Origin of the sequence: Aeromonas sp. 102P (assembly GCF_051920345.1) — a bacterium.
Taxonomy (GTDB): Bacteria; Pseudomonadota; Gammaproteobacteria; order Enterobacterales; family Aeromonadaceae; genus Aeromonas; species Aeromonas veronii.
This window is the reverse complement of sequence record NZ_JBQBCZ010000001.1, coordinates 617,263-673,753: the sequence shown is the minus strand read 5'-3', so window position 1 is coordinate 673,753 and position 56,491 is coordinate 617,263. Positions and strand designations below refer to the sequence as shown.

Sequence of the window (56,491 nt, the reverse complement as noted above, 5' to 3'; positions counted from 1 at the left end):
CTCGCAGGGGGTGACGATGATGCGCTCCCCCTTCACCAGATTGACGGTGCGATTGTGCGGGCTGCTCCCCTCGCCGCTCGCCTCCCCCGTGGTGGCTGGCTGCGACTTGCCCGCATGCTCGAGCTTTTGCAGCAGATTGATGAGGCGCGGCTCGTTGTAGGGCTTGAGGATGTAGTCGAACGCCTCCAGCTCGAACGCCTCCACCGCAAACTCCTTGTAGGCGGTAACGAAGACAATGTGGGGCGGATGGCTCGACTTGTGCAGGTTCTTGGCCAGCAGCAGGCCATCGATGGAGGGGATCTGGATATCCAGAAACACCACATCCACCTCGTGATCCTGCAGGTATTTGAACGCCTCCAGCCCATCCTCGAAGCTCGCCACTATCTCGATCTGGCTGTGCTGATTCACCAGATAGATCAACTCCTCGCGAGCCAGATACTCGTCTTCCACAATGATCGCTTTCAACATGACATTGCCCCCTGAAGGAGCACAGGAGAGGCAAGCTCCTCACGAATCAAACATTCGTCTTCCACAATGATCGCTTTCAGCATGACAACACCTCTCGCGGCACACACTTATCCTCAACCATGATGGCTCTCAGCATGGCATCGACTCCTGATCCGGCAGATAGAAACTCACTTCGGTACCCGGCTCCAACCGCTTGAGGTGCAGGCCATCGCCATAGAGCAACTTGACCCGCTGATGCACGTTCATCAGGCCGATGCTGCGGCTCTCCACCCGACCGGCGGCCACCCCGTCGATCACCGCCTGGCTGATGCCGTAACCGGTATCCCGCACCGATACCCGGATGCCGCCCGCCAGCTGTTTCACCTCGATGGTGACCCGACCCGGGGCGCTGCGGGGCTGGATGCCGTGCAGGATGGCGTTTTCCACCAGCGGCTGCAACAGCAGGCTCGGCACCTGAATGTGGACATCGTCCACCTCGAACACCACCTCCAGCTTGTCGCCGAAGCGGGCCTGCTCGATGGCCACGTAGTCGCGCACCTGCTGCAGCTCCTCCTGAATGTCGATGAGCTCATCCCCCTTGTTGAGGTTGTAGCGCAGATAATCCGCCAGATTGGCAATGAGCTGGCGCGCCTGCTGGGGCCGGATGCGGATCAGCGACGAGATGGCGTTGAGGGCATTGAACAGGAAGTGCGGGTTGATCTTGCTCTGCAGCGCGGTGAACTCCGCCTTGCGGGTCATCTCCTTGAGTTGCTCGATGCGCGACACCTCCATCTGGGTGGAGATGAGCTGGGAGAGGCCCACCGCCATCTCCCGCAGGGAGCTGGTGATGCTGTGGGTGCGGCGGTAATAGATCTTGAGGGTGCCGCTCACCGAGCCGTTTTCCCGCAGCGGAATAATGATGACCGAGTGAAAATCGGAGAGGTGATACTGGCGCAGATCGTTGTTGATGATGATCTGGTCGAGCAGCACCGCCTGCTGGGTCATGCCGCTGATGGCGTGGTGCTCGTCCAGCTCGTAATAGTCCTTGCCCACACCGACATAAGCCAGCACGTCATGGGTATCTGTGATGGCCACCGCATCGGCGCTGATGTCGCGCCGGATCACATCGCACACCTGACTGAGGGAGTGGCGATCGATGTTCTGGAAGAAGGGCAGCGTCTTGTTGGCGATATCGAGCGCCAGCTTGGCCTGCTTGGCAGCAATCAGCTCCTTCTCGTCATCCAGATCCTGCACCAGCTTGATGATAAGGCCGATGCAGAGCGCCCCGGCGATCATCGGATAGGCGATATGGTTAACGATCTCCACCCCGACTTCGTGGGGCTCGGTCAGCAGCCAGATCAGCAGCATGGTCAGCCCTTCGCACAGCATCCCCGCCAGAATGCCGTAGAGCCAGAGCCGCGACTTGCGGCAGCGCAGGTGCAGCCAGGTCGCCAGCAGACCGGCAATGATGCTGGCGATAAGACAAGGGATGGAGGTGTGACCATCCATGTCGATGAGATAGCGGTGCAGGCCGGAGATGACCCCGGCCGGAATGCCGACCCAGGGGCCGAACAGGATGCCGCCGGAGATGATGGCAATGATCCGCACGTTGATCAGCGCCCCCTCCACCGGAATGCCGGTGTAGGTACTGAACACCGCAAACAGGCCGAAGATGGAGGCCACCAGCACCAGCTCGGCCGGGGTGTGATCCCGCTTCTGAAACAACCGCTGGAACGGCCGGGTGCGGGTCAGGAAGAAGAGGGTCATCAGCATCAGCGCCGCCCGCTCGAACACCGCCAACAACATCATCTGATTCTCAAGCATCTGCGCCCCCTTGCGGCAACCCGACCGATCACCATAACCCCGACCAATAAATCGGGGCCGGATAAACCAGCCCCTGTGACATCAACAGTACTGACCGGCCACCCAGCCGGAAGACCAGGCCCACTGGAAGTTGTAGCCACCGAGCCAGCCGGTCACGTCCACCACCTCGCCGATGAAGTAGAGGCCGGGCACCTTGCGCGTCTCCATGGTCTTGGAGGAAAGCTCGTTGGTATCGACGCCGCCCAGGGTCACTTCGGCGGTGCGATACCCCTCCGTGCCGTTGGGCAGGATCTGCCAGTCACCCAGCAGATTGGCCACCGCTTCCAGTTCACGCTCGTTGTACTGGCGCATCGGCTTGCTGACCAGCAGGCCCAGTTCCACCAGTTTGTCGACGAAGCGCTTGGGCAGCTCGCGCCCCAGCACGGTTTTCAGCTCCTGCGCCGGGTGCGCCTGCGCCCACTCGCGCAGGGCAGCCGAAATATCCAGCTCCGGCAGCAGGTTGATGTGGATCTTCTCGCCGGCGTGCCAGTAGGAGGAGATCTGCAGGATGACGGGGCCGGAGAGGCCGCGATGGGTGAACAGCATCGCCTCCTTGAAGCGGGTGCCATCCTCGGCGGTCACCGCCACCGGCAGGCTGATGCCCGCCAGATCGGCAAACGCCTCTTTCTCCGCCTGATGGAGGGTAAAGGGCACCAGACCGGCACGGGTCGGCAGCACCTTGAGACCGAACTGCTCCGCCAGCTTGAAGCCGTAGGGGGTAGCACCCAGCTTGGGCATGGAGAGACCGCCGGTCGCCACCACCAGCGAGTGACAGCCGATCTCACCCTTGCTGGTGGTCAGCACGAAACCCTCATCCTGTTTGCTGACGGTGAGGATCTCGGTCTGGAACTGCAGGGTCACCCCGGCCCAGTCACACTCGGTGAGCAGCACATCGACGATATCCTTGGCACTCTCGAGACAGAACAGCTGCCCCAGAGTGCGCTCGTGATAGTTGACCCCGTGGCGGTCCACCAGATCGATAAAGTCCTGCTGGGTGTAGCGGGCCAGCGCCGACTTGCTGAAGTGGGGATTCTCCGACAGGTAGGCGTGAGCGCCCGCCTGATGGTTGGTGAAGTTGCAGCGGCCACCGCCACTGATGAGGATCTTGCGGCCCGGCTTCTTGGCGTTATCGAGCACCAGCACGGAGCGACCACGGTAGCCCGCCTGCGCCGCACACATCAATCCGGCCGCACCGGCCCCGATCACCACCACATCGACCTGCTTCATCATCACTCACTTATCAAAATAGAAACGGCACCTGGCCAGAACCGAGATTACCTCTGGCGGAACAGAACCATAGTGGCTGCCCACCAGAATAAACAACGGCCCTTAAAAGGGCCGTTATTGTACTGGCTGAACACTAAGTGTCCACGACTATCAGGCGTTGCTGTCCATGATGCTGGCCGGGGCGCCCTTGGCCAGCTCGGCCAGCTCCTTGTCGATGAAGTAGAGGCCTTTGCCATCTTCACCCACCAGACCCAGACGGTCGACGATGCTCTTGAACAGCTTCTCCTCTTCATGCTGCTCGGCCACATACCACTGCAGGAAGTTGAAGGTGGAGTAGTCCTGAGTGGTGAAAGCTACGTGGGCCAGACCATTGATGCACTTGGTGATGTGATACTCGTGCTCCAGGGTGGTACGGAACACGTCACCCAGCGACTTGAACTCGTGGGGAGGGGCATCGATGGCACCCAGCTTGGGCATGGCGCCGGTCTCGCTCACATAGGTGAACAAACGCTCCATGTGCTGGCGCTCCTCGACCGCGTGCTGGCGCAGGAAGGTCGCCGCCCCTTCAAAGCCCTTGTCTTCGCACCAGGCGCTCATCTGCAGATAGAGATTGGAGGAGTAGAACTCCAGGTTAATCTGCTCGTTCAACTTCTCGATCATGGCTTGGGCCAGCATCTTGTTTCTCCTCAGTGATTTGGTATCGATTGTCGCCACACTCCCGCCGCGAATCAACCCGCCAACGAGAGGGAGATCCCGTTTCTTTCAGCTCAGGGGGTCAGCTCCCCAAGGGAGGCGACATCCACCGGCGCAGCATAATCGACGCCCGGCAGCTCGAAGCCGTTGAGTTGCATGAAGTCCTGCCGCAGCCCTGCAAAGTCCCCCAGCGCGTGGAAATTGTCCGGCGTCACCTTGGGCCAGAGCGCCGAGACGGCGGCCTGAATGGCCGGGTCGAGCTCGTGGTCATCCATCCGGATCAGCCGGTTACCATCGGCCACCACCCCATTGGGCCCGTACATCTTTGCGGCAAACAGTCGCTGCATCTGCTCGATGCAGCCTTCGTGTACACCGCGCTCCTTCATCACCCCCATCAGCAGGCCCAGATAAACCGGCAGCACAGGAATATAGGCGCTCGCCTTGGTCACCAGCGCCTTGCAGACCGACACCCAGGCATGGCCACCAATCTCGGCCAGTTGCAGGTTGATGGTCTCGGCGGTGGCGTGCAGATGCTCCTTGGCATAACCGATGGTGCCATCCCGATAGAGGGGATAGGTGGACTCGGGGCCGATATAGGAGTAGGCCACGGTTTGGGCACCGGGGGCGAGACAACCGGCCTGCTGCAACGCCTGCATCCAGAGCTGCCAATCCTCGCCCCCCATCACGGTGACGGTATCGCGGATCTCCTCCGGCGTGGCAGGTGCCAGCGACTGCTGCACCAAGGTATCGAGCTCCAGATCCAGCCCCCAACCGCTGAATGGCTGGCCGGTGGTCTTGAGCACCGAGCGCACTTGCGTGCCATCGGGCAGCACCCGGATGCCGCTTGCGAGCGAATAGATCACCAGATCCACCTGCCCAAGCTGCTGGCGGATGGTGTCGATGGCCTGCTGGCGCATGCCGTCGGAGAAGGCATCGCCAATCAGGTTGATGGCGATACGCCCCTCCTGCTCCGCCTCCTTGCGAAACCAGATGTTGTTGTACCAACCGGCGCTGCCCAATCCTTTGTCGGAAGGGCCGCGCTCGAAGGAGATGCCGATGGTGTCGGCACCAGCCCCGAAGGCGAGTGCAATGCGCGACGCCAGTCCAAACCCGGAGGAAGCCCCCAGCACCAGCACCCGCTTGGGGCCGTTGAACGGGCCAGCGGCCTTGATCCGTTCGATCTGCTGCTGCACGGCGGCGCGACAGCCGATGGGGTGACAGTTGCGGGCAACACAACCTTGAATCTGGGGATGAATGATCATGGGAAGGCCTCCAAAGAAACTGGCTACAGCATAACCAAATCGAAGGAGATTAACTTGATGCCGGATCGCTATCAGTCAGAAAATCAGCGGGAATTGAGGCAGAAAAACAAAAGGGAGCACGTGGCTCCCCAAAGCGGTATTCAGATGCTTTTTGTTGTTTTGTGTTCATTGCGAAGCACGGGCCCATCCTATGCCTCTCCCCCCTGATCGGCAAGCCGAGGGGTGTGACCGGCGTCAAACTCTTGTTTAATTTATAGGCAAATAGTGGTTAATAACTGAGTGGCTGACCCTGTGTCACACGTCATTAAACTCATTTAAATCCCAAAACTGTGCCTGAGGCACCATTTTAGTTTCAGCAGAGATTGGTATAGTGGGCTGAAGGATCGGTAAGGAGAACCCCCATGAGTGGAACAACCTATTACAAGCATATTCTGGCCGCGATCGACCTCTCTGAAGACAACCGCAAGGTGATCGACAAGGCGGTGGACAGAGCCCGCTCCAACGGCGCCAAGCTGTCGGTTATCCATGTCGATGTGGACCTCAAGGATCTCTACACCGAGATGATCGATATCGACATCGACAACGTGCAGGATCAGGTGATCGCCGAAGCGAAAGAGAAGCTGGAGGCATTTCTGGCCTCGGTGGACTACCCCATCGAGAAGAAGCTGGTGATCTGCGGCGATCTGAGCGAGCGGGTCAATCAGGCGGTCAAGGAGTATGAGATCGACCTGCTGGTGTGCGGCCATCGCCAGAGTTTCTGGAGCCTGCTCACCTCCAGCGCCCGCCAGCTGATGAATACGGTGCCCTGCGATCTGCTGGTCGTCCCCTTGCAGAAGTAATGAAACCGGCGTAGTTTGATTTGCTATGAACATGACCGCATTCAATCACAACTACTGGTGGTGCTGCTCCTAAACAGGCGGTACCGCGTTTCTATTGTAAATTTCCCAAAGAAAACACCGTGACCGCCGAGAGGCGGTCAACTGTTTTTATCCCTTTGTCGCCTCCCGGCTCACCCAACTGGAGAGAGTGACATGCACAACCCCGTTATCCTGACTGGCGATCGTCCCACCGGCAAACTGCACATCGGCCACTATGTCGGTTCCCTGCGCCAGCGCGTCGAAGCCCAGCACCACTACCGTCAATTCGTGATGATCGCCGATCTGCAGGCGTTGACCGACAACGGCCACAATCCGGCCAAGGTGACCGACAACGTGCTGGAGGTGATGGCCGACTATCTGGCGGTCGGCCTCGACCCGGCCAAGACCACCTTCTGCCTGCAGAGCGCCCTGCCCGCCCTCGCCGAACTCACCTGCTACTACCTCAATCTGGTCAGCGTCGCCCGGCTGGAGCGCAACCCCACCGTCAAGGCAGAGATCCAGCAAAAAGGGTTCGAACGCACGCTGCCGGCCGGTTTTCTGGTCTATCCGGTGAGTCAGGCCGCCGACATCACCGCCTTTCGCGCCAGCCATGTGCCGGTCGGGGAAGATCAGCTGCCGATGCTGGAGCAGACCAACGAGATCGTCCGCCGCTTCAACTCTCTGGTAGGCAAAGAGGTGCTGACCGAATGCCAACCGATCCTGAGTGACACCGGCCGCCTGCCCGGCATCGACGGCAAGGCCAAGATGTCCAAGTCTCTCGGCAACACCATAGAGCTCGGCATGTCGGCGGAAGAGGTCAAACAGGCGGTGTTCGCCATGTATACCGACCCCAACCACCTCAAGGTGAGCGATCCCGGTCAGGTGGAGGGAAATACGGTGTTCGCCTATCTCGATGCCTTCCATCCCGACAAGGAGCTGGTCGCCGAGATGAAGGCGCACTACCGGCTCGGCGGACTGGGGGACATGCGCTGCAAGCAGGTGCTGAACGACTGCCTGCAAACCCTGCTCGCCCCGATGCGGGAGCGCCGTGCCGCGGCCATTGCCGACAAGAAGATGCTGCTGGAACTGCTCTATCAGGGCACCGAGCAGGCTCGCATCATCACCGATGAGGTATTGGCAGAGGTGAAAAGCGCCATGGGGCTCGACTACTTCGCCAGCATCCGCTGAGCGGGAGTCCCGAGCGCATCGTTGCCGTAGAGGTCGAACACCAGCTGGTGCAACAGGCTCTTGAACCAGCCGATCGCCTCGTCATGGGCGGTCAGCGGGTGGCCCGCCATCAGATAGACGATGGGGATCTCCGGATCCAGCTGATGCATCCGCAGCGGGTAGTAGCGGCAGAAGTGGCGCCCGATCATCTCGGGCACCACCACCAGATAGCGGCCGGTCGCCATCAGCGGCGGCACCGCCATAAAGCTCGGTAACCTGACCCCTAGCTCCCGCTCCACCCCGAAGCGGGCCAGCCAGAGCTCCACCATCGCCTGGCTGTGACCCCAGCTGGAGGTGTGGATGTGGGGACGGCTCACCAGCTCAACCGGGGTCAGCACATCGGGCAACTCGCTGCCGAGCGGCGACAGGCAGACCAGCGGGTTGTTGAACCACTCCTCCCGCCACAAGCGCGGTGAGAGGTGATTCGCCCCGGCAAAACCGATCACCAGATCCAGCTCACCCTTTTCCAACTCCCGCTCGTAGTCGCTGTCCGCCAGCTCGCACACCTCAAGACGACAGTGAGGGGCCTGCCGATGGAGCCTCTCCACCAGCACCGGCACCAGCCCGTGCTCCACCGAGCCCGGGGTGGCGATGCGGAAAATCCGCCGCGCAGTGGCGGGATCAAACCCCTTGGCCTGGCGCAATCCCTGCTCCAGCATCGCCAGCGCCTGGCGCACCGGACCGGCCAGCGCCTTGGCTCGCTCGGTCGGCATCATCTCGCGCCGACTCATCACGAACAGCGGGTCATCCAGCGCGATCCGCAACCGACCCAGCGCATGGCTGACGGTGGATTGGGAGAGATGCAGCCGTTCGGCGGCGCGGGTGACATTGCGCTCCTGCATCAGCATGTCGAATACGGCGAGCAGGTTGAGGTCAAGACGGGCGAGCGAGCTATCCATCGATATTAGCCATAGTTAAATGCCAACAATTCATTTTTACCATAGTAACAGATTGCCTAGAATGCGCTGGCTTAATACATCGGAGATTCAAATGCGTAGCTATCTGTTATTGCTGGCCATTGGCCTGCTGTGGGGTTCCCAGTTCATTTTCATGCACCAGGCCGTCGCCGAGTTGCCCCCCATTCTGGTGGCTGCCGGTCGTGCCCTGTGCGGCAGTCTTACCCTGGGTCTGCTCTGCCTGTTCATGCGGCTCAAGAGTGAGCACACCCCGTGGCGCACCTATATGCTGATCGCCCTGCTGGATGCCACCATCCCCTTCATCATGGTCGCTTGGGGCCAGCAGTATGTGGATAGTGCCATCGCCGCCGTGGTCATGGGTTGTATCCCGTTTGTGACCATTCTGGCTGCACCGCTGTTTATTTCTGGTGAAAGAATCACCAAAACCGGTCTGCTTTCCGTGATCATCGGTTTTGCCGGTGTACTCACCCTGTTCTGGCCGAAACTCTCCCAGGGCATGAACGCCGGCCTGCTCGGTGCCATGGCCATCCTGCTGGGTGCCAGCTGCTTCGCCATCGGCCTGCTGATGATCAAGCGCTTCGCCAAGGACCATCCGGTCGTGGTCGCCCGCAATATCCTGATCTCCTCGGCAATCCAGTTGCTGCTGGTCGCCCCCTTCATGGTTGATCTCGGCAGCCTGACCCTGCCGAGCACCCAGGCCCTGAGCGCGATTACCGTGCTGGGTACCCTCTGTACCGGTCTGGTCTACTTCCTCTACATGGCGCTGATCCAGAAGGCCGGCCCGACATTCGCCTCCTTCAGCAACTATCTGGTGCCGCTGTTCGGCGTGATGCTGGGTGCCCTGTTCCTCGGCGAGCAGATCCACCCCACTACCGGCGTGGCTCTGGCCCTGATCCTCGGCTCGGTCGCCATGAACCAGTGGGCGCAACAGCGTCGCATGCAGCGCGAGGTCTCCCTATGTCAGGCATCCTGACCACACTGTGCGGTGGTCTGGTACTGATTGCCGGCTGGCAGTATCGCCAGCGGCTGGCCGGGATCCTGGGCCTGCTGATGGTACTGCTGCCCTGGTTCTTCGATAGCAAGCTGCAAGCCATGCTGAGCTATGCCCTGAATGCCTGAAGTCCATCTCTGAATGTGTGACGAGAGTCTATCTCTCCTGTTTTTGGGACTGTTTTAAAAAACCTCCGATTTGTCCCCCGCTACCGGCGCTCTGCGCCGGTTTTTTTATGCCTGCCAGCCGGCGTCAGATCAGATAGCGATAGCTGAGTCGCTCGTTCTTGCGCGGCCCGGTGATCTGCCAGCTCAGCAGAAAACCGCCGTCGATCTCGATCAACTCGGCGCTGTAGTGATCCGCCCCGCACAGATGGGGCTCGGCGGTCAGCCAGCGGCCATCCCCCTGCGGCAGCAGCTCGAACAGCTCGACCGGCGCTTGATAACGCAGATGGGAGAGACGGATCCCCGCGCACTGCGCTGCCACCAGAAGCGGTTGTGCATGGCGAGTTCCCTGCCATGAGGCGTGATGTAACGGCCCTGCTCGTTAAACAGCCAGCCACCATGATGATCGGTCACCTGCACACGCCCCTCGCCCCGACCATTCCAGTCGGTCGCCGACCCCTCGCCATTGCTGGCGGTAAAGGAAAATGCTCCGACCTGTGGCAATCGCGTCCATAAACGCTGGATTGCCGCTTCCATCTCGGCCATCATAGCCCCCTTAAAATTGACAACTGACGATAAATCAAACACATGAACTACTTGATAGGGGTCACCCTGCTCTGGTCATTCTCCTTCAGCCTGATCGGGGTCTACCTCGCCGGTCAGGTGGATGCCTACTTCTCGGTGCTGACCCGCATCGCCCTCGCCAGTCTGGTGTTTCTCCCCTTCCTGCGCCGCCGCTGGCTGCGCCCCGATCTGGCGGCCAAGCTGATGGCCCTCGGCGCCATCCAGCTCGGCATCATGTATCTCTTCTACTACCACTCCTTCCTGCTGCTGACGGTGCCGGAAGTGCTGGTCTTTACCATCTTCACCCCCATCTACGTCACCCTGCTCCACGATCTGCTGGAGCGCCGCTTCAAGCCTACCTATCTGTGGGGCGCCCTGCTGGCGGTGCTCGGGGCAGCCGTCATCCGCTTCGACGGCCTGACCGAAAGCTATGTGCTGGGATTTCTGGTAGTGCAGGGGGCCAACCTCTGTTTCGCCCTGGGTCAAGTGGGCTACAAGGTAATGCTGGCACGGGAGGCGGAGCAACCGCCGCAACTGGCGGTGTTCGGCTGCTTCTATCTGGGAGCGCTGGTGATCGCACTGCCCGCCTGGTGGCTACTGGGCAAGCCGCAATACCCAACGTCAGGGTTGCAGTGGGGCATTCTGCTCTGGCTGGGGGTGGGTGCCTCCGGCCTCGGCTACTTCCTCTGGAACAAGGGGGCGACGCAGGTCACCAGCGGGGTGCTGGCCATCATGAACAATGCGCTCATTCCGGCCGGCTTGCTGGTCAATCTGCTGCTCTGGGGCAAGGATACCGACCTGACCCGACTGACCATCGGCGGCCTGCTGATGCTGGCCTCGCTCTGGGTCTGCCAGCGTGACAAGCGCGGCCAACCCTGACCGCACTCAGCCGACGACGGTGTTGTGCTCCCGTCTGGCCTGACTGTGACAGCTGGCCAGCCGGGCCAGCAGATGATCGAGCTGCTCGCCAGCCTGACTCTGCACCAGCCCGATGCTGACGGTGACCGGCCGCTGTGACAGCAGGCTGGCATCGGCAATCTCGAGGCGCAGCCGCTCGGCGATCTCCAGCGCACTCATCCGCTCGGTCTGGGAGAGCATCAGGATAAAACCGTCCTCATCCCAGCGGGCGAAGGGATCTTCCCGCCGCAGTTCGTGACGCACGATACGCGCCAGCTTGGCCAGCATGGCGTCGCAAGCAGCTTCGCCAAACAATTGCTGGATTTTGGCCATATGATCGACCGAAAACTGCAGCAGACTGAAAGTGCCACTCTCGGTCGCCAGCCGATCCTCCAGCAGTTGCTCGAAGCGGCCACGGCTCTCCAAACCGGTCAGCGGATCGGTGCCATGTCGCTCCTCCACCAGCACGGCTGCGGGATCGAGGTGACGGACAACCCCCAGCAGATAGCCCCGCTCATCGCGACGCATCCGCTCTTCCAGCCGGATGTAGTGACCGTGATGATGCAGAATGCGGTATTCGAGGCGCAGACCGCTGCTGCGGCCGCTCTGGCAGGCGAGCAGGGCATCTTCCAGCCGGGCAACATCGTCGGGATGAACCCGATCCAGCCAGCCGAGATCATCCGGCCAACACTCTCCCAATCCCAACAGGCGCAGGCAGGAGGGATCACGCTGCAGTCCATGTTGGGCTGACCAGCTCCAGATCCCCGCCTCCAGCAGCGCCATGGCATCAGACAGCAGACCCGGATCAAGCCGGACAGTCACATCGACCAAAGGTGTCTTGAGCATTTCCATGGGGCGCCTCGAAACAGGATCTGAATACCTGCTCAATAAGTAACATTGGCGTTCACGCCGAGCAACAGGGTCAGAGTGCTTTTCCCTGATACCCGTTCATCAAGGTCTGCCAGTTCTCCGGTACGAAGTGGAAACTGGTATGCAGTTGAGACTCTTTATTGAATGAACGGAGCAAGCGTTCCAGATTGGCCTTCTGCCACTCGCCGGGGGAGCGGATCGCCCCCTTGTCAAAATCGATCACCCACACCTTGCCCTCTTTATCGAGCAGCAGGTTGTGGCTGTTGAGATCGGCGTGATAGACCCCGGCATCGTGCAGCTGGCGCACCGTCTGGCCTATCTTGTGCCACACCTCGGTCGCCACCGGCCCCTGCTTGAGCAGCGCCACCATATCCTTGGCACCGCGAATTCGCTCAATCAGGATATCGGCACGATAGAATGGGCCCTGTTTGACCATGCGGGCACCAAACGGACGCGGCACCGGCAACCCCAGCTCACACAGCTTGGCCAGCAGGGTGTATTCGGCCATGGCACGGCTCGACTCGACCCCTTCGAACCAGAAGCGATCCCGCACCACCTTGCCCACCATGCCGCCGCGATAGTAGTGGCGCAGCACCAGATGGCGGGACTCATCCTTGACGAACCAGGTCACTCCCCGTCCGATGGAGGTCCCTACCACCTGACGGTTGTTCTGCCACCAGGCAGGATCGAATAACTGGGGAGAGGGGTCGCGAAAGGCCCCTTCGGCATACCAGCAGATCTGGTTGTGTTCGGTCTGTACTCGCATCGTGGAGATCCCGCTCGGTGGGTCATGGATCGCAATTTTTCAATTGGCGATGAGGCTGCCGCTCTGGCATGCCCGCAATAGTGGCCTTTAATCAACGACGTGCAGAAACAGGTCATGGCGCTGGGCCCGGCCTATCCCGGCTGACGATTGTGCGCAATTTTACAATCCAGAGGGGAGTTTGCATAATGCCATCCACCCTTTTTGCCAGCCGTACGCCACAACATGCCGCTATTTCAAACGCCCCCTTCCTCCATCTGCATCCTGCGGCTCTCCGCCATCGGGGATTGCTGCCACGCACTGGCGCTGGTGCGCGTCATCCAGCGGGAGTGGCCACAGACCCGCATCACCTGGATCACCGGCAAAATCGAAGCAACCCTGTTTGCCGATCTGCCCGGGGTCGAGGTGATCCCCTTCGACAAGAGCAAGGGGTGGCGCGGCTATCGCGATCTCTGGCAGACCCTCAAGGGGCGCAAATTCGATGCCCTGCTCCACCTGCAGGCGGCGATGCGGGCCAGCATTGCCACCCTCGGCATCAGCGCCAAGGTCAAACTCGGGTTTGATCGGGAGCGAGCCAACGACGGCCAGTGGCTGTTCACCAACCACAAGGTGCCTTCGCCTGCCTCCCCCCATGTGCTGGACGGTTTCCTCGCTTTCGCCAAAGAGCTCGGCATCAAGGATCTGACCCCGGATTGGCAACTGCCCATCAGCGCCGAACATCAGGCGTGGGCAAGGGAGAAGATTGGCGGCAAACCGACCCTGCTGATCTGCGCCGCCGCCAGCAAGGCGTTCAAGAACTGGACGGCCGCAGGCTATGCCGCGCTGGCGGATCACGCCGCCAGCAAGGGCTTTCAGGTCTATCTCTGTGGCGGGCCGGCCAAGCTGGAGCAGGATCTGGCTGCCGAGATCCAGCGCTTAAGCCAGAGCAAGCCGGTCGATCTGGTGGGGCAGACCAACCTCAAGCAGTTATTGGCACTGATTGGTGAGGCGAGTCTGGTGCTGGCCCCCGATACCGGCCCCACCCATATGGCCACCATAGTGGGCACGCCGGTGATCGGTCTCTATGCCCACCACAATCCGGCCCGCACCGGCCCATATCTGTGCCGCGACTACGTGGTCAGCGTCTATCGGGAGCTGGTCGAGCAGGAGACCGGCAAGCCGCTGGCCGAATTGAGCTGGCGCACCCGTCTCAAAGACCCGGAGGCCATGCGAAAAATCACCAGCGAGCAGGTGATCGCCGCATTCGACCGCCTCTGTGCCGATCGTCAGCTGCCGCAGTGACAGGGCAACTCGGGAATTCCGAGCCATCAGGCAGGGATAACCTGATAGCCTCTGCCCTCAGCCAAAGGCACAATGCAGGCTGATGTGGGTTACGCTCCCGCAGCAAGCTACGAATACTTTGATCGGCTGGAATATGATTCCGGCCGTTTTTTTATTCGCCGCATTCTGGTAAAATTCGCCGCCTTTACATCCTCCTGACTCAAGAATTTTCCGCGTTTTGCGTTTGGCTGTCTCCCTTTCGGGCACAAGACGGCGGTCTCTGCTACAACCAAAACAGCGGTTTCGATTAAAGGTAATAATATGGCGCAACAAGGCACTCTCTATATCATCTCTTCTCCGAGCGGCGCGGGTAAATCCAGTCTGCTCAATGCCTTGCTGACCAACCACAATCAAGCTGGCAAGATGCAGCTGTCGGTTTCCCACACCACTCGCGCCACCCGTCCTGGCGAAGAGCACGGCGTACACTACCACTTCGTTCAGGTGGAAGAGTTCAAGGCGCTGATCGAGCGCGGTGATTTTCTGGAGTGGGCCGAAGTGTTCGGCAACTACTACGGCACCTCACGCGCCGCCATCGAAGCCTGTCTGGCCAAGGGGATCGACGTATTCCTCGACATCGACTGGCAAGGTGCCCGCCAGATCCGCGAGCAGATGCCGACCAAATCCATTTTCATCCTGCCCCCCAGCCGCGAAGAGCTGGAACGCCGCCTGATTGGGCGCGGTCAGGACAGCGCCGAAGTGATTGCCGGCCGGATGGCGAAAGCCATTGCCGAAATGGTGCACTACGACGAGTATGACTATGTCATTATCAATGAAGACTTCGAGCAGGCGCTGTTCCAGCTCAGGTCCATTATTGAGTGCCAACGGCTGGAGATGCGTCACCAGCAACAGGCTCAAAAAAACTTGCTGCAACAGCTACTGGCAGAGTAAGCCAAAAACAAGTAAACTTTTGCGTCATTTTTAAACACTGCTTTTCTAAATACAGAAAGCCCAAACACTGGAGTCCTGCATGGCACGCGTTACTGTAGAAGATGCTGTAAAACAGGTAGGTAACCGTTTTGACCTGGTGCTGGTCGCCGCGCGCCGCGCTCGTCAAATCGCGGTACAAGGCAAAGATCCCCTGGTCGACGAAGAGAACGACAAGCCGACTGTGATCGCCCTGCGTGAGATCGAGCTGGGTCTGGTGAACAATCAAGTGATGGACACCCAGGACCGCTACGAACAGCAAGAGCAGGAAGCCGCCGAGCTGGCTGCCGTTGCTGCCATCGCCGAAGGCCGCGGTTAAGTTATTCCTCCGGTTGGCACCCGCCCGGGTGCCGACTGTTCATCCCCATTTACAACCGCTCGAAAACCTCGCAAACTCAGGGCTATACCCTCAATTCCACGAATTGCCGTTTCACCGCTGCGGGGACTGTCTTGTATTTATTTGAAAACCTTAAAGAAATAGCCAGTTCCTACCTGCCGCCAGAGCAGGTTGAGAAGCTCAAGCAAGCCTATGTGGTGGCCCGTGATGCCCACCAGGGCCAGATGCGTTCCAGTGGCGAACCCTATATCACCCACCCTGTTGCCGTTGCCCGAATCCTGGGTGACATGCGCCTCGATCATGAAACCCTGATGGCCGCCGTGCTGCACGACGTCATCGAAGACACCTCTGTCACCAAGGCCGATCTGGCCGAACAATTCGGCAACGCGGTTGCAGAACTGGTGGCCGGGGTCTCCAAGCTCGACAAGCTGAAGTTTCGCGATCGCAAAGAGGCGCAGGCCGAGAACTTCCGCAAGATGGTGATGGCGATGACCCAGGATATCCGGGTCATTCTGATCAAGCTGGCCGACCGCACCCACAATATGCGCACCTTGGGCTCCCTGCGACCGGACAAGCGCCGCCGCATCGCCCGGGAAACCCTCGAAATCTTCGCCCCCATCGCCAACCGCCTCGGTATTCACACCATGAAGAACGAGCTGGAAGAGCTGGGCTTCGAGGCGCTCTATCCGATGCGCTCCCGCGTGTTGCGCGAATCGGTGCGCCGCGCCCGTGGCAATCGCCGCGAGATTATCGACTCCATCCAGAGCGAAATCAGCGGTCGTCTGAAAGAGGCGGGGATCGAGCATCAGGTCAGTGGCCGCGAGAAGAACCTGTTCTCCATCTACAACAAGATGGAGAAAAAAGAGCTGCAATTTCATGAGGTAATGGATATCTACGCCTTTCGGGTCAAGGTGAAGGACATAGATACCTGTTACCGGGTGCTGGGGCAGATGCACAGCCTCTACAAGCCGCGCCCCGGCCGCTTCAAGGATTACATCGCCATCCCCAAGACCAACGGCTACCAGTCGCTGCACACCTCTCTGGTGGGGCCGCACGGGGTACCGGTAGAGGTGCAAATTCGCACCGAGTTCATGGATCAGATGGCCGACAAAGGGGTTGCCGCCCACTGGGCCTACAAGCAGGATGGCGACAGCTCGGGCACCACGGCCCAGATCCGAGCCCAGCGCTGGATGCAGAGCCTGCTGGAATTGCAGCAGAGCGCTGGCAGCTCCTTTGAATTTATCGAGGGGGTCAAAACCGACCTCTTCCCCGACGAGATCTACGTGTTTACGCCGGAAGGACGCATCATGGAGCTGCCCGCTGGCGCCACGCCGGTGGACTTCGCCTATACGGTGCACACCGACATCGGCCACGCCTGCGTCGGTTCGCGGGTCGACCGCCATCCCTACCCGCTCAGCAGCCCGCTGCACTCGGGTCAGACGGTGGAGATCATCACGGCGCCGGGCGCTCGCCCCAACGCGGCCTGGCTCAACTTCGTGGTGACCACCAAGGCACGATCCAAGATCCGCCAGTTCCTCAAAAACCTGCGCACCGAAGAGTCGGTGGTGCTGGGTCGCCGCCTGCTCAACCATGCGCTGGGTGCCAAGAATATCGAAGATATTCCCGAGCCACGCATCAAGCAGGTGCTGGCCGATACCAAGCACGAAAATCTGCAGGGGCTGCTGGCCGATGTGGGCCTCGGCAACGCCATGAGCGTCATGGTGGCGCGCCGCATGCTGGGGGATGAACTGCCGCCGGAAGAGCAGCCCAAAACCAGCAGCAAGAAGATGCCGATCAAGGGTGCCGACGGCATGCTGGTCACCTTCGCCAACTGCTGCCGTCCGATCCCGGGAGATGCCATCATCGCCCACATCAGCCCAGGCAAGGGTCTGGTGATCCACCAGGAAGCCTGTCGCAACATCAAGGGCTACAGCAAGGAGCCGGACAAGTACCTGCCGGTGCAGTGGGAAGTGGACAAGGAGCAGGAGCAGGAACAGGAGTTCCGCACCGGCATCAGCATCGAGATCGTCAACCATCAGGGTGCGCTGGCCGAGCTGGCCAACGTGATTGCCGCCACCGGCGCCAATATTCACGCCATCAGCACCGAAGAGAAGGATGGCCGGGTCTATCAGGTCAGCCTGCTCATCACCACCAAGAGCCGCATCCACCTGGCCAACATCATGCGCAAGATCCGCGTGATGCCCAACGTGCTCAAGGTGAGCCGACAGAAGAACTGAACACAGGCGGCGCAAGCCGCCTGCTGCTTTTATAGAGACAAGCCATGACCCCCGAACGCTTCAAGCGCATCACCGATATGCTGGCCCAGCGTCAGCTCGATTTGACCGTCTGTATGGAAGAGGTACACAAACCTCACAATCTGGCCGCCATCGTGCGTACCGCCGATGCCATCGGCATCCACCGGGTACACGCCGTCTGGCCCAAAACCTGGATCCACAAACGCAAGGGCACCGCCCGCGGCAGCCAGAACTGGGTGGATGTAAAACTGCACCCGGACATCGGCAGCGCCGTTGCCGAGCTGAAAGCTTCAGGCATGCAGATCCTGGCAACCCACCTCTCCGACAGCTCCGTCGATTTTCGCGCTATCGACTACACCAAACCGACCGCCATTCTGGTGGGTCAGGAGAAGCACGGCATCGGTGAAGAGGCGCTGGCGCTGGCCGACCACCATATCGTCATCCCCATGGTGGGCATGGTGCAGTCCCTCAACGTCTCGGTGGCTGCCGCCGCTATCCTCTACGAGGCGCAGCGCCAGCGCGAGCTGGCCGGTTGCTATCAACGCGGCTGCCCGCTCACGCTGGAGGAGCAGAACAGCATCCTGTTCGAGGGGGGTTATCCTATCTATGCCCAGCTCTGCAAAGAGAAAGAGATGCCCTACCCCCAGCTCGGCCCGGCCGGTGAAATTCTGGCGGACGAAGAGTGGTGGCAACGGATGCAGCTGACCCGCAAAGGGTGGGCGCAGCAGAGCGAACAGGACGATCCGCAGGAGGAGTGATGGAGAACCCTTTTGGCAGCTGGCTGGAATCGCAAATCATCCGGGATCACCTGACCAACCCGAACATAGAGGCCGGTGACTACAGCTACTACTCCGGCTATTACCACGGCAAGCCGTTCGAGGATCACTGCGTCCGCTACCTGCTCGGCGATGGCTCGACCCGCGACACCTGGGAGAGCGGCCTCTGGGGCGAGGTGGATCGGCTGATCATCGGCAAGTTCTGCTCCATCGGCTCGGGCGCCACCTTCATGTTGGCGGGCAATCAGGGCCACCGGCTGGATTGGGTCTCAACCTTCCCGTTCAACCCCGACACCTTTGGCGAAGGGGCCCGCAGCGGCTTCCAGCGCAAGGGGGACACCCGGATTGGCAACGATGTCTGGATCGGCTCGGAAGTGATGATCATGCCCGGCATCACCATAGGTGATGGCGCCGTCATCGCCACCCGCGCCGTGGTGACCAGGGATGTGGCCCCTTACACCATAGTCGGCGGCAACCCGGCCCAGCCGATCCGCCGTCGCTTCAGTGATGAGCAGATCCTCATGCTGCAAGAGATGCAGTGGTGGGACTGGCCACTGCCCCGCTTGCAAGCCAGCATGGCGCTACTCTGCTCGGGGGATATCGCCGCCCTTTATCACCATTGGCAACAGGAGTGTGCCTGATGAAATCCCTCTCTCTTTCCCTGTTGGCCCTGACCCTGTTTTCTGCCGGAGCCCTTGCCGTGACCAATACCTATCAGCTCACCAGCGAAGCCGATGTACCCAGCCTCTACCAGGAAACCCTGCCCGACTTCTGGCGCCAGCATGCGGTTGAAGGGGAGTTCAAGGGCAAGGATGGGGTGACCATCCGCTATGCTGCGCTGCGGCAGGAGAAGGTTGATCGCGCCATCCTGATCGTCAATGGCAGGGTCGAGAGCTACCTCAAGTATCAGGAGCTGGCGTGGGATCTCTGGCGTCAGGGCTACAGCCTCTATCTCATCGACCATCGCGGTCAGGGGATGTCTGGCCGGATGCTGAATGACCCGCAGAAGGGATATGTCGACCAGTTCGACGATTATGTGGTCGATCTGAAACAGTTTCACGACCAGATCATCATGGCGGACCAGCCTGCCAAGCTGTTCCTGCTGGCCCACTCCATGGGCGGCGCCATCTCGGCCCGCTATCTGGAACGCTGGCCCGATGATATCAAGGCGGCCGTGCTCTCCTCCCCCATGCTGGGCATCAATCTCGGCGGTCTGCCCAAGTGGCTGGCCAAGGGATTGGCGAGCACCATAGGCACGGTCGGCGGCTGGCTTGGCGAGCCTCCCTACGGCCCCGGTCAGGGCGCCTATCAGGATCACGGCTTTGCCGATAACGAACTGACTCACAGCCAGCCCCGCTATCAGGCCTTCCGCCAAATCTACGAGCGGCACCCGCAGATCAAGCTGGGTGGCGCGACCGTCCACTGGATTTATCAAGGGATCACTGGTGCCGATGCCGCCATCGCCGATGCGGGCGCCATCAAAACCCCGTTGCTGGTGCTGCAAGCTGGCAGCGACAGCGTGGTGGACAATGCCGCGCAGGATCGCTTCTGCACCATTGCCAAGTGCGAAGGGGGCAAACCGCTGCGCATCGAGGGAGCCTGGCACGAACTGTTTATCGAATCCGATGACAAACGCCAGCCCGCCCTGACCGCGATGGTCGACTTTTTCGCCCGCTTCTGAGCTGACTATTTTTTGTAACCCTAAATAAATGGGGTGACAGTGCGGGCTAAGGTAAACTGCCCCTGTTTTCAATCGATGCCGAGGTAATGATGTTCAAGGTAGTTGTATCCGATCTCGATGGCACTCTGCTCAACAAGCAGCACCAGATCTCTCCCCGTACCCGGGATACCCTGCACCGCCTGGTAGAACAAGGTGTGAAATTCGTAGTCGCCACCGGCCGTCATCACGTTGACGTTCGCAGCTTCCGCGATGCGCTGGGGATGGACATCTACCTCATTACCTCCAATGGCGCCGTGGTCCATGACAAACAGGATCAGCTGATTTTCAACCAGCCGCTGCCGACCGAGATCGCCGCCGAACTGATTGCGCTGGAGCGCGACCCCTCTATCCACCTCAATGTCTATCAGGGTGATGACTGGGTGGTGGAAGAAGAGCTGCCCTGGCTGCTGCAATTCCATGACGAATCCGGCTTCACCTACCGTCTGGTCGATGACCTGAAACAGGAACCGAAAGAGCAGATCAACAAGGTGTTCTACATCGGCGACCACGAGAAACTGCTGAAGATTGAGGCGCACCTCAACCAGCGCTATGGCGACCAGCTCAACGTCACCTTCTCATTGCCAGACTGCCTCGAAGTGATGCACGCCGGGGTGCACAAGGGTAATGCGGTGCGTGCCGTGCTGGAGCAGAACGGGTTCGATATGTCCGAGGCGATCGCCTTCGGGGATGGCATGAACGACTTCGAGATGTTGACCATGGTGGGACGCGGTATCGTGATGGGCAACGCCCATGACCGCCTGAAAATGGCGCTGCCGGAGTATGAGCAGACCCTCACCTCCGATGAAGATGGCGTTGCCGTCTATCTGGAAAAGCTGTTCGAGCTGGAGAACGTCAGCGCAGCCTGATCCTCTTCCTCCCGACATCCGATTCAGCAAAGCCTCACCATGTGAGGCTTTGTTTTTTCAGGGTTTCCAGCCAGGGATTGGGCCGCTGCCAGCTGAAGCTCTGGTTCGCCCCGCCGTAGCATTCGGCCAGCCGCAGCGGCGTGCCGGGAGTATGGCGTCGTCCGGCCACATCGAGGCAGCGGGAGACCTTGCTGTTGAACAGCCTGTCTTTCTGCCACTCCCACTGCGCCTGACCGTCACAGGGTGCCAGCATCACTTCGCTGTCGTTTTTGGCTTGCAAACAGAGATCCTGCAGGCGCAACTCACCCAGATCCCACTCGAACAGTTGATCGTCTTTTCCGCTGCAAGGTTGTGCCAACACCTTCTGCTGGGACACCGCAACGCAAAAATCACCGCTGGTCAGCAAGGGGGAGAGAGAACGTTCCTCCTGCGGTTGTGATGCAATGGAGCCCATCATCACATCGGTGGATGGCGGCTTGATGGTACAGCCCCCTAGCAGCAAGGCAGCCAGCAGGGCGGGAGAGCAAGCAAAGGAAATTTTGTCATTCATGGAAAAATGCCTGAAATGGGCCGATGACATCCGGTTGTCAGTGACTCGAGGCTGAAGCATAACCGAAAGGCGGGGCGCGCTGCCCAAATAGAGTGTAAACAGACGTAACAGGGAGAGAGTACTGGCCCAGCGGAGGCCAGAAAGCAAAAAACCCCGCCGAAGCGAGGTTTTTCTAAATGTGGTCGGTGATAAAGGATTCGAACCTTTGACCCTCTGGTCCCAAACCAGATGCGCTACCGGACTGCGCTAATCACCGAGGCTATTTCTTTCAAAATAGTTTACTTCAAAAAACAAAGACGACCTGATGGTCATCCTCGTCATACAGCAAGTATGGTGCGAAGAGAGGGACTCGAACCCTCACACCCGGGGGGCACTAACACCTGAAGCTAGCGCGTCTACCAATTCCGCCACCTTCGCGTACCTGACAAGCTGTAAAATGGGGTGGCTGATGGGGCTCGAACCCACGACAACCGGAATCACAATCCGGGACTCTACCAACTGAGCTACAGCCACCACAGCTGTTTTCGTTCCACAACAACGCCCGTTTAACCGACGCACTTTTTGATGGTGCGCCCGACAGGATTCGAACCTGTGACCTCTGCCTCCGGAGGGCAGCGCTCTATCCAGCTGAGCTACGGGCGCTACGCTGTCGAACGGGGCGCATTATTAATGATGGTTGCTGGTTTGTCTACACTTTTCTGTCACCGAAACACTGTTCGTTGTTTTTTCAAGCACATTGCGCACTTTTCTTCCACTATTCCCCTGCTGACAGCCGAAAAGGGGCAGATCGCAGTCGCAAATCGCCTTGCTGCCTTGACTTGATTTGATGCCCATCTAGAATGAATGAACGTTCATTCAATCGAAAGTCACACTGATGATTCTGGATAAAAAAGAGAGCATCTTCAACGCGGCCCATGAGGTGCTGGGTGAACGGGGTTTTCATGGTCTGTCGATTGCAGAAGTCGCCAAGAAGGCCAATGTTGCCACCGGCACCATCTATCGCTACTTCGGCGACAAGGATGATCTGATCCGGCAACTGCACCAGCACACTATCTTGCAGTGTGTGCCCATGGTCATGGCCGATGTAGCAATCGATAAAGTTTCATTTCAACAATTTCGCCAATTATGGCTCAATATTCATGCCATTTTTGTTAACGAACCCAACGCTATCCGGTGCAAATTGCAGTACGAGAGCTCTCCGCTAGGGGCAGAATTGGAGACCAATCCTGTCATTCTGGCTGCCTGGGAGCCTCTGGACCGATTTTTTGAACAGGGCGTTGAACAAGGATTGTTTATTGATTTACCGATACGGGCACTCCAGGTGTTGAGTCTGGACAGTGTCATGCATCTGGCCCTGCAGTGCAGGGTGCACAACATCACGCTGACCGAATCGCAGTTGGAAACCGCGATCCGGGCCAGCTGGAATGCCATTTTATCCCCCAATCTTTCCACCTCAGGAGCCTGTTCATGAAAAAGTGGATGGCCATTATGTTGCTGATAGCGATCGCCTTGTTTGGCAGCGTCATCGGCTTCAATTTGTTCAAACAGAAGATGATTGCCCAATACATGGCCAACCGGCCGGAACCCGAGTTCCCCGTCACCGCCATGGTGACCAAGGCGCAGGATTGGGTACCGACCATCGAAGCGATCGGCTTCATCGAGCCGAATCAGGGGGTGACCCTCTCCACCGAACTGGCAGGTACCATTGACGCCATCACCTTCGAATCAGGCAAACCGGTCAAGGCTGACCAGCTGCTGCTGAGCCTGGACTCCACCGTGGAGCGGGCCAATCTGCGCGCCTCCCAGGCCAAGCTGCCGGCGGCAAAAGCCAAGTTCGATCGTTTCCAGAACCTCTACAAGACCAGCTCCATCTCCAAAGAGCAGCTGGATGAAGCCGAAGCGGCCTATCGCTCGCTGGAAGCAGATATCGAGAGTCTGAAGGCGACCATTGCCCGTCGTGAAGTCCGTGCGCCCTTTAGCGGCGTGGTCGGCCTGCGCAATGTGTTCCTCGGTCAGTATCTGCAGCCGGGCACAGATATCGTGCGCCTGGAAGATACCAGCGTGATGCGCCTGCGCTTCACCGTGCCCCAGACCGATATCTCCAAAATCAAGCTGGGCCAGACCATCAAGATCAATGTGGATGCCTATCCGCAAACCCAGTTTGATGGTCACATCACCGCCATCGAACCTGCGGTCAACTTCCAGAGCGGCCTGATCCAGGTACAGGCAGACATTCCGAACAACGACGGTCAGCTCCGTTCCGGTATGTTCGCCCGCGCCAGCATCATTCTGCCGACGGTGAAAGATCAGATCGTGATCCCGCAGAGCGCTATCTCCTTCACCCTTTACGGTCAGAACGTCTACGTGCTCAAAGAGGGCGAAGAGACCGACAAAGAGGGTAACAAGGTGAAAGTGCTGCGAGCCAAGCAGGTTGTGGTCAAGGCCGGTGAGCGCCGTGGCAACGATGTGCATGTGCTCTCCGGCATCCAGGCCGGTGACCAGATCGTACTGTCGGGTCAGGTTCGCCTGAGCAACGACACCAAGGTGCATGTGGTCGAGAACGACGCCCTGGCCGTTCCGGCACAAACCCCGATGCTGTAAGCGCGGAGATCTGCGATGCGATTTACTGACATATTTATAAAACGGCCTGTGCTGGCGATCTCGCTCAGCTTCCTGATCGCCTTGCTGGGCTTTCAGGCCATCTTCAAGATGCAGGTACGGGAATACCCCGAGGTGACCAACACGGTGATCACCGTCAGCACTGGCTACTATGGCGCCAGTTCTGATCTGATCCAGGGGTTCATCACCCAGCCGCTGGAACAGGCGGTCGCGCAAGCCGACAACATCGACTTCATGACCTCCTCCAGCCAGCTGGGCAGCTCAACCATCACTGCGTACATGAAGCTCAACACCGACCCCAACGCCGCGTTGTCCGACATCCTGGCGAAGGTGAACTCGGTGCGCTCCCAGTTGCCGAAAGAGGCGGAAGACCCGTCGGTTACCTCCTCCACCGGTTCAACCACGGCGGTGCTCTACCTCGGCTTTACCAGCCCGGAGCTCAACTCCAGCCAGATCACCGACTATCTGGAGCGGGTTATCAAGCCGCAGCTCTTTACCGTGGGCGGTGTCTCCAAGGTTGACCTCTACGGCGGTGTCGAGTTTGCCCTGCGGGTATGGCTGGATCCGGCCAAGATGGCGGCCTTCAACCTGACGGCCAGCGATGTGATGACGGTGCTCAACAGCAACAACTATCAGTCCGCGACAGGTCAGGCGACCGGTTACTTCACCCTGTTCAACGGCAACGCCGAGACCCAGGTCAAGGATGTCGACGAGCTGAAGCGTCTGGTCGTTGCTACCCGTGACGGCAAGGTGATCCGCCTTTCCGACATTGCCAAGGTGACCCTCGAGAAGAGCCACGACATCTATCGCGCCAGCGCCAACGGCCGCGAAGCAGTGGTCATGGCGGTCAACGCCGCGCCGACAGCCAACCCCATCAACATCGCACACGATGTGCTGGCGTTGCTGCCGAGCCTTGAGCGCAATATGCCGAGCACCATGCGTCTCAACGTGATGTATGACTCCACCGTGGCGATCAACGAGTCCATCCACGAGGTTATCAAGACCATACTTGAGGCAGCCGCCATCGTTCTGGTGGTCATCACCCTGTTCCTCGGTTCGTTCCGCGCGGTCATCATCCCGATCATCACCATTCCGCTCAGTCTTATCGGCGTAGTGATGATGATGGATATGTTCGGCTTCTCGATAAACCTGATGACCCTGCTGGCGATGGTGCTGGCGATCGGTCTGGTGGTGGATGACGCCATCGTGGTGCTGGAGAACGTCGACCGTCATATCAAGGAGGGGGAAGAACCGTTCCGGGCAGCCATTATCGGTACCCGCGAGATCGCGGTACCGGTTATCGCCATGACGGTCACCCTGGCGGCGGTATACGCGCCTATCGCCCTGATGGGGGGTATCACAGGCTCCCTGTTCAAGGAGTTTGCCCTGACGCTGGCCGGTGCAGTGTTCGTCTCGGGCATCATCGCCCTAACTCTGTCACCGATGATGTGTTCCAAGATGCTCAAGGCCAACGAGAAGCCGGGCAAATTCGAGAGCACTGTCCATCACCTGCTGGAGCGGATGACCGATCGCTACGACAGCATGCTGCACGCAGTGATGAAAAAGCGCCCCGTCATCGTGGTGTTCGCCGTCATCGTCTTCGCCAGCCTGCCGCTGCTGTTCAAGTTCATCCCGAGCGAACTGGCACCGTCAGAGGACAAGGGGGTAATGGCCGTGCTGGGTACCGCACCGTCCAACGCCAACCTGGACTACATCGAAAACACCATGGCGGATGTGAACAAGATCCTGGACGACCAGCCCGAGATCGCCTTCTCCCAGGTCTTCTCCGGGGTGTTCAATGCCAACCAGGCGTTCGGTATCGCCTCCATGGTGCCCTGGAGCCAGCGTGAAGCGAGTCAGAAAGAGGTGCTGGACCGGGTCGCCAATCTGGTGAAAGACATCCCGGGTATGGCCATCACCACCTTCCAGTTCCCGGAACTGCCGGGTGCATCGAGTGGTCTGCCGATCCAGTTCGTCATCACCACCCCGAACAGCTTCGAAAGCCTGTTCCTGGTGGCCGGTGAAATTCTGGCAGCGGCGCAGAGTAACGGTCAGTTCGTCTATTCGGATCTCGATCTGAACTACGACTCCGCCACCATGAAGATCCGCATCGACAAGGACAAGGCGGGTGCCTATGGCATCACCATGCAGGATATCGGTATCACCATGGGCACCATGATGGCGGACGGTTACGTCAACCGTATCGACCTGGATGGCCGCTCCTACGAGGTGATCCCGCAGGTCGAGCGCAAATACCGTCTCAATCCGGAATCAATCAAGGGCTATTACGTGCGGGCCGCAGACGGCAAGTCGATCCCGCTCGGCAGCCTGATCAGCATTGAAGTGGTCGGTGAGCCTCGCGCCCTGCCCCACTTCAACCAGCTGAACTCTGCCACCATAGGCGCTGTTCCGGCTCCGGGAGTGGCCATGGGTGATGCGATCAACTGGTTCCAGACCACCGCCGACGAGAAGCTGCCGCAAGGCTATCGTTACGACTTCATGGGTGAAGCCCGTCAGTTCGTCACCGAAGGCAATGCGCTCTATGCCACCTTCGCGCTGGCACTGGCCATCATCTTCCTGGTGCTGGCAATCCAGTTCGAGTCGGTGCGTGACCCGCTGGTCATCATGGTCTCTGTACCGCTCGCCATCAGCGGGGCCTTGATTGCCTTGGCTTGGGGACTGGCGACCATGAACATCTACTCCCAGGTGGGCCTCATCACCCTGGTGGGTCTGATTACCAAGCACGGTATCCTGATCTGTGAAGTAGCGAAGGAAGAGCAGCTACTGCGTGGCATGAACCGGATGGAAGCCGTTATGCAGGCCGCCAAGGTGCGTCTGCGTCCGATCCTGATGACCACCGCCGCCATGATTGCCGGTCTGATCCCGCTGCTCTACGCCGCTGGTGCCGGTGCGGCACAGCGTTTCAGCATTGGTATCGTCATCGTGGCCGGTCTTGCCATCGGTACCCTGTTCACCCTGTTCGTGCTACCAGTGATCTATACCTATCTGGCTTCCGAGCACAAACCCTTGCCGGTATTCGATGAAACCATTCCGCCCAAAGCAAACGGCGGACATTAATCATCAATGACATGCAAAGGCCCCGTATCGGGGCCTTTTTTATGCTTTGCAGGAAAGACGACATAAGTGCATGAAGCAGTTAAACTAAAAAACACCACATCCAGACCGCAAGGACGCCATGTCAGGACTCTTCTCCAAGACCGCCAGGGCCGTAGGCCGCAACGGACTCTCATATCGCCTGCTCTCCTACATTCTGGTCTGCAGTACCGTATTGGCGATGATCATTACGGCGCTGCAACTCGCGTGGGATTACCGCAAGGATGTCGCCGTTATCGAAGACAGCATCGGCCAGATCGAGGCCTCGTTCCTGCAACCCATCGCCGCCAGCTTGTGGAACCTGGATGAAGAGCAGGTCAAAGTGCAAATTGAAGGGATCATGAACCTGCCCAACATGCAGTTCGTGATGGTCAAGGAGATGCTCGGCAACTCCGAAGTCCCGCTGCTGACCCAGGGGGTCGAGCGGGAAAGCTATGATATCTCCCGAGAATTCAACCTCACCTATCAGGGGGAGATTGTCGGCAAGCTGTTCGTTGCCGCCTCTCTCGAGCAGATCTACCAGCGCCTCATCGAAAAATCGGTGCTGATCATGGTCAGCCAGACCATCAAGACCCTGGTGGTCTCATTTTGCATCCTGATCATCATTTACTATCTGGTGGTCAGGCACATCAACCGCATCGCCAACTACGCCCAGAAGTTCAACCTCGATCGGCTCGACATGGAGCTGGAGCTGGAAGGCCGCCCGCAGCCACGCAAGAAACCCGATGAGCTGGATACCCTGGTCTCCACCCTCAACCAGATGCGCACCCGACTGCGTGACGAGCTGGTTGCCCGCCATCAGGCGGTCGAACAACTGCAAAAGGAACGGGACTTCTCCGCCACCCTGATCAACTCCGCCAACATGGTCATCTGCTGCATGGAACCGGATTTGACCATCGCCAGCATCAACCCGGCAGCCATCTTGCTGACCGGCTACCACCAGCAGGAGCTGTTGCAACACAACTGGCTGGATCTCTTTGTCAGCCCGGCGCAACGGGAAGAGCTGAACGATATTCTGGCAGCGGAAGGTTCATTGGCCGACAAAGAGGTCATCATGCATGACCAGCAGGCCCATGAGCTGGTACTGCAATGGACCTTCGTCCCCTTCTACGATGGTCCCAACCTCAAGTACCAGATCGGCTTCGGCTACGACATCACCCAGCTGAAAAAGGTCGAGCGGGAGATAATCCAGCTCAACGAACAGCTGGAAGGCAAGGTGGTGGAGCGTACCCGCAGCCTGAGCGAAGCCAACAACCAGCTGGGCAAGGCGTACGACGACCTGAAGCAGGCCCAGCAGACTCTGGTGGAGTCCGAGAAGATGGCCTCCCTCGGCTCGCTGGTGGCCGGGGTGGCACACGAGATCAACACTCCGATCGGCATCAGCGTGACCGCCTCCTCCTACCTGCAAGAGCGGGTCGCCGACTTCAAGTCCCATATCGACTCCAAACAACTGTCGCGCTCCTATCTCAACGAGTTCACCGTCAACCTCGACGAGTCGATGCAGCTGCTGCAGAGCAACCTGCGGCGCGCCTCCGAGCTGATCGCCAGCTTCAAACAGGTAGCGGTCGATCAGTCATCGGAAGCGCGCTACAACTTCAGTCTCGCCGACAACCTCCATCAGGTAGTGGTCTCGCTTGGCCACAAATTGAAGAAGAGCCAGTGCGAAGTGGATATTCAGTGCGATCCCAAGCTGTCGATCTTCTCCTTCCCGGGCAGCTTTACCCAGATCTACTCGAACCTGATCCTCAACTCCATCAACCACGGGTTCGACAACTGGGACAAACCGAAGAAGATCACCATCAAGGTGGAACAGCAGGGAGAGGAGCTGTTTATCGACTATTCGGACAACGGCCGCGGCATCCCGCCGGAAATCTTGCCGCGCATCTTCGATCCCTTCGTCACCTCCAAGCGGGGTCAGGGCGGCAGCGGTCTTGGCACCCACATCATCTACAACCTGGTGGTGCAACTGCTGAAAGGCCGTATCAGCAGTGCCAGCGAACCGGGCCAGGGCGCCCAGTTCCATATTCGCCTGCCGATACAACATAACTGAGCGCTGGCTCTTGTGAGCCAGCCGCTTTATCCCCATCATGCTGTGATTGCATTCTTAATGAGCGGAGAACCTCGCAATGGCACAGCATTTTGACTATATCGCCATCGGCGGCGGCAGCGGCGGTATTGCTTCTGCCAACCGGGCTGCCATGTACGGTAAGAAAGTTGCCCTGATTGAAGCCAAAGAGTTGGGTGGAACCTGCGTCAACGTAGGCTGCGTACCGAAGAAGGCCATGTGGTATGCAGGCCAGATCGCCGATGCCCTGAAATATGGCGCCGACTACGGCTTTGACACCACCCTCAACCACTTCAACTGGGCCAAGCTGGTCGAGTCCCGCCAGGCCTACATCGGCCGCATTCACCAGTCCTATCAGAACGTGCTGGGCAAGAACCAGATCACCGTCATCAAGGGCTTCGCCCGCTTCGTCAGCAGCAACACCATCGAGGTTAATGGCGAGCACTACACGGCTGATCACATCCTGATCGCCACCGGTGGCCGCCCGGAAATTCCGGCGATCCCGGGTGCCGAGCTGGGTATCGACTCCGACGGTTTCTTTGACCTGCAAAGCCAACCCAAGCGGGTTGCCGTAGTGGGTGCGGGCTACATCGCAGTCGAGATCGCAGGGGTGATGCAGGCACTCGGCTCAGAGACCCATCTGGTGGTGCGCAAGCACGCACCGCTGCGCAACTTCGACCCTATGATCCACGAGACACTGGTCGAAATCATGGCGCAGGAAGGGCCCAAGCTGCACACCCACGCCATTCCCAAAGCCGTGCTCAAGAACGCTGACAACAGCCTGACCCTGCAACTGGAAGATGGCCGCCATCTCACCGTCGACTGCCTGATCTGGGCCATCGGCCGGGTACCGGCTACCGAGAACCTCAATCTGGCTGCCGCTGGCATCACGCTGGACGAGAGGGGCTTTATCCCGACCGACAAGTTCCAGAACACCGCCGTCGCCAACATCTATGCAGTGGGCGACAACACGGGTCGCATCCAGCTCACCCCAGTGGCCGTCGCCGCGGGCCGTCGCCTCTCCGAACGGCTGTTCAACAACAAGCCGAACGAGCACCTCAACTACGATCTGGTGCCGACCGTGGTGTTCAGCCACCCGCCCATCGGCACCATCGGCCTGACCGAACCGGAAGCCATCGCCGAATACGGCGAGGACCTGGTGAAGGTCTACCGCAGCCAGTTCACCGCCATGTACTCGGCACTGACCCAGCATCGCCAGCCCACCCGGATGAAGCTGGTCTGTGTCGGCCCGGAAGAGAAGGTGGTCGGTCTGCATGGCATCGGCTTTGCGATGGACGAGATCCTGCAAGGTTTCGGCGTCGCCATGAAGATGGGTGCCACCAAGGCGGACTTCGACAACTGCGTCGCAATCCACCCCACCAGTGCGGAAGAGTTTGTCACTATGCGTTAAGAGCAGATGAAGTTGGCCTGTCACGAGCGGCCGGCTTCTACAGCCATGTAATCCCTTCATCCAAACCCGGCTCAGGCCGGGTTTTTTTGATCCCTCCTCGCCATTTCTCTCGCAAATCCGTCGTTCTTTACGCCGATTTTACGCCTGCCACATGGCGCTTTATGGCGCCTTTACGCCTGTTTTACATACCCTTTTCAGCGTCAATGACACCAACAGAGTCGATATGGTCTTACATCGGCTCTCGCAGCTAATTATCTCAATGGAGTCGATATGAATTGGCTATATCTGCTGCTCGTCCTCGCCTTGATGGCCTATCTGATGCGCGCACTCACGCGCAGTCACGAGTGAGGGACTACCTATATGCAGCAAGAAATTATCTATCCGGTGGCCAGCAAACTGCCGAGCCTCGTGAGCAAACCAATGCGTGCCCTGACGCACCGTGACCACGAGTGAGGAACTAGAACATGTGGCAAGAAATAATCTATCCGGTGGCCTTCGTGCTGCTGGTTCTGCTGCCGGCACCGCTGCTGGGCAACTACATCTACCGGGTATTTGAAGGCAAAATCCGCTGGCTGGCACCGGTCGAGCGCGCCACGCTTGCTTGCTGTGGCACCGATGGGCGGGAGCAGGACTGGAAGTCCTACGCCCTCAGCCTGCTGGCCTTCAACGGCGCCGGTTTCGGTCTGCTGTTCCTGATCCTGATGGCGCAGGGGTTGCTGCCCCTCAACCCGCAACAACTGCCGGGTCTGAGCTGGCAACTGGCATTCAACACCGCGGTCAGCTTTATGACCAACACCAACTGGCAAGCCTATTCCGGTGAGGCCAGCCTCTCCTACTTCAGCCAGATGGTAGGCCTGACCACCCAGAACTTCGTCTCCGCAGGGACGGGCGCCGCCGTCGCCATTGCCCTGTTCCGCGGCATCGCCCGCCAGCAGACCATCAACCTTGGCAATTTCTGGCAGGATCTGGTTCGTTTCTGCCTCTATGTGCTGCTGCCCATCGCGCTGATCATGGCGCTGGTGCTGGTATGGCAAGGGGTGCCGCAAAGCCTCTCCGCCTATCTGCCGTTCCACGGTGTGGAGGGTCAGGAGCAGCTGCTGCCGCTCGGCCCGGCGGCCTCTCAGATCGCCATCAAGCAGCTTGGCTCCAACGGCGGCGGCTTCTTCGGCATCAACTCGGCACATCCGTTCGAGAACCCGACAGCCCTCTCCAACTGGCTGGAGATGGTCGCCCTGCTCACCATCGCCGCCGCAATGGTCTTTACTCTGGGCCGCTATGTGAAAGACATGGCCCACAGCCGCGCCATTCTCGGCGCCATGACCCTCATGCTGGTGCTGGGGCTCTTCGTCTCACTCTCTCAGGAGCTGAAACCGGATCCCACCCTCGCCCAGCTCACCACTGACGCCAGCAACATGGCTGGCAACTGGGAAGGCAAGGAGAGCCGCTTCGGCCCTGTGCTCTCCAGCATCTGGGAAGTGGCGACTACTGCTGCCTCCAACGGTGCCGTCAACGCCATGCACGACAGCTTTACTCCGCTCGGCGGCATGGTGGGCATGATCAACATGCTGCTGGGTGAGGTCATCTTCGGCGGGGTCGGCTCCGGTATCTACGGCATGATGCTGTTCGTACTGCTGACCGTGTTCCTGTGCGGCCTGATGGTGGGACGTACCCCGACCTATCTGGGCAAACGCCTCGGCATAACCGAAATGAAGTGGGTCGTCGCCAGCATGCTGGTCATGCCGGTGGGGGTTTTGGTGATCGGCGGCGTCACCCTGCTGATGCCGGATGCCAGCACCATCATCGGCCATGATGGCCCGCACGGTCTGTCACGCCTCATCTATGCCTACGCCTCGGCTGCCGGCAACAACGGCTCCGCCTTCGCCGGTTTTGCCGCCGGTGACAACTGGCAGTGCATCGCCATCGGTCTGGCCATGCTGCTCGGTCGCTTCGGCTACATCATTCCGGTACTGGCCATCGCCGGTCAGCTGGCCCGTGCACCCCGTCAGGAGACGAGCGAAGGAGACTTCCCCATCAGCGGCCCGCTGTTCGTTACCCTGCTGATCATCACCGTCCTGCTGATAGGTGGCCTCTCCTTCCTGCCGGTGCTGGCACTGGGCCCGGTGGCCGAACACCTGAGCCTGATCGGAGGGGCATTCTGATGAACCTGACCCTGTCGATCACCATCCGGATGCCAATGGCCAACTATCTGATGCTGGGAGCTTTCCAATGAGCAAGTCCACTTCAATGAGTCCCGACACCATGCTGGTGAAGGGCAAAAAACAGCAATCGCAGATCCTGCAGGCCATGGTTGAAGCCATCTATCGCTTCAATCCCAAGGCGCTGTTTGGCAGCCCCATCCTGTTCACCCTCTGGCTGGCCGCAGTCATGGCGACGGTGGAGTCCCTGCTGGGGCAGCCTTTCTCCGGCGTTGCTCCCTCACTGGCCTGGCAGCTGACCGCCTGGCTCTGGCTGACCCTCTGGTTTGCCAACTTCGCGGAAACCCTGGCCGAGGGGCGCGGCAAGGCCCGCGCCGACAGCCTGAAAGCGGGCATGAGCCAGCTCAAGGCCCGTCGGGTGGCGAATGCCAAAGATGGTCAGGGCGAGTGGGTACCCGCCACCAGCCTGATGAAGGGGGATCTGGTGCTGGTCCGCAGCGGCGAGATGATCCCGGCCGACGGTGAAGTAATCGCCGGCATCGCCTCGGTCAACGAGGCCGCCATCACCGGCGAATCCGCCCCCGTCATCCGCGAGTCGGGTACCGACCGCAGCGGCGTGACCGGCAACACGACGGTCGTCTCCGACGAGATCTGGGTGCGCGTCAGCAACAATCCGGGCGAGAGCACGCTGGATCGGATGATCGCACTGGTGGAAGGGGCCAAGCGCCAGAAGACCCCCAACGAGATGGCGCTCGACGCCCTGCTGGTGGGCCTGACCCTGATCTTCCTGTTGGTGGTCGCCACCCTGCCCTGGTTCCTCGACTACAACGGCACCCAGGTCCCGCGTCTCTACCTGATCGCTCTCTTTATCACCCTGATCCCGACCACCATCGGCGGCCTGCTCTCCGCCATCGGCATTGCCGGTATGGATCGACTGGTGAAGCTGAACGTCATCGCCAAGTCTGGCCGTGCCGTGGAAGCAGCTGGTGACGTGCGCACCCTGCTGCTGGACAAGACCGGCACCATCACCTTCGGCAACCGGATGGCCGACGAGTTGATCCCGGCACCGGGTGTCGACCCCGCCCTGCTGGCACAAGCCGCCATGCTGGCCTCGCTGGGTGACAACACCCCGGAGGGCAAATCCATCCTGACTCTGGCCAGCAAGAGCATGGCCAAGCCGAGCCAGCAGGAGAGCGACAAGGTGATCCCTTTCAGCGCCGAGACTCGCCTGAGCGGACTGGATCGCAACGGTCATCAATATCGCAAGGGTGCGGTGGATGCCGTGTTGAACTACCTCAGCCTCGACCGCAAGGCGGTGCCGGAGCTGGTGCTCAAGTCAGTCGACAGCATCGCCCGTCAGGGTGGCACCCCGCTGCTGGTCTGCACTCAGGAGAAACTGCTGGGGGTGGTCTACCTCAAGGACATCATCAAGCCCGGTATCAAGGCTCGCTTCCAGATCCTGCGCCATATGGGGATCCGTACCGTGATGATCACCGGCGACAACCCGAAAACCGCCGCCGCCATCGCCGCCGAAGCCGGGGTGGATGACTTCATCGCCGAAGCGACGCCGGAGAAGAAGCTCGCCTATATCCGGCAGGAGCAGGCTGATGGTCGTCTGGTTGCCATGTGCGGCGACGGTGCCAACGATGCACCGGCACTGGCACAGGCTGATGTGGGTCTGGCCATGAACGAGGGTACCCAGGCCGCCAAGGAGGCGGGCAATCTGGTGGATCTCGACTCCAACCCCACCAAACTGCTGGATGTGGTGCTGGTCGGCAAACAGCTGCTGGTGACCCGTGGCGCCCTGACCACCTTCTCCATCGCCAACGACGTGGCCAAGTACTTTGCCATCCTGCCAGCCCTGTTCATCGCCGCCTACCCGCAACTGGGGGCGCTGAACCTGATGCAGCTGGGCAGCCCGCAGAGCGCCATCCTGTCGGCCATCATCTTCAACGCCCTGATCATTGTGGCGCTGGTACCGCTGGCCCTGCGTGGTGTCGACCTGAAAGGCTCGGCTGCCAGCCTGCTGCGCCGCAACCTGCTGATATACGGTGTCGGTGGCCTGCTGGTGCCGTTTATCGGCATCAAGCTGATCGATCTGGTCATTACCGGCCTGGGTCTGGTGTAACGACATAACCGGGATGCGGGTCAGACCCGCATCCCCAGCCATCCTTTTGGAGCAAGAGAATCATGATAGCAATCAGAACCCTGTTGACCCTGACCCTGCTGCTGGGCGTGGGTTATCCGCTGGCGGTCACCGGGCTGGCCCAACTGCTGTTCCCCTGGCAGGCCAACGGCAGCCAGCTGACCGACAGCAAGCAGCAACTCATCGGTAGCGCCCTGCTGGGGCAGAAATTCGAGCGGGCTGACTACTTCCATCCCCGTCCCTCAGCCAGCGATTTCAACACCATTGGCGGCAGCGCCAGCAATCTGGGGATGAGCTCACCGCTGCGGGCAGCGTTTGCCGAACAGGTGGCCAAGGCACAGCCTGGAACCCGCTCCCCCGCCATGCTGACCCGCTCCGCCTCCGGCCTCGATCCCCACCTGCCGCTGGATGCGGTGCTGGCTCAGGTCGACCGCGTCGCCAAAGAACGTGGACTGGATCCCGCCCAACTGACGGAGCAGGTCAAGTCGGCCACACAAGCTGGTATCCTTGGCCCGCAGGTGGTCAACATTCTCCAGCTGAATCTGCAACTGGATCATAAAAAGGGCGCCTGATGGCGCCCATTCCGGTTTGGTGATGACCTCGATTTTCGCAACGGGCAGTTGGCTCGATAGGGATAACAATGGCTGATGTAGCAAGCGCTGACGCCCTGCTGACGAGTCTGATGCAGGAGCATGAGGATGCGTGATGAGGTAAGGGCCGACGCCCTGCTGGCAAGTCTGGAGCAAGAGCACAAGGGCAAGCTGAAGGTGTTTCTCGGCGCAGCTCCCGGCGTGGGAAAGACCTACGCCATGTTGCAGGCGGTGCGGGAACAGGCCAAGGAGGGGGTCGACATCCTGATCGGCGTGGTGGAGACCCACGGCCGTCAGGAGACCCTGGCTCTGCTCGACAAGCTCGCCATCATGCCGCGCAAGATCCACATGCACCGCCAGCAGCGACTGGAGGAGATGGATCTCGACGGCCTGCTCGCCCGCAAACCGGCCATTGCCGTGGTGGACGAGCTGGCCCACAGCAACGCCCCCGGCAGCCGCCACGAGAAGCGCTGGCAGGATGTGGAGGAGCTGCTCAACGCCGGGATCGACGTCTACACCACCCTCAACGTGCAGCATCTGGAGAGCCTCAACGATCTGGTGTGGCAGCTGACCGGGGTCAGGGTGAAAGAGACCCTGCCCGACCAGGTGCTGCTGGAAGCCGACAGTCTGGTGCTGATCGACCTGCCCCCCAAGGAGCTGCTCGGCCGCCTCAAGGAGGGCAAGGTCTATGTGCCCCATCAGGCCAAGGCTGCGTTGCAATCCTTCTTCTCCCTCAACAACCTCACCGCATTGCGGGAGCTGGCGATGCAGACCGCCGCCAGCCATGTGGAGGGCGATCTGCAACTGCAATGGCAGGCAGCAGGCAAGAGCACCTTGCCGCTGCGGGGCAAGTTGATGGTTTGCCTCGGCGACCTGCACGGCTCGGCGCTGGTGCGCTACGGCCACCGCTTTGCCCAGCGCCGCCAACTTCCCTGGCTGGTAGTGCATGTCGACAGCAATGGCCGCCGCTCGGCCGATGTGGAGCAGGCGCTGGCGCTCGCCTCCCACCTCGGTGCCAAGGTGCTGACCCTCTCTAGTCCGGCGGTCGCCAACACCCTGCTGGAGACCGCCGAACAGCAGCAGGTCTCCCAGCTGCTGCTCGGCAAACCCCACAAGGCACCGTGGCGTCGTTCGCTGGTGCAACACCTGCTCAAGCAGGCTCAGGGGCTCGAAATCACGCTGGTCGATACCGAGAAGCAGAAGCCCGAAGTGGGGATGCGCGTCCCGACCCCGAAGGATATTCACCACAGCCTGCTGGCGGTGACCATCATGGGGATCACCTCGGCCGCCGCCTGGGGGCTCTCCTACTGGCTGCCGCCCGCGGCGTTGCCGCTCATCTTTGTACTGGGGGTGCTGGCGACTGCCCTCACCACCAGTCTGGTGCCCGCCACACTGGCGGCAGTGCTGGGCTTTATCGCCCACAATCTGCTGTTCACCGCCCCCTACTTCTCCCTGAGCGTCGCCAACCACAGCGACCTGCTCACCCTGTTTGTGCTGCTTATCGTCGGCATGACGGCGGGACGGCTCGCCTCCCGCCAGCGGCAACAGCTGATCGGTCTGCGCGAAACCCAGCAGTTGGGCAATGCCCTGCTCTCCCTCAGTCAGGGGTTGGCCACTGCCAGCAGCCCGGAGGAGGTGCTCAGACAAGGGGCACAAGCGATCTCGCTGGCACTGGGCCAGCCGACCGTGGTGATCGACAAGGAGTTCAACGATCGCCTCGGCAACGAGAAGCACAGACCCGGCCAGACCGACAAGGCGGCCATCGACTGGTGTCTGGCCCAGAAGCAGAGCGCCGGTGCCCACACCGCCACTCTCAATGCCGCCGAGGCCCAGTATCACCACCTCAGTGATGACCTGGTGATCGGCATAACGCTGGCCAATCCGCTCTCCTCCTCTGCCGAGCATCAGCTGCAGGCGCTGCTCACCGACATTCGCGCCGCGCTGGCGCGGATAGACCTCAACGAGCGGCTGGCCGACAGCCAGTTGCAGGCGGAGACCGACCGGATGCGGGCCGCCCTGCTCTCCTCGGTCTCCCACGATTTGAAGACGCCGCTGGCCACCATCATGGGGGCTGGCAGCACCCTGCTGGAATATGGTGACCGGATCCCCGCCGAAGACCGTGACGAACTGCTCCACTCGGTGCAGGAGGAGGCGCGCCGCCTGCACAGCTATGTGCAGAATCTGCTGGATATGACCCGCATCGGCTCCCCCGACTTCCAGCTGAAACGGGACTGGGTCGATCTGGCAGATCTGGTGGAGAGCGCCCGCAAGCGGCTCGACTCCTCCTGGCGCCAGCACAAGCTGCGGGTCCATTTCGATCAGCATGTGCCCCAGCTCTATGTGCACGGCGCCCTGATCGAGCAGGTGCTGGTCAACATCCTCGACAACGCCTCCCGCTACTCGCCAGCTGGCACCCCCATCGAGTTCAAGGTGATGGTGGCCGAACCCGACCTTATCATCGATATAATCGATATCGGGGTCGGTATCGCCGAGTCGGATCGGGAGAAGATCTTCAACCTCTTCTACACCCAGCCAGTTGGCGATTGCGGCAGCCGTGGCACCGGGCTTGGCCTCGCCATTTCCCGCGCTATGATAGAGGCCCACGGCGGCAAGATTTGGGCCTTCTCCGGCCCCAATGGCAACGGCACCTGCATGCGCATCTCCCTGCCGCTCGCCCTCAATTCACCGGAGGTCTGATGGCTGACCGCCAGATCGGGTCAATCAGCCCCTCCCACCATTCGCCTCTGGAGGTTCGATGGCACACATTCTGGTCATAGATGATGAAGCGGCGATCCGTCGCTTTCTGCGGATCAGCCTGATTGCCGAGGGGCATCAGGTGAGTGAGGCGGTGGGGGTCAATGAAGGGCTGGAGCAGTACCGCCATCTCAACCCCGATCTGGTGATCCTCGATCTCGGCCTGCCTGATGGCGATGGTATTCAGGTACTGCAGGCCATTCGCGAACACCACCCCAATCCTGTGCTGGTGTTGTCGGCCCGTGATTCGGAGCAGGAGAAAGTGCGCTTGCTGGATGCCGGTGCCAACGACTACATGAGCAAGCCGTTTGGCATCGGCGAGATGATGGCCCGCATTCGCGTACTCTTGCGCCAGCGGGCTGGCGTCAGCAGTGGCGAGCGGCGCCACTTCCCCCAATGCGGCCTGACGCTGGATATCAGCAGCCACAAGGTGACCATGAAGGAGGAGGAGATCCCCCTCTCCCGCAAGGAGTTCGCCCTGCTGCAGGCGCTGGTGTGCCACCCCGGCAAGCTGGTGATGCAGACCCAGCTGCTCAATGACATCTGGGGGCCGAGCCACAAGGAGGATACCCACTACCTGCGCATCGTCATCGCCAGCCTGCGCAAAAAGCTGGGGGATAACCCCCAGCAACCGACGCTTATCGAGACCGAATCCGGTATTGGCTACCGCTTTGTCGGCAACTGACGTTTCACGTGGAACGACGCCCGCAGCAAATCAGCGCCAACAGACCACAGCCACTCAGCAACAGGCCGAGATCCTGCAATCCGGCCGCCACCGCCAATCCCAAACTGAGCAGCAGGTAGTAGCCAAGCCCGAACAGGGCGCCAGCACTGCCTGCCACCTCGCGATAGGCCAACAGTGCCTGACTCAGCACATTGGGGATAGCCAGCCCATAGGCCACCACGATTCCCATCATGGGCAACAGGAACCAGAGGCTGGACTGACTCGCCCAGACCAGCAGCCCGGCGACCAGCGCCAGAGCGCAAGCCAGTCTGACCAGAGAGAACGGCAGCCACCCCCTCCCCAGCAGATGCTTGTTGAGCAGGCTGCCGAGCAGAGTCGCCAGCGCCAGCAAGATCCCCGAATAGCCAAACTCGCCGGTGCTCAACCCCAACCCAGCAAACAGGAATGGGGCCAGACTGTAGTAGCCAAACAGCATGGTGTTGAACAGGGCGACCAGCATGGCACTGCGCCAGAGCCCGCCATCCTTCATCATCCGGCACGCCAGCGGCCAGAGTGCGACTTTCCGGGTGGTGGCCGGGCGGGTTTCCGGCAGCTGCCAGCAGGCAACCAGCAGCAAGCCTACCGCCAGGACCAGCAGACCGCTGAACACCCCGAGATAGCCGAACCAGCTCGCCAGCTGGCCGCCACTGAGCAACCCCAGCACCGGGCTGAGTGAGAGCGCAATGCCCATCACCGAGAAGACCCGCGCCAGATCGCTGCCCTGATAGCTATCGCGCAGCATGGTCTGGGTCACCACAGATCCCACCGCAGCGCCAAAGGCCGAGATAACCCGGGCCAGCAGCAGGGTTTCAAACTGGTTGGCCAGCAGCGCCAGCAGGGTGCCGACACCATAGGTGAGCAGACCCGCCAGCATGGCGGGACGCCGCCCGATCAGATCGCAGAGCCGCCCCCAGCAGACCACGCCCACCGCAAACGCCAGAAAATAGACCGACAGGGTCTGGGATGCCTGCCCCTCGCTCACCCGAAACTGGGTGGCGATGTGGGTCAGTACCGGGCTGTAGATGGTCTCCACAATTTGGGGAAACATCATCAACCCCACCACCAGCCAGAGCGGTGGCAACTTGTTGTTCATGACAAACCTCCTTCACAAGAGGTCACCAGTCTAGAGAGATTCAGATTGTCTGATTACAATAAGCAGGACTATAAACATCAAAAATCGGACATATGGCCTTTATTCTTCCCGATCACCCTTTTGACCCCGACCAGCTGACGGGCAGCGTGATCGGCATCGCCTCCGCCCTCGGTTGGCACGACTCGGGCCTGCATCAACATCAGCGCCATCAGCTGCTGTTCGCCCAATCCGGCTGCATGACCATGGAGCTGGAAGGTCGGGTCTGCCTGCTGCCGCCCACCCGCGCAGCCTGGCTGCCAGCGGGCACTGCCCACCGGGTACTGATGCGTGGTGTGGTGGCCTACCGCTCACTCTACTTCCAGCCGCACCCCGAGTTGCCCGGCACGGTGGAGGTGCTGGCGGTCAATCCGCTGCTGCACGAACTGATCGAACGGATGGCGCTCTGGCCGTGGGACAAACCGCAAGAGCAGCAGCAACGGACGGTGGCTCTGTTTATGGAGGAGTTGGGGCAGGCGCCGCGGGAGTCGTGGCAGTTGCCGCTGCCGACCGATCCCAGACTGGGCGACTGGCTACAGCAGTTGAAACGGGGAGATACCCTGCCCGATCGACTCAACCGGCTGGCCGAACGGGTAGGTGCCAGTGACAAGACCATTGGCCGCATCTTCATGCGGGAGACCGGCATGAGCTATCAGGCGTGGCGTCAGCAGTGGCGGCTGTTGCGCGCCATGGAGCTGCTGGCAGAAAGCGAGTCCATCAGCCGGATTGCCGCTGCGCTGGAGTTCTCCAGCGACAGCGCCTTTATCAGCTTCTTCAAACAACATACGGGACAGACCCCCCTGCGCTACCTCAACTCTCGGGGTGAGTCGCCACAGCCTGACTCGCCTCCACCACCAGGGTATCCAGCGCCAGCGGCTTGAGATTGTGCAGCGCATCCTGCACCACTGCATGGGATGCCTGTTGCAACTCGCTCTGCACATCCTGCTCCAGCTGGACACTCTCCAGCTCGGGCCGCGGGTTTTCGTTGGCCATCACGTTCAGGCTCAGGGCACTCACAATCAGGGTAGCGATCAGGCTTTTCATCTGGTTTGCTCCGGTATGGTTGAGATGACCAGATAGCTATTCCAATAGTTGTGCCAATCCTCACGCAATTCATAACATTATGATTTTGTTTAAATTAACTATATCTCGATACCAAATTGAGTCGCAAAATGCATCCCGCTCGGTCATTTTTAAACCAACAGTTGGTGCTTTTAACCACGCTTGATTTTTGCACCATGTTCCACGTGGAACGTCCCATCTTTTTGATCGACACCCGCTTTTAAACTGAGCTATGGTGCTACATCTTCGTAACTGACTCTGGATCTGTCACCGAATGGAATTTTCCTTGTTCGGCGAGAAGTTCACTCGCCACGCCGGTATTACCCAACTCATGGATGACCTCAATCAGGGGCTGACCAATCCGGACGCCATCATGCTGGGTGGCGGCAATCCGGCCCCCATCCCCGCGATGCTGGAACGCTTTCAGGCGGAAGCCAAGAGCCTGCTCGACAACGGCGAGCTGGTCAAAGCGATGGCCAACTACGACGGCCCACAGGGCAAAGACAGGTTCACCAAGGCGCTGGCCGCCCTGCTCAGCAAAGAGCTGGGCTGGGATATCTCGGCCCGCAATATCGCCCTGACCAACGGCAGCCAGAATGCCTTCTTCTACCTGTTCAACCTGCTGGCCGGTGAATTTGCCGATGGCCGCAAGAAGAAGGTGCTGTTCCCGCTCGCCCCCGAATACATCGGCTATGCCGACTCGGCGCTGGCGGACGACTACTTCGTGGCCTACAAGCCCACCATCGAGAAGCTGCCCGATGGCCAGTTCAAATACCACGTGGATTTCGAGAGTCTGCAGGTAGGTGACGATATCGGGGTGATCTGCGTCTCCCGCCCAACCAACCCGACCGGCAATGTGCTCACCGACGAAGAGATCGAACATCTCGATCAGATCGCCCGCGACAAGGGGATTCCGCTGCTGATCGACAACGCCTACGGCGTCCCCTTCCCGGGCATCATCTTCAGCGAAGCCAAGCCGTTCTGGAAAGCCAACACCATCCTCTGCATGAGCCTCTCCAAGCTCGGCCTGCCGGGCACCCGCTGCGGCATCGTCATCGCCAACGAGAAGATCATCCAGGCCATCACCAACCTGAGCGGCATCATCAATCTGGCGCCGGGCAGTCTGGGGCCCGCCATCACCATCCCGATGATCGAGAGCGGCGACATAATCACTCTCAGCGAACAGGTGGTGAAACCCTTCTATCAGCAGAAGGCGGAGCTGGCGGTGCAGCTGCTGCGCGAAGCGATCCCCGACCCGCGCTTCCACATTCACAAGCCGGAAGGCGCCCTCTTCCTCTGGCTCTGGTTTGAAGGCTTGCCGATCCACTGTCAGGAGCTGTACGAGCGACTGAAGGTGAAAAACCTGCTGATCGTGCCGGGTCACTACTTCTTCCCCGGCATCGATGACCCCGAGTGGCGCCACAGCCAGGAGTGCATCCGCCTCAACTACTCCCAGAGCGAGGAGCTGGTGCGTCGCGGCATCGCCATTCTGGCCGATGAAATCAACGCCCTCTACGCCGGCTAAGTCAGTCCAGCCAGCCAAAAACAGAAAGGCCTGCAAATGCAGGCCTCTCTTGTTTATCGCTATCAGGTTTGCTTAACCGGGCAGCGCCAGCTGCTCGGGTTTACCGATGGGGATGGCGCGGGGCTTGAGCGCCTCCGGCAGCTCACGAGCCAGATCTATGGTCAGCAGACCATGCTCCAGTTTGGCGCCCTGCACTTCCACGTGCTGGCTCAGCTTGAAGGCAAGCTCGAAGTCGCGCTCGGCAATCCCCTGATGGAGGAACTGACGCTCACCGGCAGCAGCCCCTTTGCGCCCCTTCACCTTGAGGGTGCCGTTTTCGGTCTCCAGCTCCAGCTCTTCGCGCTCGAAGCCAGCCACGGCGACCGTGATGCGATAGCCATCCTGATCGCACTTTTCAATGTTGTACGGGGGGTAAGCGGCGGTCTTCTGCTCGAACAGACCTTCCAGCTCGCGGGCCATCCGCTCGAAGCCGACGGCGTTGGAATAGAGATGAGAAAAATCGAGGTTACGCATAATCCTATCCTTCTAATAAGCAACAGGTTCAACTCTCCACAGGCCCGTCATCGGCACCCGGGAAATTTTAAAATTTCAGTGAATTCAGGCTATCAGCCGTTGATCTCGATCTTGCGCGGCTTCATAGCCTCGGGCACTTCACGCACCAGTTCGATGTGCAGCAAGCCGTTTTTCAGGTCGGCCCCTTTCACCCGCACATAGTCGGCCAGCTGGAAGCGGCGCTCGAAACCACGTTCGGCGATCCCCTGATAGAGATAGTTGCGCCCGGTATCGGCCTGCTTGTTGCCCTTCACCGTCAACAGATTTTCCTGGAAGCTCAGCTCCAGCTCTTCCTGGGTAAAGCCCGCCACCGCCATGCTGATGCGGTAGTCGTTGTCACCCAGCTGCTCGATGTTGTAGGGGGGATAACCGGCATTGCCATTGCTGGCCGCAGATTCGATGAGATTGGCCAGACGATCGAAACCGATGGCAGAACGATAGAGCGGAGAAAAGTCGATAGAGCGCATAGTATTACCCTCTTGTGAGCGATAACGGATGTTTTGCCCTCCTTATGGACGGGCGCCTGGTCGAAACCTCTGTCGAGCGTTCCGGCCTTGTTACCTATATAGGGGCTCACTTTTTCCTTTCAAGGGGATTTTTTCAAATTTTTAAATGGCCGCGCCGACCTGTAGAACATCAACCTGTTGGCCCGATAGTGATGATAATCGACCCGTGGGCCACTGATGACAACTCGCTCCGTCTCCCATAATTGGTTGCATATCCACCAGCCAACATGGAGCCATCCCATGAAGATTACTCAGGTTCGCAACGCCACCTTGCTGCTCGACTATGCCGGCACCCGCTTTCTGATCGACCCCATGCTCTCGGCCAAGGGGGCCTTCCCCGGCTTTGAGGGCACCGCCAACAGCCAGCTGCGCAATCCGCTGGTCGAGCTGCCGCTGCCGATCAATGAGCTGGTCGATGTGGACGCCGTTATCGTCACCCACGACCATCCCGACCACTGGGATGATGCCGCCAGAGCCCTGATCCCCAAACATCTGCCGCTCTTGGTACAACATCAGAAAGATGCTGATGCCATTCGTGCCAGTGGCTTTGAGGATGTGCGCCTGCTGAGCGACCAGCCCGAGTTTGCCGGCATTCGCCTGCAGCAGACCGGTGGCCAGCACGGCAGCGACCAGTTGATGGCGGTACTGGGCGAGCGCATGGGAGAAGTGTGCGGCGTGGTCTTCTCCCACCCCGATGAACAGTGCCTCTATCTGGCCGGTGATACCATCTGGCATCCCCGGGTCAAGCAAGCCCTGCAACAGCATCAACCCGAGGTCATTATCCTCAACTGCGGCGATGCACACGTGCCCGGGCTCGGTTCCATCATCATGGGCAAGGAGGATGTCGCCGCCGTTTATCAGGCCGCACCGCAAGCCACGCTGATCGCCAGCCATATGGAGGCGGTCAACCACGCCGTGCTGTCACGCCAGGAGCTGCGCGACTATCTGGCGGTACGGGGCATGACGGATCGGGTACGGGTGCCAGAAGATGGCGAGGCTCTCTCGCTGTAACTGACTGGGCCATGCCGAACAGCGCGCATGGCCCTTCGGCTTTCACTGCCGAACGCTTATGATGAGAGGTCTGCGCGCAGAGAGGAGTCAACATAATGCCCACCCCGATCGTTGCCGTGGTGACCTTCGATCACTTCAGCCCTTTTCACTGCGCCGTCCCCTGCCTCATCTTCGGCGACATCCTGCCGGGCCAGCCACTGTTCGAGCTCAAGATCTGCTGCGGCGATGGCAACCGCCACGCACACTCGGCACAAGGCTTCACCATTCAGGCGCCCCATGGGCTGGAGGTGCTGGCCGAGGCGGAGATCATCGTCATTCCCTTCTGGCACGACCCGGCAGCCCGACCACCCGCACCGCTGCTCGATGCCCTGATTGCCGCCAGAGCCAGAGGTGCCAGGCTGGTCGGGCTCTGTCTTGGCACCTATGTGCTCGCCTACGCCGGACTACTTAATGGTCGCAAAGCATCGACCCACTGGGAGTACGAACAGGATTTCTGCCGCCGCTTTCCCTGCGTGCAGCTCGATACCAACGCCCTCTATGTGGATGACGATGGGCTGGTCACCTCGGCAGGCACTGCCGCCGGGTTGGACTGCTGCCTCTATCTGGTACGCCAGTACCACGGCTCGGCCATCGCCAACAAGGTGGCGCGGCGGCTGGTGATCCCGCCTCACCGGGAAGGGGGCCAAGCCCAGTTTATCGAACAGCCGGTGCCCGCCTCCACTCGCGATGTCAGGATGAACCAGTTGCTCGATCACCTGCGTGCCCATCTGGCCGAACCCCACACCCTGGATTCTCTGGCGGCCCACACCCTGATGAGCCGCCGCACCTTTACCCGCCGTTTTCATCAGGCTACCGGCCTCTCGGTGGGTGGATGGCTGCTGGCGGAGCGGCTCAGGCGCAGTCAGGAGTTACTGGAAGTGAGCGGTCATTCCATCGATCGCATCGCCGAGCTGGTCGGCTTCAAGAGTGCCACCTCTCTGCGCAACCACTTCCGCGCCCGCTTTGCCATCTCCCCCAGCGAGTGGCGACGATCTTTTCGTGGCAACAATGTCTGATGACATCCTCTATACCCGCTCACTCCGCTATGGCAGGCTAACCAGAAATCCCGAGGAGTCATCCCATGTCCCGTTCCGAACGCCTGCTGACCCTGCTCCAGCTACTGCGCGGCCACCGTTACGCCATCACTGGCGCGGAACTGGCCAGCCAGCTTGGCATCAGCCTGCGCACCCTCTATCGGGATATCGCCACCCTGCAGGCGCAAGGTGCCCATATCGAGGGCGAACCGGGGATCGGCTATGTGTTGCGTCCCGGCTTCATGCTGCCGCCATTGATGTTCAGCGAGGAGGAGCTGGATGCGCTGGTACTGGGGTCACGTTGGGTCGTCGCCCACGGTGATGGAGCCTTGAGTGCATCGGCCAGCAGTGCGCTGGCCAAGATAGAAGCCGTGCTGCCCGCCGGCTATCGCCAGCAGCTCCAGAGCAATGCCCTGCTGATCGGCACCTCCCGCGACGACAGCCTCACCGATGAAGCCCCGCTGCGCAGCGCCATCCGCCAGCAACGCAAGGTGACCCTGAGTTATCGTGACTTCAAGGATGAGGCCTCAGAGCGTACCATCTGGCCCTTTGCCCTCGGCTACTTCGAGCAGGTGCGGGTACTGGTGGCCTGGTGTGAACTGCGTCAGAGCTTTCGCCACTTTCGGGTCGATCGCATCACCCGGATGCAGCCGCAAGATTGCCGCTATCCAAAAAGCAGAGAGAGCCTGCTGAAGGAGTGGCGCGCCACCCAGCAGATCCCGCAGCCGAAATTCATTGCTGACAGAAACTGACAGCAGGTAGGCGCCATGCTGACGAGGTCGGCGCCGATGCGCCATCTCATCAGCAAGGAGCATCACCATGTTAGTCCCCAGTTCACCATCCTCTACGTTACCAATCCGACCCGCAGCGCGCTCTTCTACCGCGAGTTGTTCGGGCGTGAACCGGTGGAGGAGTCACCTACCTTTGCCATGTTCGTGTTCGAATCGGGCGCCAGACTGGCACTCTGGTCCAGCGCCACAGTTGAACCTGCCGTGACCCAAACGGCCGGAGCGATGGAGCTGGCCTTCGCCCTCCCGGATGATGATGCCGTCGATCGCCTGTCTGCCGAGTGGCTGGCGCGCGGGCTCACCCTGATCCAAGCGCCGACCAAGATGGAGTTTGGCTACACCTGCATGGCCCTCGATCCGGATGGCCATCGTCTGCGCCTCTACTGCCTAGCACCAGAACTGGGCTGAGTTAGAACCATCAACACCAAGCTGTTTCATGTTTCACGTGGAACGTGCAACTTCTTCCGCCCAAAAACAAAAAGCCGCTCACAGGGAGCGGCTTTTGTATATCGAGCTGACAGCATCGATTAGACGTCGAGGTTGGCTACGCGCAGGGCGTTGGTCTCGATAAAGTCGCGACGGGGCTCAACGGCATCACCCATCAGGGTGGAGAAGAGCTGGTCAGCGCCGACGGCGTCGTCGATGGTGACGCGCAGCATGCGGCGGGCTTCCGGATCCATGGTGGTTTCCCACAGCTGGTCCGGGTTCATCTCACCCAGCCCTTTATAGCGCTGGATGTAGATGCCGCGCTTGCCTTCGCCCATCAGCCACTCGACGGCTTCCACGAAGTTGGCAACCGGTTTGACCTTCTCGCCACGCTTGATGAAACCACCTTCCTCGATCAGGTTGGCGATCTCCTTGCCCAGCGAAACCAACTGACGGTACTCACCGGACTGCAGGAAGTCGTAGCTGAGCGGATATTCGCGATCGACACCGTGCTGACGTACCACGGCGTGCGGCACGTACAGGCTGCGCTCTTCGTCACGACGAACCTGGATCTGGTACTGGATACCGTGGTTGCTCTCGTTGAGCACGGCTTCCATCCCCTGACACCAGGCCAGCAGATCGCTCTCGCTGTTCAGCAGCGCTTCGTTCAACTCCGGCTGATAGATCAGCTGGGTCAGTACCGCTTCCGGCGCACGACGAGACATGCGGGTGATCAGGTGAGTCACCGAGCGGTGCTGGTTGACCAGGCGCTCCAGTGCCTCGCCACCGATAGCCGGGGCAGACTCGTTAACGTGCAGAGTGGCACCATCCAGCGCCATGGCGGTCTGGTACTGCAGCAGCGCGTCTTCGTCTTTCAGATACTGCTCCTGCTTGCCCTTCTTCACTTTGTAGAGCGGCGGCTGGGCGATGTAGACGTAGCCACGTTCGATGATTTCCGGCATCTGACGATAGAAGAAGGTCAGCAGCAGGGTTCGGATGTGCGCACCATCGACGTCCGCATCGGTCATGATGATGATGTTGTGATAACGCAGCTTGTCCGGGTTGTACTCGTCGCGACCGATACCGCAACCCAGTGCGGTGATCAGGGTGCCCACCTCTTGCGAGGAGATCATCTTGTCGAAACGGGCCTTCTCTACGTTCAGGATTTTACCCTTGAGCGGCAGGATGGCCTGGTTTTTACGGTTGCGACCCTGCTTGGCGGAACCGCCAGCAGAGTCCCCTTCCACTATGTAGAGTTCGGAGAGAGCCGGGTCTTTTTCCTGACAGTCAGCCAGCTTGCCGGGCAGACCGGCGATATCCAGCGCGCCTTTGCGGCGGGTCAGTTCGCGGGCTTTGCGGGCCGCTTCACGGGCACGGGCCGCATCGATGATCTTGTTGACCACGATCTTGGCATCGCCCGGGTTTTCCAGCAGGAAGTCCGCCAGCTTCTCACCCATCGCCTGTTCAACGGCGGTCTTCACTTCGGAAGAGACCAGCTTGTCTTTGGTCTGGGATGAGAACTTGGGATCCGGCACCTTGACGGAGATAACGGCTATCAGACCTTCACGCACGTCGTCGCCACTGGCGGCAGACTTGGCCTTCTTGCTGTAGTCCTCTTTGTCCATATAGGAGTTCAGAGTACGGGTCAGCGCGGTACGGAAGCCAACGAGGTGAGTACCACCATCCCGCTGCGGGATGTTGTTGGTGAAGCAGTAGACCCCTTCCTGATAGGCGTCGTTCCACTGCATCGCCACTTCCACGCCGATACCATCCTGCTCGGTGGTGAAATGGAACACCTTCGGGTGGATCGGGGTCTTGTTCTGGTTCAGGTACTCAACGAATGCCTTGATGCCACCCTCGTAGCAGAAATGCGCCTCGCGGCCATCACGCTCGTCTTGCAGACGGATGGAGACACCGGAGTTGAGGAAGGAAAGCTCACGCAGGCGCTTGGCCAGGATCTCGTAGTGGAACAGGGTATCGCTGAAAATGGCCGGGCTCGGCCAGAAGCGAACTTCGGTCCCGGTACCGGTGCTGTCGCCAATCTGCTTGAGCGGCGCTTGCGGCTCACCCAGATGATAGGTCTGCTCGTAGACGTGGCCGTTACGACGAATAGTCAGCAACAGCTTGTCAGAGAGGGCGTTAACTACCGAGACACCCACGCCGTGCAGGCCGCCGGATACCTTGTAGGAGTTGTCATCAAACTTACCGCCAGCGTGCAGCACGGTCATGATGACCTCTGCGGCTGAGCGGCCCTCCTCCTCGTGCATGTCTACCGGGATACCCCGGCCATTGTCACGCACAGAGACAGAACCGTCGGAATGGATCTTGACCAGAATATCGGAGCAGTAGCCAGCGAGCGCCTCGTCAATGGAGTTATCGACGACCTCGAACACCATGTGGTGCAGACCCGAGCCATCATCCGTATCGCCGATATACATCCCCGGGCGCTTGCGGACCGCATCCAGGCCCTTCAGCACCTTGATATTCGAGGAGTCGTAAGTATTTTCACTCATAGCTTACTCTCTGCCTTCTCTAACGTTTCGGAGATTTTACCCTGTTCCACGTGGAACAACTTACAGTCATTCGCATCCATCATGTCTGCGAGCTGACCGGTGTCGATGGCGGTGATAAACACCTGGGACGCACACTGCTTCAGCCTTGCGGCCAGCAAGCGGCGCTTGTCGACATCCAGTTCAGAGGCAAAATCGTCAATTAAAAAAATACAGCCACGGCTGCTATGTTGATTCAAATAGAGCCCTTGGGCCAGTCGCATGGCGCAGACCAGCAACTTCAGCTGACCCCGGGACAAAATATCCTGAGCGGGCACCCCGTTCGCCTTGAGGCGCACATCGGCTTTTTGTGGACCGACACCGGTATAGCCCAGCGCCCGATCCCGCTCAAACCCCGCCTCCAGCAGATCGCCGAGGGGAGTGTCTTTCTCCCAGCCCCGGTAAAAGCCGAGACTGATATCGAATTCCGGCAGAAAATCCGCCGTCATCTCCTTGATCAGGGGCGTAATGGCCTGACAATAACTGGCGCGAAACTCGGCCAGCTCACCACCCAGCCGCACCAGCTCCTGATCCCAGAACGCCAGCTGGCGGTACTGGGTACTCTGGCGCAGCAGCGCATTGCGCTGTTTCAGCAGCCGCCGCACTCGTCCCCACAGGGCAAAGAAGGTCGGCTCCTGATGGAAGACTCCCCAATCGAGCCAGGCGCGGCGAGCCTGGGGCCCGCCCGTCAGCAAGTTGAAACCATCGGGATGGATCAACTGCACCGGCAACAGCTCCGCCAAATCGGCCAGCCGCTGGGCCTGCGCCCCGGCAATCTTGAGCTGGGTCTCGCCACTCTTGTCTTTGGCAAGACCGATCGGTACCTGACGTCCCTCCAGTTCACACTGGGCAAACAGGGTAAAGGCCCTCTCCCCCTGGCGGATTACCCGCCCGGTCAAATGAGTGCGAAAGGAGCGCCCCAGACCAAGGTAGTGAATGGCTTCCAGCACGCTGGTCTTGCCGCTGCCATTGCACCCGACCAGAATGTTGAGGCCGGGCGACAGCTTGAGGCTGGCTTGCTGGATATTGCGAAAGTCGCTGAGCTGGAGTTTGACCAGGGACACGACTAGATCCGCATCGGCATCACCACGTACTGAGCATCTTGATGTTCAAAATCCTCAATAATGGCACTGCTGATGGAATCGCTCAGGCTAATCCGAATTTGGTCACATTTTAACGTATTCAGCACGTCGAGCACATAAGAGACGTTAAAGCCGATCTCCATCTCGCCAGCGGCATATTGTACGTCAAGCAGCTCTTCGGCTTCTTCCTGTTCCGGGTTGTTCGCGGTGATGCGCAGCAGGTTTTCCTGCAGATTGAGACGCACCCCACGGAATTTCTCGTTGGAGAGGATGGCGGCGCGGGCAAACGCCTGACGCAGATCCTCACGGCCGGCGATGAGCGCCTTGTCGCTGTTGCGCGGAATGACGCGGCGCCAGTCCGGGAAGCGGCCATCAACCAGCTTGGAGGTGAAGATGAAGCCGTCCAGCGCAGCACGCAGGTTGCTGCGACCGATCTGCAGACGTACCGGCTTGTCTTCCGCTTCCAGCAGACGCACCAGCTCCAGTACCCCTTTGCGCGGCAGGATAACTTGATGATCGGGCAGCGATTCCCCTACTACCTCGCGGCGGCAGGTGGCCAGACGGTGACCGTCGGTCGCTACGGTACGCAGACCGTGACCTTCGCTCTCGAACAGCATGCCGTTCAGGTAGTAACGCACGTCCTGGCTGGCCATGGAGAACTGGGTCGCATCGATCAGCTTCTTCAGCTCCAGCTGGCTGATATCGAACTCGAGCACGGATTCCCAATCCTCGATGTTCGGATACTCGGTCGCCGGCAGGGTCGAGAGGTTGAAGCGGGAACGACCGGAGCGGATGATCAGGCGCTCGCCTTCGGTATTGAGACGGATCTCGGCGCCTTCCGGCAAACCACGGCAGATATCCAGCAGCTTGCGCGCCGGTACTGTGGTGCGGCCATCTTCGCTGGCCCCGTTCAGATAGACCTGACCGATCATCTCTACTTCGAGATCGGTACCGGTCAGTGACAACAGACCGTTGCTGACATCAAGCAGCACGTTGCCGAGGATCGGCAGGGTCGGTCGGCCGCCGAGGGCGCCGGACACCAGTTGCAGAGGACGTAACAGGGCCTCACGGCTAATTTCGAGCTGCATCTGTGCTCTCCGTTGTGATTAGGAGGAAAAGATTCGGATCAGGTTGGAATATTCGCGCTGCATCTGTCCACTCGATTCCGTTATCAGGAAGAAAGGGTACGGATCAGGTTGGAATAGTCCTCCTTGATGTCGTGACTCTCCTCCTTCAGCTGCTCGATCTTGCGGCAGGCATGAAGAACGGTAGTGTGGTCACGGCCACCAAAGGCATCACCTATCTCCGGCAAACTGTGGTTGGTCAGCTCCTTGGCCAGTGCCATCGCCAGCTGGCGCGGACGGGCAACGGAGCGGGAACGACGCTTGGAGAGCAGATCCGCCAGCTTGATCTTGTAGTACTCCGCCACCGTCTTCTGGATATTGTCGATGGTGACCAGCTTCTCCTGCAGTGCCAACAGGTCGCGCAGCGCTTCGCGCACGAAATCGATGTTGATGGCACGGCCGGTGAAGTTGGCGTTGGCGATCACCCGGTTGAGGGCACCTTCCAATTCACGGACGTTGGATCGCAGACGTTTGGCAATGAAGAAGGCCACTTCGTCCGGCAGATGGATCTGGTTCTCGTCTGCCTTGCGCATCAGGATCGCGACGCGGGTCTCCAGCTCCGGCGGTTCGATCGCCACGGTCAGGCCCCAGCCGAAGCGGGACTTGAGGCGATCCTCGACACCGTTGATCTCCTTCGGATAGCGATCCGAGGTCAAGATGATCTGCTGGTTACCTTCCAGCAAGGCATTGAAGGTATGGAAGAACTCCTCCTGGGAGCGCTCCTTGTTGGCGAAGAACTGGATGTCATCGATGAGCAGGGCATCGACGCTGCGGTAGTAACGCTTGAACTCTTCAATGGCGTTGTTTTGCAGCGCTTTCACCATGTCCTGAACAAACCGCTCGGAGTGCATATAGATGACTTTGGCATCTTTTTTACTCTCCTTGATGGCATTGCCAACGGCGTGCAGCAGGTGGGTTTTACCCAGGCCGGTGCCGCCATAGAGGAACAACGGGTTGTAAGCACCACCCGGATTGTCCGCTACCTGACGGGCAGCCGCACGCGCCAACTGGTTGGACTTACCCTCGACGAAATTCTCGAAGGTATAGTTCACGTTGGTGTTGCTCTTGTGGTTCGGCTCGGGCTTGGCTTCAGCCTTGCTTTCCCAGCTCTTCTGCAAGTTATTCACAGGCGCGGCACCCTGTACCGGCGCTCTGGCGACAGCAACAGGATGGGGACGATTACCTATATCAAAACGCAGGGCGGGGCCGTCGACCCCGCAGAGTTCGTTGATGATGCCGTTAACCCGGATGAGATACTTGTCTCGTACCCAGTCCAGAACAAAGCGATTCGGTGCATACAGGGTCAGAGTATTGTCACTCAACTCCGCTTGAAGCGGCCGGATCCACATGCTGAATTCTGCCGAGGGCAACTCATCTTGCAGCCGGTTAAGGCACTGCTGCCATAGCGAAGCAGTCACTCTAAACTCCTGTCGATTGATTAACTAAAGACCGGCTATTCTACGTTTTTAGCCGCCGGATCTCCAGCCATCGCCCGGTGGATCCAGCAAATAAGATCCTTGACTTTCAAGGATCCAGCGCCTTTGGATCGGATTTCATCCCCAAAGTTACCCACAGCTTGATCCACCGTCCGGATTGGTCGATCCCGTGCTTCTCTCCTGTTATTTCATATAACCAAATGTCATTTATTTTTTAAATTTTATTCCAATAACATCAGGGCCAAACCAGTTATTACAACTACAAATACAAGACATTGAGAGAGAGAAACACCATGAAAACATCCATCAAACTGATTTCCGGCGCAGCCATCCTGCTCGCCACCCTGTCCGGTCAGGCCATCGCCCAGGAGACCATCAAGGTCGGCATGTCTGGCAAATATTTCCCGTTCACCTTCGTCAAGCAGGACAAGCTGCAAGGGTTTGAAGTGGATATGTGGAACCAGATCGGCGAGCGCACCGGCTACAAGGTCGAATTCGTGACCGCCAGCTTCTCCGGCCTGTTCGGCATGCTGGAAACCGGCCGCATCGACACCATCTCCAACCAGATCACTATCACCGACGAGCGCAAGGCGAAGTACGACTTCTCCCAGCCTTACGTCTATGACGGCGCCCAGATTGTGGTACGCAAGGGCAACAGCACCATCCACGGCATCAAGGATCTGGAAGGCAAGAAGGTGGCAGTGAACCTGGGTTCCAACTTCGAAGAGCTGCTGCGCAAGAACGACCCGAACAAGAAGATCGACATCCGCACCTATGACTCCGCCTTCGAGCAGGATGTCGCCCTGGGTCGCATCGATGCCTTCGTGATGGACCGCGTCTCCACCGCCCAGCTGATCAAAGAGTCCAAGCTGCCGCTGCAACAGGCTGGCGCACCGTTCGAGACTATCGAGAACGCCCTGCCCTTCCTGAAGACCCCGGAGAAACAGGCGCTGCTGAAGAAGGTCGACGAGGCCCTGACCGCCATGCGCAAGGATGGCTCCCTGCGTCAGATCTCCGAGAAATGGTTCGCTTCCGACATCACCGACAAATAAATGATGGAATTTGACCTCGAATACACGCTGGGGCTGTTTCCCATCCTGCTCAAATACCTGGGCACCACGATGGAAATGGCCCTGTGGGGATTCGTGCTGGCACTCGTATTCTCGCTGGCCCTGGCGATAGTACGGGTGTTTCGCGTCCCTGCGATTCACTGGCTGGCGATGCTCTATATCTCGTTCTTTCGGGGTACACCGCTACTCGTTCAGCTGTTCCTGCTCTACTACGGACTGCCGCAGCTGTTCCCGATCTTCGTGGGGATGGATGCCTTTACCGCCGCCATCGTCGGTCTAACCCTGCACTTCGCCGCCTACATGGCCGAGTCGATCCGCGCAGCCATCCTCGGCATTCACAAAAGCCAGATGGAAGCGGCGCTCAGTATCGGCATGAGCCGTTATCAGGCGATGCAGCGGATCATCCTGCCGCAGGCGGCCCGTATCGCCACCCCGTCGCTGATGAACTACTTCATCGACATGATCAAGAGTACCTCGCTGGCATTCACGCTGGGGGTGGCCGAGATCATGGGCAAGGCGCAAATGGAAGCCTCCTCCTCCTTCAAGTTCTTCGAGAGCTTTATGGCGGTGGCGCTGATCTACTGGGTAGTGGTGATCTTCTTTACCCGCTTGCAGCATCTGCTGGAAATTCGTCTCAACCGTGCCTATTAAAGGAGGGCTCTCATGATCAAGCTAACCGGCCTCTCCAAGGCATATCACGGCAATCAGGTGCTCAACGGCATCGATCTGGAGGTCAAAAAGGGGGAAATTGTCGTCATTATCGGTCCCTCCGGCACCGGCAAGTCGACCCTGTTGCGCTGCCTGAACCTGCTGGAGACCCCGGATGCGGGCACCCTTGCCATCGACGATCTTGAGCTGAATCTGGCCAAGGCCAGCGAACAGCAGGCGATCGAGCTGCGCAAACGGGCCTCCTTCGTGTTCCAGAACTACGCCCTGTTTGCCAACAAGACGGCGCTCGACAACATCGCCGAAGGGCTGATCACCGTCTGGAAGCAGCCAAAAGCGGAGGCCCGCGCCACAGCGCTCGGCATCCTCAAGGACATTGGCCTCGCCGACAAGCAGGATGCCTATCCGGCCTCCCTCTCCGGTGGCCAACAACAACGGGTCGGCATTGGCCGCGCCATGGCGGCCCACTCCAAGGTGATCCTGTTTGACGAGCCCACCTCGGCCCTCGATCCCGAGTGGGTCGACGAGGTTTTGGGGCTGATGAAAGAGTTGGCCCGCCAGCACCAGACCATGGTGGTGGTGACTCATGAGATTGAATTTGCTCGTGATGTTGCCGATCGGGTGATCTTCATGGAAGGGGGGCGGATCGTCGAGCAGGCCCCGCCGGATCAGATATTGGTCGATCCCAAGGATCCCCGTACCCGGGAGTTCTTGCGGAAAGTCCTTAAATAGCTCTCTCTTTGGCGGCCTGGCCGCCTTTTTTATTGAGGGATCCCTTGTTTAACACCGGGTTGCCAGTATAATCCGGAGCCCTTGATCCTCTGGATCCTCACGCTCGGCAGTGGCCTTTTCAAGGCCATGGCAGGATGAGAGGGAACGGCGGATTGACTAAAAGCCGAACTCTGTTTAGAATTCGGCCTCTTTTGCTAGTCGTCACACGCTATAGCTGGCGCGTCGGCTAAGTGTGACAATCAAAACTGTACAGAAATACGGAATCGAATCATGAAACGTACTTTTCAACCGTCCAACCTGAAGCGCAAGCGCTCTCACGGTTTCCGCGCCCGCATGGCAACTGCCAACGGTCGTAAAGTTCTGGCCGCTCGTCGTGCCAAGGGTCGTGCCCGCCTGGTAGTCTAATGCCTACCCAGCACACCTTCTCTCGGGAGTTACGTCTGTTAACTCCCGAACACTTCAAACGCGTTTTCGCCGAGCCTGTCCGGGCCGCCTCTCCGCAGATTACCCTTCTCGCTTCTCCCAATTCGCTCGAACACCCTCGTCTTGGTCTCGCTGTGCCCAAAAAAGCACTCAAGCGTGCCGTTTGGCGTAATCGTGTCAAACGGGTGGTTCGGGAAAGTTTCCGCCTCAAACAACATCAGCTGCCCGCTATCGACATCGTGGTGATCGCCAAGGCCGGTGTGAAAGA

Annotated in this window: 51 protein-coding genes, 4 tRNA genes and 1 pseudogene (2 of these 56 running past the window's edge); 34 read left to right on the top strand and 22 right to left on the bottom strand. The window is 59.7% G+C overall.

What is annotated here, in order from left to right; all coding sequences use genetic code 11:
* The 5 genes from ACTG1K_RS03235 to fabV form a co-directional block, all read right to left on the bottom strand.
* Positions 1-468, bottom strand: partial view of a LytR/AlgR family response regulator transcription factor gene (locus ACTG1K_RS03235; protein WP_113740705.1) — the 5' portion only. 276 nt of this gene lie to the left of the window's left edge; the window shows 468 of its 744 coding nt (coding positions 1-468); its start codon is at positions 466-468; its stop codon lies beyond the left edge, outside the window.
* Between the two features lie 129 nt (positions 469-597).
* Positions 598-2,271, bottom strand: coding sequence for a sensor histidine kinase (locus ACTG1K_RS03230; protein ID WP_005339222.1), 1,674 nt, complete (start codon positions 2,269-2,271; stop codon positions 598-600).
* An 81-nt stretch (positions 2,272-2,352) separates the two neighbouring features.
* Positions 2,353-3,537: an NAD(P)/FAD-dependent oxidoreductase gene (locus ACTG1K_RS03225; RefSeq protein ID WP_222116514.1), complete on the bottom strand. Its 1,185-nt coding sequence runs from the start codon at positions 3,535-3,537 to the stop codon at positions 2,353-2,355.
* A 150-nt stretch (positions 3,538-3,687) separates the two neighbouring features.
* Positions 3,688-4,212 carry a non-heme ferritin gene (gene ftnA / locus ACTG1K_RS03220; RefSeq protein ID WP_005339225.1) on the bottom strand — a complete coding sequence of 175 codons (525 nt, stop codon included), beginning with the start codon at positions 4,210-4,212 and terminating at the stop codon, positions 3,688-3,690.
* Between the two features lie 92 nt (positions 4,213-4,304).
* On the bottom strand, positions 4,305-5,492 hold the full coding sequence (gene fabV, locus ACTG1K_RS03215; RefSeq protein WP_425856271.1) for an enoyl-ACP reductase FabV: 1,188 nt from the start codon (positions 5,490-5,492) through the stop codon (positions 4,305-4,307).
* Between the two features lie 401 nt (positions 5,493-5,893).
* On the opposite strand from fabV, the gene ACTG1K_RS03210 reads away from it, so the two are divergent.
* The gene (locus ACTG1K_RS03210) at positions 5,894-6,331 is read left to right on the top strand and encodes a universal stress protein (protein ID WP_005339229.1); all 438 of its coding nucleotides are present in this window, start codon (positions 5,894-5,896) and stop codon (positions 6,329-6,331) included.
* A gap of 192 nt (positions 6,332-6,523) precedes the next feature.
* On the top strand, positions 6,524-7,537 hold the full coding sequence (gene trpS, locus ACTG1K_RS03205; RefSeq protein WP_425856275.1) for a tryptophan--tRNA ligase: 1,014 nt from the start codon (positions 6,524-6,526) through the stop codon (positions 7,535-7,537).
* Here the strand turns inward: trpS and ACTG1K_RS03200 are convergent.
* Positions 7,516-8,475, bottom strand: coding sequence for a LysR substrate-binding domain-containing protein (locus tag ACTG1K_RS03200; RefSeq protein ID WP_440004805.1), 960 nt, complete (start codon positions 8,473-8,475; stop codon positions 7,516-7,518). The genes trpS and ACTG1K_RS03200 overlap by 22 nt on opposite strands.
* Before the next feature lie 91 nt (positions 8,476-8,566).
* On the opposite strand from ACTG1K_RS03200, the gene ACTG1K_RS03195 reads away from it, so the two are divergent.
* Positions 8,567-9,466 carry a DMT family transporter gene (locus tag ACTG1K_RS03195; protein ID WP_005357113.1) on the top strand — a complete coding sequence of 300 codons (900 nt, stop codon included), beginning with the start codon at positions 8,567-8,569 and terminating at the stop codon, positions 9,464-9,466.
* Complete coding sequence (locus tag ACTG1K_RS03190; protein ID WP_005339236.1) at positions 9,451-9,612, top strand: hypothetical protein; 162 nt, start codon at positions 9,451-9,453, stop codon at positions 9,610-9,612. Before ACTG1K_RS03195 ends, ACTG1K_RS03190 begins: the two co-directional genes overlap by 16 nt.
* A gap of 124 nt (positions 9,613-9,736) precedes the next feature.
* Here the strand turns inward: ACTG1K_RS03190 and ACTG1K_RS03185 are convergent.
* Positions 9,737-10,194, bottom strand: a pseudogene (locus tag ACTG1K_RS03185) (DUF6314 family protein).
* A gap of 42 nt (positions 10,195-10,236) precedes the next feature.
* Here ACTG1K_RS03185 and ACTG1K_RS03180 point away from each other — a divergent pair.
* Complete coding sequence (locus ACTG1K_RS03180; RefSeq protein WP_368170845.1) at positions 10,237-11,091, top strand: carboxylate/amino acid/amine transporter; 855 nt, start codon at positions 10,237-10,239, stop codon at positions 11,089-11,091.
* Positions 11,092-11,097: 6 nt separating this feature from the next.
* On the opposite strand, the gene ACTG1K_RS03175 is transcribed toward ACTG1K_RS03180, so the two are convergent.
* Together ACTG1K_RS03175 and ACTG1K_RS03170 are read right to left on the bottom strand one after the other, a co-directional pair.
* Entirely contained in the window at positions 11,098-11,961 is an 864-nt protein-coding gene (locus tag ACTG1K_RS03175) for a GGDEF domain-containing protein (RefSeq protein ID WP_257687313.1), read from the bottom strand.
* A gap of 70 nt (positions 11,962-12,031) precedes the next feature.
* Positions 12,032-12,745 carry a 3-deoxy-D-manno-octulosonic acid kinase gene (locus tag ACTG1K_RS03170; protein ID WP_005339249.1) on the bottom strand — a complete coding sequence of 238 codons (714 nt, stop codon included), beginning with the start codon at positions 12,743-12,745 and terminating at the stop codon, positions 12,032-12,034.
* A 222-nt stretch (positions 12,746-12,967) separates the two neighbouring features.
* On the opposite strand from ACTG1K_RS03170, the gene ACTG1K_RS03165 reads away from it, so the two are divergent.
* The 8 genes from ACTG1K_RS03165 to ACTG1K_RS03130 all read left to right on the top strand — a co-directional run bounded on the left by ACTG1K_RS03165 (position 12,968) and on the right by ACTG1K_RS03130 (position 20,940).
* Complete coding sequence (locus ACTG1K_RS03165) at positions 12,968-14,023, top strand: glycosyltransferase family 9 protein (RefSeq protein WP_440004804.1); 1,056 nt, start codon at positions 12,968-12,970, stop codon at positions 14,021-14,023.
* A 300-nt stretch (positions 14,024-14,323) separates the two neighbouring features.
* On the top strand, positions 14,324-14,950 hold the full coding sequence (gmk, locus tag ACTG1K_RS03160) for a guanylate kinase (protein WP_005339253.1): 627 nt from the start codon (positions 14,324-14,326) through the stop codon (positions 14,948-14,950).
* A 79-nt stretch (positions 14,951-15,029) separates the two neighbouring features.
* A complete protein-coding gene (gene rpoZ, locus ACTG1K_RS03155) occupies positions 15,030-15,305 on the top strand; it encodes a DNA-directed RNA polymerase subunit omega (protein ID WP_005307060.1) in 276 nt (91 codons plus the stop codon).
* A gap of 131 nt (positions 15,306-15,436) precedes the next feature.
* The gene (gene spoT / locus ACTG1K_RS03150) at positions 15,437-17,560 is read left to right on the top strand and encodes a bifunctional GTP diphosphokinase/guanosine-3',5'-bis pyrophosphate 3'-pyrophosphohydrolase (protein WP_440004803.1); all 2,124 of its coding nucleotides are present in this window, start codon (positions 15,437-15,439) and stop codon (positions 17,558-17,560) included.
* 44 nt (positions 17,561-17,604) lie between these two features.
* Entirely contained in the window at positions 17,605-18,336 is a 732-nt protein-coding gene (trmH, locus tag ACTG1K_RS03145; RefSeq protein ID WP_042063570.1) for a tRNA (guanosine(18)-2'-O)-methyltransferase TrmH, read from the top strand.
* Entirely contained in the window at positions 18,336-18,995 is a 660-nt protein-coding gene (locus ACTG1K_RS03140; protein ID WP_181270062.1) for a CatB-related O-acetyltransferase, read from the top strand. Before trmH ends, ACTG1K_RS03140 begins: the two co-directional genes overlap by 1 nt.
* Positions 18,995-20,035, top strand: a complete 1,041-nt coding sequence (locus tag ACTG1K_RS03135; protein WP_440004802.1) for an alpha/beta fold hydrolase — start codon at positions 18,995-18,997, stop codon at positions 20,033-20,035. Before ACTG1K_RS03140 ends, ACTG1K_RS03135 begins: the two co-directional genes overlap by 1 nt.
* A gap of 89 nt (positions 20,036-20,124) precedes the next feature.
* Positions 20,125-20,940: a Cof-type HAD-IIB family hydrolase gene (locus tag ACTG1K_RS03130; protein ID WP_040069618.1), complete on the top strand. Its 816-nt coding sequence runs from the start codon at positions 20,125-20,127 to the stop codon at positions 20,938-20,940.
* A gap of 34 nt (positions 20,941-20,974) precedes the next feature.
* Here ACTG1K_RS03130 and ACTG1K_RS03125 read toward each other — a convergent pair whose 3' ends face one another.
* The 5 genes from ACTG1K_RS03125 to ACTG1K_RS03105 form a co-directional block, all read right to left on the bottom strand.
* Entirely contained in the window at positions 20,975-21,490 is a 516-nt protein-coding gene (locus ACTG1K_RS03125; protein ID WP_064339092.1) for a ricin-type beta-trefoil lectin domain protein, read from the bottom strand.
* Between the two features lie 179 nt (positions 21,491-21,669).
* Positions 21,670-21,746, bottom strand: a tRNA-Pro gene (locus ACTG1K_RS03120).
* 75 nt (positions 21,747-21,821) lie between these two features.
* Positions 21,822-21,907 (bottom strand) — tRNA-Leu (locus ACTG1K_RS03115).
* Positions 21,908-21,927: 20 nt separating this feature from the next.
* Positions 21,928-22,003: transfer RNA gene (locus ACTG1K_RS03110), tRNA-His, on the bottom strand.
* A 52-nt stretch (positions 22,004-22,055) separates the two neighbouring features.
* Positions 22,056-22,132: transfer RNA gene (locus tag ACTG1K_RS03105), tRNA-Arg, on the bottom strand.
* A 232-nt stretch (positions 22,133-22,364) separates the two neighbouring features.
* Between ACTG1K_RS03105 and ACTG1K_RS03100 the strand changes: the two genes are divergently transcribed.
* The 10 genes from ACTG1K_RS03100 (at position 22,365) to ACTG1K_RS03055 (ending at position 39,030) form a co-directional block, all read left to right on the top strand.
* The gene (locus tag ACTG1K_RS03100) at positions 22,365-22,961 is read left to right on the top strand and encodes a TetR/AcrR family transcriptional regulator (protein WP_005339267.1); all 597 of its coding nucleotides are present in this window, start codon (positions 22,365-22,367) and stop codon (positions 22,959-22,961) included.
* Positions 22,958-24,091: an efflux RND transporter periplasmic adaptor subunit gene (locus ACTG1K_RS03095; protein WP_005339268.1), complete on the top strand. Its 1,134-nt coding sequence runs from the start codon at positions 22,958-22,960 to the stop codon at positions 24,089-24,091. The genes ACTG1K_RS03100 and ACTG1K_RS03095 overlap by 4 nt, the downstream gene beginning before the upstream one ends.
* Positions 24,092-24,106: 15 nt before the next feature.
* On the top strand, positions 24,107-27,187 hold the full coding sequence (locus ACTG1K_RS03090; RefSeq protein ID WP_330125588.1) for a multidrug efflux RND transporter permease subunit: 3,081 nt from the start codon (positions 24,107-24,109) through the stop codon (positions 27,185-27,187).
* Between the two features lie 118 nt (positions 27,188-27,305).
* On the top strand, positions 27,306-29,273 hold the full coding sequence (locus tag ACTG1K_RS03085; RefSeq protein WP_440004801.1) for an ATP-binding protein: 1,968 nt from the start codon (positions 27,306-27,308) through the stop codon (positions 29,271-29,273).
* A 76-nt stretch (positions 29,274-29,349) separates the two neighbouring features.
* Positions 29,350-30,699, top strand: a complete 1,350-nt coding sequence (gene gorA / locus ACTG1K_RS03080) for a glutathione-disulfide reductase (protein WP_440004800.1) — start codon at positions 29,350-29,352, stop codon at positions 30,697-30,699.
* A gap of 464 nt (positions 30,700-31,163) precedes the next feature.
* Positions 31,164-32,858: a potassium-transporting ATPase subunit KdpA gene (gene kdpA / locus ACTG1K_RS03075; RefSeq protein ID WP_203119675.1), complete on the top strand. Its 1,695-nt coding sequence runs from the start codon at positions 31,164-31,166 to the stop codon at positions 32,856-32,858.
* Between the two features lie 67 nt (positions 32,859-32,925).
* Complete coding sequence (gene kdpB / locus ACTG1K_RS03070; protein ID WP_425856305.1) at positions 32,926-34,983, top strand: potassium-transporting ATPase subunit KdpB; 2,058 nt, start codon at positions 32,926-32,928, stop codon at positions 34,981-34,983.
* A 62-nt stretch (positions 34,984-35,045) separates the two neighbouring features.
* Positions 35,046-35,573: a potassium-transporting ATPase subunit C gene (locus tag ACTG1K_RS03065; RefSeq protein WP_425891643.1), complete on the top strand. Its 528-nt coding sequence runs from the start codon at positions 35,046-35,048 to the stop codon at positions 35,571-35,573.
* Positions 35,574-35,699: 126 nt separating this feature from the next.
* Positions 35,700-38,288 (top strand): sensor histidine kinase, encoded by a 2,589-nt coding sequence (locus ACTG1K_RS03060; protein ID WP_013723343.1) that lies wholly within the window; start codon positions 35,700-35,702, stop codon positions 38,286-38,288.
* 58 nt (positions 38,289-38,346) lie between these two features.
* The gene (locus ACTG1K_RS03055) at positions 38,347-39,030 is read left to right on the top strand and encodes a response regulator (RefSeq protein WP_042022976.1); all 684 of its coding nucleotides are present in this window, start codon (positions 38,347-38,349) and stop codon (positions 39,028-39,030) included.
* A gap of 4 nt (positions 39,031-39,034) precedes the next feature.
* Here ACTG1K_RS03055 and ACTG1K_RS03050 read toward each other — a convergent pair whose 3' ends face one another.
* Positions 39,035-40,162, bottom strand: a complete 1,128-nt coding sequence (locus ACTG1K_RS03050; protein ID WP_440004799.1) for a multidrug effflux MFS transporter — start codon at positions 40,160-40,162, stop codon at positions 39,035-39,037.
* A gap of 92 nt (positions 40,163-40,254) precedes the next feature.
* On the opposite strand from ACTG1K_RS03050, the gene ACTG1K_RS03045 reads away from it, so the two are divergent.
* Entirely contained in the window at positions 40,255-41,079 is an 825-nt protein-coding gene (locus ACTG1K_RS03045; RefSeq protein WP_440004798.1) for an AraC family transcriptional regulator, read from the top strand.
* On the opposite strand, the gene ACTG1K_RS03040 is transcribed toward ACTG1K_RS03045, so the two are convergent.
* Positions 41,009-41,242, bottom strand: a complete 234-nt coding sequence (locus ACTG1K_RS03040) for a hypothetical protein (RefSeq protein WP_005355777.1) — start codon at positions 41,240-41,242, stop codon at positions 41,009-41,011. The genes ACTG1K_RS03045 and ACTG1K_RS03040 overlap by 71 nt on opposite strands.
* 292 nt (positions 41,243-41,534) lie before the next feature.
* Here ACTG1K_RS03040 and ACTG1K_RS03035 point away from each other — a divergent pair, with 292 nt between their 5' ends.
* Positions 41,535-42,785, top strand: a complete 1,251-nt coding sequence (locus ACTG1K_RS03035; protein WP_440004797.1) for a valine--pyruvate transaminase — start codon at positions 41,535-41,537, stop codon at positions 42,783-42,785.
* 72 nt (positions 42,786-42,857) lie between these two features.
* On the opposite strand, the gene ACTG1K_RS03030 is transcribed toward ACTG1K_RS03035, so the two are convergent.
* The gene (locus ACTG1K_RS03030; RefSeq protein ID WP_236294203.1) at positions 42,858-43,298 is read right to left on the bottom strand and encodes an Hsp20 family protein; all 441 of its coding nucleotides are present in this window, start codon (positions 43,296-43,298) and stop codon (positions 42,858-42,860) included.
* 92 nt (positions 43,299-43,390) lie between these two features.
* Complete coding sequence (locus ACTG1K_RS03025) at positions 43,391-43,804, bottom strand: Hsp20 family protein (RefSeq protein ID WP_005339298.1); 414 nt, start codon at positions 43,802-43,804, stop codon at positions 43,391-43,393.
* A gap of 279 nt (positions 43,805-44,083) precedes the next feature.
* Here ACTG1K_RS03025 and ACTG1K_RS03020 point away from each other — a divergent pair, with 279 nt between their 5' ends.
* The 4 genes from ACTG1K_RS03020 (at position 44,084) to ACTG1K_RS03005 (ending at position 47,123) form a co-directional block, all read left to right on the top strand.
* A complete protein-coding gene (locus tag ACTG1K_RS03020; protein WP_151286427.1) occupies positions 44,084-44,854 on the top strand; it encodes an MBL fold metallo-hydrolase in 771 nt (256 codons plus the stop codon).
* 95 nt (positions 44,855-44,949) lie between these two features.
* Positions 44,950-45,909 carry a helix-turn-helix domain-containing protein gene (locus ACTG1K_RS03015; protein ID WP_421275083.1) on the top strand — a complete coding sequence of 320 codons (960 nt, stop codon included), beginning with the start codon at positions 44,950-44,952 and terminating at the stop codon, positions 45,907-45,909.
* 65 nt (positions 45,910-45,974) lie between these two features.
* Entirely contained in the window at positions 45,975-46,679 is a 705-nt protein-coding gene (locus ACTG1K_RS03010; protein ID WP_201954376.1) for a helix-turn-helix transcriptional regulator, read from the top strand.
* Between the two features lie 15 nt (positions 46,680-46,694).
* Positions 46,695-47,123 (top strand): VOC family protein, encoded by a 429-nt coding sequence (locus ACTG1K_RS03005; protein WP_440004796.1) that lies wholly within the window; start codon positions 46,695-46,697, stop codon positions 47,121-47,123.
* 119 nt (positions 47,124-47,242) lie between these two features.
* On the opposite strand, the gene gyrB is transcribed toward ACTG1K_RS03005, so the two are convergent.
* The 4 genes from gyrB to dnaA all read right to left on the bottom strand — a co-directional run bounded on the left by gyrB (position 47,243) and on the right by dnaA (position 53,314).
* A complete protein-coding gene (gene gyrB, locus ACTG1K_RS03000; RefSeq protein WP_005357188.1) occupies positions 47,243-49,654 on the bottom strand; it encodes a DNA topoisomerase (ATP-hydrolyzing) subunit B in 2,412 nt (803 codons plus the stop codon).
* Positions 49,651-50,754, bottom strand: coding sequence for a DNA replication/repair protein RecF (gene recF, locus ACTG1K_RS02995; RefSeq protein ID WP_005339305.1), 1,104 nt, complete (start codon positions 50,752-50,754; stop codon positions 49,651-49,653). The genes gyrB and recF overlap by 4 nt, the downstream gene beginning before the upstream one ends.
* A 2-nt stretch (positions 50,755-50,756) precedes the next feature.
* Positions 50,757-51,860 carry a DNA polymerase III subunit beta gene (gene dnaN / locus ACTG1K_RS02990; protein WP_005339306.1) on the bottom strand — a complete coding sequence of 368 codons (1,104 nt, stop codon included), beginning with the start codon at positions 51,858-51,860 and terminating at the stop codon, positions 50,757-50,759.
* 83 nt (positions 51,861-51,943) lie between these two features.
* Positions 51,944-53,314, bottom strand: a complete 1,371-nt coding sequence (dnaA, locus tag ACTG1K_RS02985) for a chromosomal replication initiator protein DnaA (RefSeq protein ID WP_005339307.1) — start codon at positions 53,312-53,314, stop codon at positions 51,944-51,946.
* A 311-nt stretch (positions 53,315-53,625) separates the two neighbouring features.
* Here dnaA and ACTG1K_RS02980 point away from each other — a divergent pair, with 311 nt between their 5' ends.
* The 5 genes from ACTG1K_RS02980 to rnpA all read left to right on the top strand — a co-directional run.
* The gene (locus ACTG1K_RS02980) at positions 53,626-54,384 is read left to right on the top strand and encodes an amino acid ABC transporter substrate-binding protein (protein ID WP_005339308.1); all 759 of its coding nucleotides are present in this window, start codon (positions 53,626-53,628) and stop codon (positions 54,382-54,384) included.
* Positions 54,385-55,053, top strand: a complete 669-nt coding sequence (locus tag ACTG1K_RS02975; protein ID WP_376889753.1) for an amino acid ABC transporter permease — start codon at positions 54,385-54,387, stop codon at positions 55,051-55,053.
* Between the two features lie 12 nt (positions 55,054-55,065).
* Positions 55,066-55,800, top strand: coding sequence for an amino acid ABC transporter ATP-binding protein (locus ACTG1K_RS02970; RefSeq protein ID WP_439996887.1), 735 nt, complete (start codon positions 55,066-55,068; stop codon positions 55,798-55,800).
* Positions 55,801-56,070: 270 nt separating this feature from the next.
* The gene (gene rpmH, locus ACTG1K_RS02965; protein ID WP_005307156.1) at positions 56,071-56,205 is read left to right on the top strand and encodes a 50S ribosomal protein L34; all 135 of its coding nucleotides are present in this window, start codon (positions 56,071-56,073) and stop codon (positions 56,203-56,205) included.
* On the top strand, positions 56,205-56,491 hold the 5' portion of the coding sequence (rnpA, locus tag ACTG1K_RS02960; RefSeq protein ID WP_005342318.1) for a ribonuclease P protein component. The gene runs 73 nt beyond the window's last position; only the first 287 of its 360 coding nucleotides appear in the window; its start codon is at positions 56,205-56,207; its stop codon lies beyond the right edge, outside the window. The genes rpmH and rnpA overlap by 1 nt, the downstream gene beginning before the upstream one ends.

Bases quoted from the DNA above. Each gene is read 5' to 3' on its own strand.
- ACTG1K_RS03230 (WP_005339222.1), bottom strand. From the start codon at position 2,271: ATGCTTGAGAATCAGATGATGTTGTTGGCGGTGTTCGAGCGGGCGGCG.
- ACTG1K_RS03225 (WP_222116514.1), bottom strand. From the start codon at position 3,537: ATGAAGCAGGTCGATGTGGTGGTGATCGGGGCCGGTGCGGCCGGATTG.
- ftnA (WP_005339225.1), bottom strand. From the start codon at position 4,212: ATGCTGGCCCAAGCCATGATCGAGAAGTTGAACGAGCAGATTAACCTG.
- fabV (WP_425856271.1), bottom strand. From the start codon at position 5,492: ATGATCATTCATCCCCAGATTCAAGGTTGTGTTGCCCGCAACTGTCAC.
- ACTG1K_RS03210 (WP_005339229.1), top strand. From the start codon at position 5,894: ATGAGTGGAACAACCTATTACAAGCATATTCTGGCCGCGATCGACCTC.
- trpS (WP_425856275.1), top strand. From the start codon at position 6,524: ATGCACAACCCCGTTATCCTGACTGGCGATCGTCCCACCGGCAAACTG.
- ACTG1K_RS03200 (WP_440004805.1), bottom strand. From the start codon at position 8,475: ATGGATAGCTCGCTCGCCCGTCTTGACCTCAACCTGCTCGCCGTATTC.
- ACTG1K_RS03195 (WP_005357113.1), top strand. From the start codon at position 8,567: ATGCGTAGCTATCTGTTATTGCTGGCCATTGGCCTGCTGTGGGGTTCC.
- ACTG1K_RS03190 (WP_005339236.1), top strand. From the start codon at position 9,451: ATGTCAGGCATCCTGACCACACTGTGCGGTGGTCTGGTACTGATTGCC.
- ACTG1K_RS03180 (WP_368170845.1), top strand. From the start codon at position 10,237: ATGAACTACTTGATAGGGGTCACCCTGCTCTGGTCATTCTCCTTCAGC.
- ACTG1K_RS03175 (WP_257687313.1), bottom strand. From the start codon at position 11,961: ATGGAAATGCTCAAGACACCTTTGGTCGATGTGACTGTCCGGCTTGAT.
- ACTG1K_RS03170 (WP_005339249.1), bottom strand. From the start codon at position 12,745: ATGCGAGTACAGACCGAACACAACCAGATCTGCTGGTATGCCGAAGGG.
- ACTG1K_RS03165 (WP_440004804.1), top strand. From the start codon at position 12,968: ATGCCGCTATTTCAAACGCCCCCTTCCTCCATCTGCATCCTGCGGCTC.
- gmk (WP_005339253.1), top strand. From the start codon at position 14,324: ATGGCGCAACAAGGCACTCTCTATATCATCTCTTCTCCGAGCGGCGCG.
- rpoZ (WP_005307060.1), top strand. From the start codon at position 15,030: ATGGCACGCGTTACTGTAGAAGATGCTGTAAAACAGGTAGGTAACCGT.
- trmH (WP_042063570.1), top strand. From the start codon at position 17,605: ATGACCCCCGAACGCTTCAAGCGCATCACCGATATGCTGGCCCAGCGT.
- ACTG1K_RS03140 (WP_181270062.1), top strand. From the start codon at position 18,336: ATGGAGAACCCTTTTGGCAGCTGGCTGGAATCGCAAATCATCCGGGAT.
- ACTG1K_RS03135 (WP_440004802.1), top strand. From the start codon at position 18,995: ATGAAATCCCTCTCTCTTTCCCTGTTGGCCCTGACCCTGTTTTCTGCC.
- ACTG1K_RS03130 (WP_040069618.1), top strand. From the start codon at position 20,125: ATGTTCAAGGTAGTTGTATCCGATCTCGATGGCACTCTGCTCAACAAG.
- ACTG1K_RS03125 (WP_064339092.1), bottom strand. From the start codon at position 21,490: ATGAATGACAAAATTTCCTTTGCTTGCTCTCCCGCCCTGCTGGCTGCC.
- ACTG1K_RS03100 (WP_005339267.1), top strand. From the start codon at position 22,365: ATGATTCTGGATAAAAAAGAGAGCATCTTCAACGCGGCCCATGAGGTG.
- ACTG1K_RS03095 (WP_005339268.1), top strand. From the start codon at position 22,958: ATGAAAAAGTGGATGGCCATTATGTTGCTGATAGCGATCGCCTTGTTT.
- ACTG1K_RS03090 (WP_330125588.1), top strand. From the start codon at position 24,107: ATGCGATTTACTGACATATTTATAAAACGGCCTGTGCTGGCGATCTCG.
- ACTG1K_RS03085 (WP_440004801.1), top strand. From the start codon at position 27,306: ATGTCAGGACTCTTCTCCAAGACCGCCAGGGCCGTAGGCCGCAACGGA.
- gorA (WP_440004800.1), top strand. From the start codon at position 29,350: ATGGCACAGCATTTTGACTATATCGCCATCGGCGGCGGCAGCGGCGGT.
- kdpA (WP_203119675.1), top strand. From the start codon at position 31,164: ATGTGGCAAGAAATAATCTATCCGGTGGCCTTCGTGCTGCTGGTTCTG.
- kdpB (WP_425856305.1), top strand. From the start codon at position 32,926: ATGAGCAAGTCCACTTCAATGAGTCCCGACACCATGCTGGTGAAGGGC.
- ACTG1K_RS03065 (WP_425891643.1), top strand. From the start codon at position 35,046: ATGATAGCAATCAGAACCCTGTTGACCCTGACCCTGCTGCTGGGCGTG.
- ACTG1K_RS03060 (WP_013723343.1), top strand. From the start codon at position 35,700: ATGCGTGATGAGGTAAGGGCCGACGCCCTGCTGGCAAGTCTGGAGCAA.
- ACTG1K_RS03055 (WP_042022976.1), top strand. From the start codon at position 38,347: ATGGCACACATTCTGGTCATAGATGATGAAGCGGCGATCCGTCGCTTT.
- ACTG1K_RS03050 (WP_440004799.1), bottom strand. From the start codon at position 40,162: ATGAACAACAAGTTGCCACCGCTCTGGCTGGTGGTGGGGTTGATGATG.
- ACTG1K_RS03045 (WP_440004798.1), top strand. From the start codon at position 40,255: ATGGCCTTTATTCTTCCCGATCACCCTTTTGACCCCGACCAGCTGACG.
- ACTG1K_RS03040 (WP_005355777.1), bottom strand. From the start codon at position 41,242: ATGAAAAGCCTGATCGCTACCCTGATTGTGAGTGCCCTGAGCCTGAAC.
- ACTG1K_RS03035 (WP_440004797.1), top strand. From the start codon at position 41,535: ATGGAATTTTCCTTGTTCGGCGAGAAGTTCACTCGCCACGCCGGTATT.
- ACTG1K_RS03030 (WP_236294203.1), bottom strand. From the start codon at position 43,298: ATGCGTAACCTCGATTTTTCTCATCTCTATTCCAACGCCGTCGGCTTC.
- ACTG1K_RS03025 (WP_005339298.1), bottom strand. From the start codon at position 43,804: ATGCGCTCTATCGACTTTTCTCCGCTCTATCGTTCTGCCATCGGTTTC.
- ACTG1K_RS03020 (WP_151286427.1), top strand. From the start codon at position 44,084: ATGAAGATTACTCAGGTTCGCAACGCCACCTTGCTGCTCGACTATGCC.
- ACTG1K_RS03015 (WP_421275083.1), top strand. From the start codon at position 44,950: ATGCCCACCCCGATCGTTGCCGTGGTGACCTTCGATCACTTCAGCCCT.
- ACTG1K_RS03010 (WP_201954376.1), top strand. From the start codon at position 45,975: ATGTCCCGTTCCGAACGCCTGCTGACCCTGCTCCAGCTACTGCGCGGC.
- ACTG1K_RS03005 (WP_440004796.1), top strand. From the start codon at position 46,695: ATGCTGACGAGGTCGGCGCCGATGCGCCATCTCATCAGCAAGGAGCAT.
- gyrB (WP_005357188.1), bottom strand. From the start codon at position 49,654: ATGAGTGAAAATACTTACGACTCCTCGAATATCAAGGTGCTGAAGGGC.
- dnaN (WP_005339306.1), bottom strand. From the start codon at position 51,860: ATGCAGCTCGAAATTAGCCGTGAGGCCCTGTTACGTCCTCTGCAACTG.
- ACTG1K_RS02980 (WP_005339308.1), top strand. From the start codon at position 53,626: ATGAAAACATCCATCAAACTGATTTCCGGCGCAGCCATCCTGCTCGCC.
- ACTG1K_RS02975 (WP_376889753.1), top strand. From the start codon at position 54,385: ATGATGGAATTTGACCTCGAATACACGCTGGGGCTGTTTCCCATCCTG.
- ACTG1K_RS02970 (WP_439996887.1), top strand. From the start codon at position 55,066: ATGATCAAGCTAACCGGCCTCTCCAAGGCATATCACGGCAATCAGGTG.
- rpmH (WP_005307156.1), top strand. From the start codon at position 56,071: ATGAAACGTACTTTTCAACCGTCCAACCTGAAGCGCAAGCGCTCTCAC.